Annotated in this window: 58 protein-coding genes and 1 other annotated feature (2 of these 59 cut by a window edge); of the genes, 45 read left to right on the top strand and 13 right to left on the bottom strand. The window is 47.7% G+C overall.

Going from position 1 to position 57,372, the window contains the following annotated elements; genetic code table 11:
* The 8 genes from M3194_RS13455 to M3194_RS13420 form a co-directional block, all read left to right on the top strand.
* Nucleotides 1-1,924, top strand: partial view of an alpha-L-arabinofuranosidase C-terminal domain-containing protein gene (locus tag M3194_RS13455; RefSeq protein ID WP_251654591.1) — the 3' portion only. Its footprint begins 89 nt before the window's first position; the window shows 1,924 of its 2,013 coding nt (coding positions 90-2,013); its start codon lies beyond the left edge, outside the window; it ends in the stop codon at nucleotides 1,922-1,924.
* 126 nt (nucleotides 1,925-2,050) lie between these two features.
* The gene (locus M3194_RS13450; protein WP_251654590.1) at nucleotides 2,051-3,052 is read left to right on the top strand and encodes an aminoglycoside phosphotransferase family protein; all 1,002 of its coding nucleotides are present in this window, start codon (nucleotides 2,051-2,053) and stop codon (nucleotides 3,050-3,052) included.
* A gap of 251 nt (nucleotides 3,053-3,303) precedes the next feature.
* On the top strand, nucleotides 3,304-3,984 hold the full coding sequence (locus M3194_RS13445) for a response regulator transcription factor (protein ID WP_251654589.1): 681 nt from the start codon (nucleotides 3,304-3,306) through the stop codon (nucleotides 3,982-3,984).
* A complete protein-coding gene (locus tag M3194_RS13440; RefSeq protein ID WP_251654588.1) occupies nucleotides 3,981-5,744 on the top strand; it encodes a sensor histidine kinase in 1,764 nt (587 codons plus the stop codon). Before M3194_RS13445 ends, M3194_RS13440 begins: the two co-directional genes overlap by 4 nt.
* Nucleotides 5,741-6,313, top strand: a complete 573-nt coding sequence (locus tag M3194_RS13435) for a hypothetical protein (RefSeq protein ID WP_251654587.1) — start codon at nucleotides 5,741-5,743, stop codon at nucleotides 6,311-6,313. The genes M3194_RS13440 and M3194_RS13435 overlap by 4 nt, the downstream gene beginning before the upstream one ends.
* A gap of 289 nt (nucleotides 6,314-6,602) precedes the next feature.
* Nucleotides 6,603-6,932 (top strand): ArsR/SmtB family transcription factor, encoded by a 330-nt coding sequence (locus M3194_RS13430; RefSeq protein ID WP_251654586.1) that lies wholly within the window; start codon nucleotides 6,603-6,605, stop codon nucleotides 6,930-6,932.
* A complete protein-coding gene (locus tag M3194_RS13425) occupies nucleotides 6,929-7,330 on the top strand; it encodes an SRPBCC family protein (protein ID WP_251654585.1) in 402 nt (133 codons plus the stop codon). Before M3194_RS13430 ends, M3194_RS13425 begins: the two co-directional genes overlap by 4 nt.
* A gap of 123 nt (nucleotides 7,331-7,453) precedes the next feature.
* Nucleotides 7,454-9,709, top strand: coding sequence for an ATP-binding cassette domain-containing protein (locus M3194_RS13420; protein ID WP_251654584.1), 2,256 nt, complete (start codon nucleotides 7,454-7,456; stop codon nucleotides 9,707-9,709).
* Nucleotides 9,710-9,767: 58 nt separating this feature from the next.
* Here M3194_RS13420 and M3194_RS13415 read toward each other — a convergent pair whose 3' ends face one another.
* From M3194_RS13415 to M3194_RS13400, 4 genes are all read right to left on the bottom strand, one after another.
* The gene (locus M3194_RS13415; protein WP_251654583.1) at nucleotides 9,768-10,655 is read right to left on the bottom strand and encodes a LysR family transcriptional regulator; all 888 of its coding nucleotides are present in this window, start codon (nucleotides 10,653-10,655) and stop codon (nucleotides 9,768-9,770) included.
* 127 nt (nucleotides 10,656-10,782) lie between these two features.
* A complete protein-coding gene (locus M3194_RS13410) occupies nucleotides 10,783-11,886 on the bottom strand; it encodes a GerAB/ArcD/ProY family transporter (RefSeq protein ID WP_251654582.1) in 1,104 nt (367 codons plus the stop codon).
* 19 nt (nucleotides 11,887-11,905) lie between these two features.
* Nucleotides 11,906-13,048 (bottom strand): Ger(x)C family spore germination protein, encoded by a 1,143-nt coding sequence (locus M3194_RS13405; protein WP_251654900.1) that lies wholly within the window; start codon nucleotides 13,046-13,048, stop codon nucleotides 11,906-11,908.
* A 14-nt stretch (nucleotides 13,049-13,062) separates the two neighbouring features.
* Nucleotides 13,063-14,502, bottom strand: coding sequence for a spore germination protein (locus tag M3194_RS13400; RefSeq protein ID WP_397334315.1), 1,440 nt, complete (start codon nucleotides 14,500-14,502; stop codon nucleotides 13,063-13,065).
* A gap of 173 nt (nucleotides 14,503-14,675) precedes the next feature.
* Between M3194_RS13400 and M3194_RS13395 the strand changes: the two genes are divergently transcribed.
* On the top strand, nucleotides 14,676-15,047 hold the full coding sequence (locus tag M3194_RS13395) for an iron chaperone (protein ID WP_251654580.1): 372 nt from the start codon (nucleotides 14,676-14,678) through the stop codon (nucleotides 15,045-15,047).
* A gap of 56 nt (nucleotides 15,048-15,103) precedes the next feature.
* Here the strand turns inward: M3194_RS13395 and M3194_RS13390 are convergent, their stop codons facing one another.
* Nucleotides 15,104-15,445, bottom strand: coding sequence for a nuclear transport factor 2 family protein (locus M3194_RS13390; protein WP_251654579.1), 342 nt, complete (start codon nucleotides 15,443-15,445; stop codon nucleotides 15,104-15,106).
* Complete coding sequence (locus M3194_RS13385; protein ID WP_251654578.1) at nucleotides 15,442-15,840, bottom strand: DUF1330 domain-containing protein; 399 nt, start codon at nucleotides 15,838-15,840, stop codon at nucleotides 15,442-15,444. Before M3194_RS13385 ends, M3194_RS13390 begins: the two co-directional genes overlap by 4 nt.
* An 84-nt stretch (nucleotides 15,841-15,924) precedes the next feature.
* On the opposite strand from M3194_RS13385, the gene M3194_RS13380 reads away from it, so the two are divergent.
* The 5 genes from M3194_RS13380 to M3194_RS13360 all read left to right on the top strand — a co-directional run bounded on the left by M3194_RS13380 (nucleotide 15,925) and on the right by M3194_RS13360 (nucleotide 20,361).
* A complete protein-coding gene (locus M3194_RS13380) occupies nucleotides 15,925-16,803 on the top strand; it encodes a LysR family transcriptional regulator (RefSeq protein ID WP_251654577.1) in 879 nt (292 codons plus the stop codon).
* Between the two features lie 83 nt (nucleotides 16,804-16,886).
* Entirely contained in the window at nucleotides 16,887-17,363 is a 477-nt protein-coding gene (locus M3194_RS13375) for a DinB family protein (protein ID WP_251654576.1), read from the top strand.
* A gap of 33 nt (nucleotides 17,364-17,396) precedes the next feature.
* Entirely contained in the window at nucleotides 17,397-18,179 is a 783-nt protein-coding gene (locus tag M3194_RS13370; protein ID WP_251654575.1) for an SDR family NAD(P)-dependent oxidoreductase, read from the top strand.
* A gap of 142 nt (nucleotides 18,180-18,321) precedes the next feature.
* Nucleotides 18,322-18,906, top strand: a complete 585-nt coding sequence (locus M3194_RS13365; protein ID WP_251654574.1) for a TetR/AcrR family transcriptional regulator — start codon at nucleotides 18,322-18,324, stop codon at nucleotides 18,904-18,906.
* Nucleotides 18,907-19,146: 240 nt separating this feature from the next.
* Complete coding sequence (locus M3194_RS13360) at nucleotides 19,147-20,361, top strand: MFS transporter (protein ID WP_251654573.1); 1,215 nt, start codon at nucleotides 19,147-19,149, stop codon at nucleotides 20,359-20,361.
* Nucleotides 20,362-20,483: 122 nt separating this feature from the next.
* Here the strand turns inward: M3194_RS13360 and M3194_RS13355 are convergent, their stop codons facing one another.
* From M3194_RS13355 to M3194_RS13340, 4 genes are all read right to left on the bottom strand, one after another.
* Nucleotides 20,484-21,281 carry an SDR family oxidoreductase gene (locus M3194_RS13355; protein ID WP_251654572.1) on the bottom strand — a complete coding sequence of 266 codons (798 nt, stop codon included), beginning with the start codon at nucleotides 21,279-21,281 and terminating at the stop codon, nucleotides 20,484-20,486.
* 112 nt (nucleotides 21,282-21,393) lie between these two features.
* Nucleotides 21,394-22,485, bottom strand: coding sequence for a GerAB/ArcD/ProY family transporter (locus M3194_RS13350; protein ID WP_251654571.1), 1,092 nt, complete (start codon nucleotides 22,483-22,485; stop codon nucleotides 21,394-21,396).
* Nucleotides 22,486-22,488: 3 nt separating this feature from the next.
* Nucleotides 22,489-23,544, bottom strand: a complete 1,056-nt coding sequence (locus tag M3194_RS13345) for a Ger(x)C family spore germination protein (protein ID WP_251654570.1) — start codon at nucleotides 23,542-23,544, stop codon at nucleotides 22,489-22,491.
* 27 nt (nucleotides 23,545-23,571) lie between these two features.
* The gene (locus M3194_RS13340) at nucleotides 23,572-25,044 is read right to left on the bottom strand and encodes a spore germination protein (RefSeq protein ID WP_251654569.1); all 1,473 of its coding nucleotides are present in this window, start codon (nucleotides 25,042-25,044) and stop codon (nucleotides 23,572-23,574) included.
* A 150-nt stretch (nucleotides 25,045-25,194) separates the two neighbouring features.
* On the opposite strand from M3194_RS13340, the gene M3194_RS13335 reads away from it, so the two are divergent.
* From M3194_RS13335 to M3194_RS13275, 13 genes are all read left to right on the top strand, one after another.
* Entirely contained in the window at nucleotides 25,195-25,833 is a 639-nt protein-coding gene (locus M3194_RS13335; protein ID WP_251654568.1) for a P-loop NTPase family protein, read from the top strand.
* Between the two features lie 15 nt (nucleotides 25,834-25,848).
* On the top strand, nucleotides 25,849-26,448 hold the full coding sequence (locus M3194_RS13330; protein WP_251654567.1) for a nucleotidyltransferase domain-containing protein: 600 nt from the start codon (nucleotides 25,849-25,851) through the stop codon (nucleotides 26,446-26,448).
* A 39-nt stretch (nucleotides 26,449-26,487) separates the two neighbouring features.
* Nucleotides 26,488-27,243 (top strand): DUF5694 domain-containing protein, encoded by a 756-nt coding sequence (locus tag M3194_RS13325; protein ID WP_251654566.1) that lies wholly within the window; start codon nucleotides 26,488-26,490, stop codon nucleotides 27,241-27,243.
* Nucleotides 27,244-27,277: 34 nt separating this feature from the next.
* Nucleotides 27,278-27,703 carry a CDP-diacylglycerol--glycerol-3-phosphate 3-phosphatidyltransferase gene (pgsA, locus tag M3194_RS13320; protein ID WP_397334314.1) on the top strand — a complete coding sequence of 142 codons (426 nt, stop codon included), beginning with the start codon at nucleotides 27,278-27,280 and terminating at the stop codon, nucleotides 27,701-27,703.
* 154 nt (nucleotides 27,704-27,857) lie between these two features.
* Nucleotides 27,858-28,119, top strand: a binding site (T-box leader).
* Nucleotides 28,120-28,162: 43 nt separating this feature from the next.
* Nucleotides 28,163-29,809: a methionine--tRNA ligase gene (metG, locus tag M3194_RS13315; protein ID WP_251654565.1), complete on the top strand. Its 1,647-nt coding sequence runs from the start codon at nucleotides 28,163-28,165 to the stop codon at nucleotides 29,807-29,809.
* Between the two features lie 261 nt (nucleotides 29,810-30,070).
* Nucleotides 30,071-30,907 carry an EcsC family protein gene (locus tag M3194_RS13310; protein ID WP_251654899.1) on the top strand — a complete coding sequence of 279 codons (837 nt, stop codon included), beginning with the start codon at nucleotides 30,071-30,073 and terminating at the stop codon, nucleotides 30,905-30,907.
* Nucleotides 30,908-31,097: 190 nt separating this feature from the next.
* On the top strand, nucleotides 31,098-31,259 hold the full coding sequence (locus tag M3194_RS13305; protein ID WP_251654564.1) for a hypothetical protein: 162 nt from the start codon (nucleotides 31,098-31,100) through the stop codon (nucleotides 31,257-31,259).
* 282 nt (nucleotides 31,260-31,541) lie between these two features.
* Nucleotides 31,542-32,093 (top strand): hypothetical protein, encoded by a 552-nt coding sequence (locus M3194_RS13300; protein ID WP_251654563.1) that lies wholly within the window; start codon nucleotides 31,542-31,544, stop codon nucleotides 32,091-32,093.
* 273 nt (nucleotides 32,094-32,366) lie between these two features.
* The gene (locus M3194_RS13295; RefSeq protein ID WP_251654562.1) at nucleotides 32,367-32,696 is read left to right on the top strand and encodes an NIPSNAP family protein; all 330 of its coding nucleotides are present in this window, start codon (nucleotides 32,367-32,369) and stop codon (nucleotides 32,694-32,696) included.
* A 24-nt stretch (nucleotides 32,697-32,720) separates the two neighbouring features.
* Entirely contained in the window at nucleotides 32,721-33,260 is a 540-nt protein-coding gene (locus tag M3194_RS13290) for an NAD(P)H-dependent oxidoreductase (RefSeq protein WP_251654561.1), read from the top strand.
* Between the two features lie 71 nt (nucleotides 33,261-33,331).
* Entirely contained in the window at nucleotides 33,332-34,075 is a 744-nt protein-coding gene (locus M3194_RS13285) for an SDR family NAD(P)-dependent oxidoreductase (RefSeq protein ID WP_251654560.1), read from the top strand.
* A gap of 96 nt (nucleotides 34,076-34,171) precedes the next feature.
* Nucleotides 34,172-34,489 carry an NIPSNAP family protein gene (locus tag M3194_RS13280; RefSeq protein WP_251654559.1) on the top strand — a complete coding sequence of 106 codons (318 nt, stop codon included), beginning with the start codon at nucleotides 34,172-34,174 and terminating at the stop codon, nucleotides 34,487-34,489.
* A 141-nt stretch (nucleotides 34,490-34,630) separates the two neighbouring features.
* Entirely contained in the window at nucleotides 34,631-35,707 is a 1,077-nt protein-coding gene (locus M3194_RS13275; protein WP_251654558.1) for an NAD(P)H-dependent flavin oxidoreductase, read from the top strand.
* A 10-nt stretch (nucleotides 35,708-35,717) separates the two neighbouring features.
* On the opposite strand, the gene M3194_RS13270 is transcribed toward M3194_RS13275, so the two are convergent.
* Entirely contained in the window at nucleotides 35,718-36,587 is an 870-nt protein-coding gene (locus M3194_RS13270; protein WP_251654557.1) for a LysR family transcriptional regulator, read from the bottom strand.
* Nucleotides 36,588-36,718: 131 nt separating this feature from the next.
* Between M3194_RS13270 and M3194_RS13265 the strand changes: the two genes are divergently transcribed.
* The 5 genes from M3194_RS13265 (at nucleotide 36,719) to M3194_RS13245 (ending at nucleotide 41,559) form a co-directional block, all read left to right on the top strand.
* Nucleotides 36,719-37,888 carry a YbfB/YjiJ family MFS transporter gene (locus tag M3194_RS13265; protein ID WP_251654556.1) on the top strand — a complete coding sequence of 390 codons (1,170 nt, stop codon included), beginning with the start codon at nucleotides 36,719-36,721 and terminating at the stop codon, nucleotides 37,886-37,888.
* A 31-nt stretch (nucleotides 37,889-37,919) separates the two neighbouring features.
* On the top strand, nucleotides 37,920-38,489 hold the full coding sequence (locus M3194_RS13260) for a TetR/AcrR family transcriptional regulator (protein ID WP_251654555.1): 570 nt from the start codon (nucleotides 37,920-37,922) through the stop codon (nucleotides 38,487-38,489).
* Between the two features lie 153 nt (nucleotides 38,490-38,642).
* On the top strand, nucleotides 38,643-40,154 hold the full coding sequence (locus M3194_RS13255; RefSeq protein WP_251654554.1) for a spore germination protein: 1,512 nt from the start codon (nucleotides 38,643-38,645) through the stop codon (nucleotides 40,152-40,154).
* Complete coding sequence (locus tag M3194_RS13250; protein WP_251654553.1) at nucleotides 40,151-41,314, top strand: Ger(x)C family spore germination protein; 1,164 nt, start codon at nucleotides 40,151-40,153, stop codon at nucleotides 41,312-41,314. Before M3194_RS13255 ends, M3194_RS13250 begins: the two co-directional genes overlap by 4 nt.
* Nucleotides 41,315-41,325: 11 nt before the next feature.
* Nucleotides 41,326-41,559 carry a hypothetical protein gene (locus M3194_RS13245; RefSeq protein WP_251654552.1) on the top strand — a complete coding sequence of 78 codons (234 nt, stop codon included), beginning with the start codon at nucleotides 41,326-41,328 and terminating at the stop codon, nucleotides 41,557-41,559.
* Between the two features lie 2 nt (nucleotides 41,560-41,561).
* On the opposite strand, the gene M3194_RS13240 is transcribed toward M3194_RS13245, so the two are convergent.
* Nucleotides 41,562-42,662 carry a GerAB/ArcD/ProY family transporter gene (locus tag M3194_RS13240; protein WP_251654551.1) on the bottom strand — a complete coding sequence of 367 codons (1,101 nt, stop codon included), beginning with the start codon at nucleotides 42,660-42,662 and terminating at the stop codon, nucleotides 41,562-41,564.
* Nucleotides 42,663-42,746: 84 nt separating this feature from the next.
* Between M3194_RS13240 and M3194_RS13235 the strand changes: the two genes are divergently transcribed.
* The 11 genes from M3194_RS13235 to M3194_RS13185 all read left to right on the top strand — a co-directional run bounded on the left by M3194_RS13235 (nucleotide 42,747) and on the right by M3194_RS13185 (nucleotide 54,913).
* Nucleotides 42,747-43,958, top strand: coding sequence for a winged helix-turn-helix domain-containing protein (locus M3194_RS13235; RefSeq protein WP_251654550.1), 1,212 nt, complete (start codon nucleotides 42,747-42,749; stop codon nucleotides 43,956-43,958).
* Nucleotides 43,959-44,091: 133 nt separating this feature from the next.
* A complete protein-coding gene (locus M3194_RS13230; RefSeq protein WP_251654549.1) occupies nucleotides 44,092-44,793 on the top strand; it encodes a response regulator transcription factor in 702 nt (233 codons plus the stop codon).
* 3 nt (nucleotides 44,794-44,796) lie between these two features.
* Nucleotides 44,797-46,254: a sensor histidine kinase gene (locus M3194_RS13225; RefSeq protein ID WP_251654548.1), complete on the top strand. Its 1,458-nt coding sequence runs from the start codon at nucleotides 44,797-44,799 to the stop codon at nucleotides 46,252-46,254.
* 2 nt (nucleotides 46,255-46,256) lie between these two features.
* The gene (locus tag M3194_RS13220) at nucleotides 46,257-47,426 is read left to right on the top strand and encodes a WD40 repeat domain-containing protein (protein WP_251654547.1); all 1,170 of its coding nucleotides are present in this window, start codon (nucleotides 46,257-46,259) and stop codon (nucleotides 47,424-47,426) included.
* A 206-nt stretch (nucleotides 47,427-47,632) separates the two neighbouring features.
* The gene (locus M3194_RS13215; RefSeq protein ID WP_251654546.1) at nucleotides 47,633-49,060 is read left to right on the top strand and encodes an ABC transporter substrate-binding protein; all 1,428 of its coding nucleotides are present in this window, start codon (nucleotides 47,633-47,635) and stop codon (nucleotides 49,058-49,060) included.
* 30 nt (nucleotides 49,061-49,090) lie between these two features.
* Nucleotides 49,091-50,482: an ABC transporter substrate-binding protein gene (locus M3194_RS13210; protein ID WP_251654545.1), complete on the top strand. Its 1,392-nt coding sequence runs from the start codon at nucleotides 49,091-49,093 to the stop codon at nucleotides 50,480-50,482.
* On the top strand, nucleotides 50,475-51,353 hold the full coding sequence (locus M3194_RS13205; RefSeq protein WP_251654544.1) for a carbohydrate ABC transporter permease: 879 nt from the start codon (nucleotides 50,475-50,477) through the stop codon (nucleotides 51,351-51,353). Before M3194_RS13210 ends, M3194_RS13205 begins: the two co-directional genes overlap by 8 nt.
* An 18-nt stretch (nucleotides 51,354-51,371) precedes the next feature.
* Nucleotides 51,372-52,250: a carbohydrate ABC transporter permease gene (locus M3194_RS13200; RefSeq protein WP_251654543.1), complete on the top strand. Its 879-nt coding sequence runs from the start codon at nucleotides 51,372-51,374 to the stop codon at nucleotides 52,248-52,250.
* A gap of 20 nt (nucleotides 52,251-52,270) precedes the next feature.
* Nucleotides 52,271-53,413, top strand: coding sequence for an efflux RND transporter periplasmic adaptor subunit (locus M3194_RS13195; protein WP_251654542.1), 1,143 nt, complete (start codon nucleotides 52,271-52,273; stop codon nucleotides 53,411-53,413).
* Nucleotides 53,414-53,580: 167 nt separating this feature from the next.
* Nucleotides 53,581-54,333, top strand: a complete 753-nt coding sequence (locus M3194_RS13190) for an ABC transporter substrate-binding protein (protein ID WP_251654541.1) — start codon at nucleotides 53,581-53,583, stop codon at nucleotides 54,331-54,333.
* Between the two features lie 142 nt (nucleotides 54,334-54,475).
* Nucleotides 54,476-54,913, top strand: coding sequence for a DUF6376 family protein (locus tag M3194_RS13185; protein ID WP_251654540.1), 438 nt, complete (start codon nucleotides 54,476-54,478; stop codon nucleotides 54,911-54,913).
* A gap of 36 nt (nucleotides 54,914-54,949) precedes the next feature.
* Here the strand turns inward: M3194_RS13185 and M3194_RS13180 are convergent, their stop codons facing one another.
* A complete protein-coding gene (locus M3194_RS13180; protein ID WP_251654539.1) occupies nucleotides 54,950-55,492 on the bottom strand; it encodes a TetR/AcrR family transcriptional regulator in 543 nt (180 codons plus the stop codon).
* Between the two features lie 197 nt (nucleotides 55,493-55,689).
* Between M3194_RS13180 and M3194_RS13175 the strand changes: the two genes are divergently transcribed.
* Nucleotides 55,690-56,427 (top strand): SDR family oxidoreductase, encoded by a 738-nt coding sequence (locus M3194_RS13175; protein WP_251654538.1) that lies wholly within the window; start codon nucleotides 55,690-55,692, stop codon nucleotides 56,425-56,427.
* Nucleotides 56,428-56,655: 228 nt separating this feature from the next.
* Nucleotides 56,656-57,372, top strand: partial view of a spore germination protein gene (locus M3194_RS13170; protein ID WP_251654537.1) — the 5' portion only. Its footprint extends 792 nt past the window's final position; 717 of the gene's 1,509 nt are visible here — the first part of the coding sequence; the start codon lies at nucleotides 56,656-56,658; its stop codon lies off the right edge, out of view.

Genomic DNA, 57,372 nt, shown 5'->3' with positions numbered 1-57,372 from the left:
TATCCGGGATCATATGGATGCCATGCTGGCTTTTGCCCTGAAGGACATGGACTTTGAAGACGAGGCCGATACCCGAGGCGTGTCTTCCGGCTGGTATGCCGTCACCAACGGCAAAAATACCGAGTATGCCCTGGAGCCGGCCGCCCCTCGGCATTCCGGCCATAGTCAGCGTATCCGCATCTTGAGCGCCGACCGGTGTTATGGGGGGATTGGGCAGAGGGTCAGCGTGGAAGGGGGCACGTACCGGGTAAAGATTGTAGCGCGTGCCGCCGTGGATCTTCGGTCGGCCGCATGCGAGCTGGCTGACCGCGGAACCGGTGAACTTCTTAGCCGGGCCGAGCTTAAGCTGCGCGGACATAAGTGGAATGAATATGAGATCGAGCTTACTCCCGAGCGTTCTTGCGAGCATGGGGAATTCCGGATTCTGTTATCTTCGCAGGATGAGACGTGGCGAGACGGAATGGGCTCCGGCATGCTCTGGCTCGATCATGTATCGATGCTGCCGGCCGACAGCGCGGGTTATGCAAAACGCGAGGTCGTAGAGCTGACGCGGCAGCTGAAGCCTGGCATGATGCGCCTCGCGGGTAATTATATCAGCGCTTATCATTTCGAGGATGCCATCGGTCCCGTTCTGGAACGTCCTAATATGGTTAATGAAGCATGGGGCGGCTGGACGAACAAATATTTCGGTACGGATGAATTTCTGGCATTCTGCCGGGATACGGACACAGAGCCGCTCATATGCGTAAATGCCGGAACAGGCACGCCCGAGGAAGCGGCGTCATGGCTGGAATATTGCAACGGTTCTGTCGATACGGAATACGGCGCGCTGCGGGCGCGCAACGGTCATCCGGAACCTTACGGGGTTAGTTATTGGGAGATCGGCAATGAAATTTATGGCTCTTGGCAGCATGGGCACTGCTCGGCGGAGGAATTCGCACATCGGTATAACCGGTTTGCCGACGCCATGAAGGCCGTGGATCCGAATATCGTACTGCTTGCATGCGGAGACTGCGACCCAGCATGGAACCGCACGGTGCTTGACATCTCTGCCGGAAAGATGGACATGCTGACGCTGCATATCTATCACGGGTTTGGCACGGTTGGCATCACGCCAAGCACGCCGAAGGAGGAGCGGTATCCAGCGGTTGTAGCATTCCCCGAAGTAACTCGCGCTGCCATACGCAAGACCCAGGAGATTATTGCGGGTAATCCGGCATATTCGCATGTGAAGCTGGCTATTACGGAGTACAACACGATGTATTATCCGAACACAATCCGCGAAGGTCGTCCAATGGAGCATACGCTGGAGGCAGCCGTTGCCAATGCCGCTAACTTGAACGAATTCATCAGGCAGTCTCATCTGATTGAGATCGGCAGCTTCTCCGACCTTGTTAATGGCTGGCTGGGCGGATGTATTCGCGTTGGCGACTGCTATGCGGATCAATATCGGGGCAAGGAGACCGGTTGGAGCGGACGCAGCCGAGTCGTATACGGAACGCCAACGTTCCATATCATGCAGACCTATGCGAATCGCGACATATCCCGCATTTTGCCGACTCAAACGGAATGTCCGACGTTCGACTGGCCGTCGGGGTCAAAGCGGTTTGATCTTGCTCCGGGACCGCTGCCCGTACTCGATGTGGCGGCGGCACTGGATGAATCCGGCAGCGTCCTGACGCTGTTTGTTGTGAACCGGGGCCTCGCATCGGTTGAAGCGGAGCTCGCAATAGGTTCATTTTCGAATACCGGAACGGCTAAGGCATGGGAGCTTGCCGGCGACAGCTACGAGACGATAAATTCGGTCTTCGAGCCGGAGGCTGTCACCACGATAGAGCGTCAACTGGACTTCGACAGCCGCAAGCCGATTCTGGCTATGAAGCCTCATTCGGTAGCCGTTGTAGAGGTGCGCAGATCGAAATAGGCTGGACACATAGAAGCGGAACCTCTGATTCATCAGGGGTTCCGTTTCTATTTAGCTCCATTAATCATGGCCGTCATGCTACAATATTTGGTAAAGACAGAATAGGTTGAGGAGGCAGTTGGGAGCATGGAGGTTGCAGTTGCAGAGCATAGAATTGCAGAATGGGCGTTGGTGAACGCCAAAGCGCTTGGCATTGACCCGGATCACATCGAAGCCTCGTACATTTATAACCCCGGGGGCTTTAGCAACTTGTCTATTCGTTTGACGGATGGCCGCACGCGTCTTCACGTCAAGCTGGCTCCGCCTCATAAGGCTGAACGTTTGCGGCAATGGGCGAGTATTGGCGAGTATCTGTCTGTGCATTACACCGCGCCTAAGCTTGTTCACGAGATTAACCAGGAGATAGTGCCCGGCTATCCGTATGGCCTTGTATTTGAATATATCGAAGAGGCGGCTCCGCTTGCGGAGGTTCGGTATTCCGAAGCTTTGCTCTCCGGCGTGATAGACATGATCGCCAAGCTTCATCGCGACGATCATCTTCGTACTTTGCTGCCTCTTGCAGAAAAGCGAACCTATGCGGAGGCTTTTGAGGATGAGTACATCACCAGGTTTACAGAAGATCTGGACGGCATTCGCGCATCGCGAGAGCTGCTTAGGGATTTTGTTTCGGACGAGACGATATCCTGGTTCGGAGAGGAAATCCAAAGGCTGAAGACAACGGTTCGACAAACTCCCGCATTTCAACAATCGGCAGAAGAGCTTGTACATAACGATCTGAACGGCAATAACGTTCTGACCACTGGCGGTAACGCTTTTCGAATCATTGATTGGGATGATCTCACCGGGCAGGGCGATGCTGCAATGGATTACTCCGTGCTGCTCTGGCCGCTGGCCAATGATCCGTCATGGCCAATATGGAGAGAAAAGGTGCGGATAACTGCTGGTGCTGAGGTCGTCGAGCGGTTGGAGCTGTATTTCCGCGCGAAGCTGCTCGACGATGTCATCGATGTTCTGGCCGATTATGTGGAGTCCGAGCAAGTCCCGGAATACCGGGAGGAAACAAAGCGCAGGTCTAAGGCTGTTCATCTCGCTTCCTATCCGAAGTACCTCGCTAAATATAGAGAATAATAAAAAAGGAAAAGTCGCATAGCTGCGGCTTTTTTTGATTGCATTCGAATGTTGTTATGATTCTCAAGATTTCCACTTCAAATACACACGATGGACACAGGAACCTCCTATACTTCAATTTGTAGAGCAAATGGAGGTGCTGGCCGATGTTAAGAATGCCGCATTTCGGGTAATCCTGTGATAGCATAAGGTTAAAACAATCAGGTCCGGATGGGTACGGGCCATTGCCGGAAAGAGGCGGAGTGTACCGGATGAAACGAAGCATTTTATTAGTCGAAGACGATATGCTGATGCGGGAATTTATAACGGATTATTTCAAAAAAGAGCAGTGGGACGTTCATGAAGCAGAGAACGGAAGGGTTGCGCTCGAGCTGTTCGAGCAAGTCTCTGTTGATCTGATCGTCCTGGACATCATGATGCCGGAGATGGATGGATGGTCGGTGTGCAGGCGCATCCGCGAGAAGTCCGACGTTCCGATTATCATGATTACGGCGAGATCGGAAGATGAGGATCAACTGATGGGCTTCGAGCTGGGTGCTGACGAATACGTAACGAAGCCGCTAAGCCCAAGGGTGCTGGTCGCTCGGGCAACCGCACTGATGAAGCGAACAGAGAGAACAGTCGGGCGGGAAGCGGAAATGCTTCAATACGGTGAAATGTCGGTGAACCGGGAAGCACATACGGTAACCGTGTCCGGGCAGCTGATTAATCTGTCTCCGAAGGAATATGATCTGCTGTTGTTCCTGATCAAGCATGAAGGCAAAGTATTGGCCCGCGAATTCATTCTCAACGCGGTTTGGGGATACGAATATTTGGGAGATCTTCGCACCGTGGACACTCATGTCAAAAAATTAAGAGCCAAGCTTGGGGACGCCGGCAAGCATATCGCAACCGTCATCCGTACCGGCTATAGGTTCGAGTCTGAAGCATGAGAAAACATGGCGTAGTCCTTAAGCTGTTCGTCATCACGTCCGCATTGATTTTGTTTATATTCAGCCTGGTGATGCTTGCGGAAGGTCTGTTCTTCGAACGGTTCTATCGGATGTCCAGGGTTGATGAATTGGAATCGGCCATGAGCCGCTTCGCTGAGCAGTACAACGAAGTGTCAGGGAATGAACGGGAGCTGTCGAGTCTTCTCGGGTCGTTCATGAACAAGAACGATACCAGCACCGCGGTGCTGAATAAAAGCTTCACCCGTGCCAATATTAATCCCTATTATGTGAAGCTGCAATCGGCCGACAAGCTCATCACGGTACCCATTCCGACAGCCGGCGCGACAGTCAACACCATTCCGCGGGGGATATCGCAGGGAGAGCGTATGGTCATAGACGGTATGTTCATGGATGAGAAGGATACCATCCTTCATCCGGTTGCTTTTTGGCCGGACGATACCGCTCCTCTTGAAGACGGGTTAGTAAGGGTAGAGGGTAACGTAACGGAGTACATGCTGCCGGAGCAGCGATCGTTCAACCCCCTTTATCAAGATGCGCTTCTTGATGAAGCCCTTCGGGAATGGACGACCGGAGCGGAGGCATACCTGTCGCGCTTGCATGAAGGGAAGACCGTAAGGAGCGAATGGAAGGATCCATGGAGCGGCGTCGAGTATGCCGTATTGGTGCAATCGCTCACGGATGAGCCGGAAGGCAGCGAGCATTACATGTTCGTTATGGCCTCGCTTCAGCCGGTAGGCGAAGCCGTTGAGACGTTAAAGAAATATGTCATTTATCTGGCACCTGTAATCCTTGCGCTTGTTCTCGCGCTATCGCTGATCTATTCGAGAATAGTCTCGCGACCGCTGCTCACTCTTAACCGTTCAGCAGCACGGCTCGCGAAGCTCGATTTCGCCGATCACCCCGAGATACGATCTAAAGATGAATTCGGGGAGTTATCCCGGAACATGAACGAGTTATCTCGAAACCTGGATTCGGCGCTGAAGGAATTGAGGCTTGCTAATGAACAGCTTCAGGAGGATGTCAGAGAGAAGCAGCGCTCCGAGCAGCTGCGCAAGGAACTGGTGGCGAACATTTCTCATGAGCTGAAGACCCCGCTTGGCATCGTGAAAGGCTTTGCGGAGGGATTGCAGGACGGGGTAGCGGATGATAAGAGAGAGCGTTACCTTGGCTTAATCGTCAACGAAACAGACCGAATGAACGCACTCATCATGGATATGCTGGAGTTGTCCAAATTCGAGGTGAAGGCGGTCCGGCTGCAGGTTGAGCGATTCTCCATGACCGACCTCGTTCGGCAAGTTGCGAATTCGTTCATGCAGCAGCTCGAGAGCAAGCATTTGCGTCTAAGAGTTCGGCAGGATGGAGAGGAAGACTTGTACGTCCAAGCGGATCGCAGGCGGATCGAGCAGGTTCTTCTCAATCTGTTCAGCAATGCCATTCGGCATGCGACGGAAGACAGCGTCTTGACCATAGACATGGAGAGGACCGAAGGTTCCGCTATCCGGACCGTCATCGAGAACGCCGGACCTCCCATTGCGAAGGAAGATCTCGACCGGATATGGGATCAGTTCTATCGGGCTGAGCGTTCGCGAGACCGCAAATCCGGAGGGACCGGGCTGGGGCTTGCTATCGTGAAGCATATACTGGAGCTGCATGGAAGCAACTATGGCGCGGCGAATACAGAGCAAGGCGTCGCATTTTCATTCACTTTACAAGAGAACAAAGGAGAGAATTTATCATGAATAAGAAATCTTTAAGTTTGCTGTTTGCATCGCTGCTCGTTCTGGTAGTTATCAGCGCTTGCGGAAATAAGGCAGACAGTGGCAACACAAACGCAGCAAATGAGGGAACTGCCACGGAGCAGCCATCAAATAGCCCGGCAAGCAATAACGCGGGTAACGCGGAAGAGTCCAGCACTCCGGGTAACAGCCCGTCGGCCGATCCGGACAAGACGCCGGATGCATCGGGATCAACGGATGCTTCAAGCGATGAAATTCTGATTATTATCGACCAGACGGAGAAACCAATCGAAGGTAACAGCTTTGATTTTGTCGTCAACAAACGTCCGGAAGGCTATATGTTGTCGAAGATGGAATGGATCTCCGATAATAACCATATTACGAACACTTTGCAGGAAGCGATCGAGCATGGCGGAAGCGGCGGAGACGGATTCTACATCAGCGGAAACGGACAGTTCATGGGCTTCTTCTATCCGGATGACTTGAAAGGCGCAAAAGGCGAGGTTAAAATCACGTTTGCTAATGATCAAGGAAAAGAGCTTAGCTGGAAAAAAACCATTACGTTGAAATAAGAAGCTTAGGAAATGAACCAAAAGCCGCGAAGACTCTTCGCGGCTTTTGGCTTTGGTATAACGCCTTTCTGGGAAGGCAATTCTATTGTAATTGTACGCGAGTTGACATGACACCTTAGGGTGTCTTATAATCCAAATAGACACCATACAGTGTCATTTAATTGAATCATTATTGAAACATTCATTTTTCCTGCACTCTATATTGTAATGAATGGAATGGAGCAGTTGCAACTTATGTTTCCCGAACACCGAATGAATGCGGTTAAGAAGATTTCTAGGAGGGGGTGCTGTGAGCGATAATAATCCGTCACGGGATGTTTTTGACGCGATAGCGGATCCAACGAGGCGCCGGCTGATTCAGCTGTTGTCCGAAGTTGACGAAATCCCGCTTCATGAGCTAACGGTACAGTTCGACATGGGCCGCACAGCTGTGTCCAAACATCTGACTATCCTGAAAGAAGCCGGGCTGGTAACGGACAGGAAGGTCGGCAGGGAAACGCGTTTCAGACTAAATGCCAATCCGCTTAAAGAGATTCAGGATTGGGTTTCTTACTACAGAAAATTCTGGATGACAAATATGTTTCGCTTACAACAGCTTTTGGAGGAGGAAGAAGAATGAGTTTGAAGTTAGAATTGGATTTCCAGTACAACACTTCGATTGAAAAAGCTTGGTCCGCCTTAACGGATTCAGCGATGCTTGCCAAATGGGTATTGCCCAATGACTTTAAGCCGGAGGTTGGACACCAATTTCAGTTCCGGGCTGAGCCGAACCAGTATTGGGATGGCGTTATTAACGGTGAAGTGCTGGTTGTAGATGAAGCGAACCGGTTGTTATCCTACTCTTGGGCAGTTGGGGAAGAGAAGCATACGGTTAACTGGACCGTGCAGGATCTGGGCAATGGGAAGGTGAACCTTCACCTTGAACAAACCGGCTTCTCGAATGTACCAGGACTTGAAGGGGCTAGATACGGCTGGACGAACTGGCATGGCGAGCTGGCAAAATTGCTGGCCCAATAATCGCATATTGGATCCTAATAGGGATTCGAACTCACATAAACCGGTTGCATCTTGTTTGCAACCGGTTTATGTCTGGTTCGTACAATGGAAAGGACATAATCTACGATCGGAAGGATGTAATAAATGAGCGAATCTAATCAGGAGTATATCGTCATCTCGAATGCCAGGGAGAACAATCTCAAGAACGTATCCCTGCATATCCCCAAGCGAAAGATCACGATTTTCACGGGGGTTTCCGGCTCCGGCAAATCATCAATCGTCTTCGATACGATTGCAGCAGAATCCACGCGATTGTTGAATGAGAACTTCAGTACCTTCGTGCGCACTTTCTTGCCCAGCTTTCCGCAGCCGGATACGGACGGGATTGAGAACCTCAGCATGGCGGTTGTCGTCGATCAGAAGAGGCTTGGCGGCGGCTCCCATTCTACAATGGGCACAATTACCGATATCTCTCCCATTCTCCGGGTTTTATTCTCCAGGGTGGGGCAGCCGCAGGTAGGTCCGGCGAATATGTTCTCCTTTAACGATCCGCAAGGGATGTGCCCGGAGTGTAACGGAATAGGGCGCAAGCTTGGCGTTGATATGAGCAAGGCCCTGGACATGTCCAAGTCGTTAAACGAGGGAGCAATCATGCTGCCGGATTATGCGGTGAACGCTTGGGATTGGAATTTGCTCGTACAAGCAGGGTCCTTTGATCCGGATAAGAAGCTAAGCGATTATTCGAGCGAGGAACTGGAAGAGCTGCTCTACGCCAAAGCGAGGAAAGTACAGATGGACTTCGCGGGCAAAGCAACGAATATCACGGTGGAAGGCGTCATTGAGAAATTCACCAACAAATACATCAAGCAAGATGTGAAGCTGAAATCCGAGCGTACACAAAAATCGGTAGCGCCGTTTATCACCGAAGGTCCGTGCCCAAGCTGCCACGGTGCAAGGCTTAGTCAGGCAGCGCTTGGCTGTAAAATTAACGGACGGAACATTGCCGAGCTGTCCTCCATGGAGGTTGGACATCTTATCCGCGTCATCAAAGAGATTGATAATCCGGTTGCAGCGCCGATTGCCAAGTCCCTGACAGAGCGTCTTCAGCATTTGGTGGATATCGGTCTTGACTATTTGACCTTGAACCGCGAGACGGATACCTTGTCCGGCGGCGAATCACAGCGCGTCAAGATGGTGAAGCACCTTAGCGGCAGCCTGGTCGATGTCACTTACATTTTCGACGAGCCTAGCGTTGGCCTGCATCCCCGTGACGTACACCGGTTAAATGACCTGCTTGTGAAACTGCGCGACAAGGGAAATACGGTCATTGTCGTTGAGCATGATCCCGATGTCATCAAAGTGGCGGATCATATTGTCGACGTTGGTCCTCATGCCGGAAGCCGCGGCGGCAACATTGTATTCGAAGGAAGCTTTGAAGGCTTGCTGGAGTCGGGAACGCTGACAGGAACACACATGAAGCGTCCGCTTCAGCTGAAGCAGGATTGCAGACAAGCCTCCGGCCAGCTGTCGATTAAGAATGCCAGCCTGCATAACCTGCAGAACGTCAGCGTTGATGTTCCTACAGGCGTGCTGACGGTTGTTACGGGAGTGGCCGGCTCGGGAAAAAGCACGCTGATTAATGATATCTTCCTTACCCAGCATCCGGATGCGGTCGTTATAGACCAGTCGGCAATAGGCGTATCCACTCGATCGAATCCTGCAACCTATACGGGAATTATGGATGATGTGCGCAAGGCGTTCGCTGCCGCAAATAAAGTCAATCAGGGCTTGTTCAGCTTTAATTCCAAGGGGGCCTGCGAGAACTGTCAAGGTCTTGGCGTCGTGTATACCGACCTGTCCTTCTTTGATAGCGTGAAGATGCCTTGCGAAGTGTGTGAGGGCAAGAGGTTCAAGGAAGAGGTTCTTGAATACAAGCTGAACGGCAAAAACATCGCGGAAGTGCTGGAGATGACAGTGGAGCAGGCACTGGACTTTTTCGACCTGAAAGAGGTTAAGAAAAAGCTTCAAGCGATGAGTGATGTGGGGCTTAACTATATTACACTCGGTCAGCCGCTCAGCACGCTATCCGGCGGAGAATGTCAACGGATCAAGCTGGCAAGCGAGCTGCATAAGAACGGAAGCATCTACGTGATGGACGAGCCAACCACCGGTCTTCATATGTCCGATATCGGTCATCTTCTCGGGATCATGAACCGTCTGGTAGATGCCGGCAATACGGTAATCGTGATTGAGCATAACCTCGAAGTGATCAGCCAAGCGGATTGGATCGTCGATATGGGGCCGGATGGAGGCAGCAGAGGCGGCCAGGTTGTATTCGAAGGCACACCTCCGCAGATCATTCACGAGGAACATTCGATTACGGGAAGGTATTTGAAGTAATTCGAATTTAGCAAGAGCAAAGAAGCTGCCGATTCTGCAATCGGCAGCTTCTTGTCGTTCAGGAATAACTCTTGTCAAAACGAGCGACCAGCTGGTTGATAAAAGCCGTTGCGGCTTTTCCCATAAACCGGTCCTTCAAATAAACAATTCCTACTTCTCTATGAAGGGCGGGATGTTTGATCGGGATCATGCTGATATGAGGCCTTGGATTCATTTCAAGAAGCGTTTTCGATAAGATGGATACCCCGGATCCAGCCTGCACGAGAGTAAGAATGGAGCCAATAGACGAGGTTTCAATCACGGGTCCCAATGTATCGCCATGCATGGTACACATCGTATCTACCAATTGCCTGCAGCGGTAGGTCTGCGGAAACATAATAATCGGTTCCTGCATCATTTCCTCATAAGTGATGCTCGCTTTATGAGAGAGCGGAGAATCCGCATGGACGACGAAATAGAACTCTTCTTTGTATAAGGAAATCTTAGTGAATCTGTCGTCATCAAACGGGAAGATGGTCAAGGCGAAATCCAACTCGTCCTGCAATAGAGAATTCGTAATATCCTCTAAGGCTAACAGCCGAATATTGATCGCCGGAAACTCTTTATGAAAGTTAACCAATAAGCCTGAGACCATATCGTTAATTTCGCCAATTAAAGTTCCAATGGTTAAAGTGCCTCTCTCCATGAGATGAAGTTCGGAGATCTCCTCGCGGGCACCCGCAATCGAGCGGAATATGCTCCGGCTATGGCCAAGAAGGATAGCCCCGGCTTCGGTCAAAGCTATTCTCTTCCCAATACGATTAAATAATCTTACTTCGAGTTCGTCTTCCAGCTGCTTGATTTGATAGCTCAAGGTTGGCTGCGAGATGCCCAGCTTATCGGCAGCACGGGTAAAATGAAGCTCATCGCAAATCGCTTGAAAATACTCCAATTGTCTAATTTCCATTGTCAGTCACCTCAACCATTCATGCTGTTATCCCTTTTTTTAAGTATAAAAGCTAGCGATTGATTAATCAATTACAACCGAAATTAGATAATCATAGAAGAGTTCTATCAAGCTTTTGATCTGCCCTTTATGATATGCTATGCTTTGCTTTGCGCCGCTTTTTGACGGAGCCGATCACCCATAGAATCGCGGGGAGCACAAGATACACAAAAGGATAATAAACGCCTTCGAGGATCACGCTCTTGAGGGTGAAAGAAAGGCGAATATTATAGTTGCTGTAGATGTAAAATACCAGCCAAATACCCGTTACGATACAAGCAATCAGCCTCCAATTCCGGAAGCCGGTCCATTCGGACAACCCGTAGCTTAGCATAAACAAGCATAGGGATAATTTAATAAACGCCGCAAGCAGCCATAAAGGAATATAGAAGGCATCGATATTCTGTATAAAGTTCAGAATGGAGATATACTTCGTCAGCGAATAGATTGGGACAACCAATTCGGAAGCAATTTGAGGTCCGGTAACGAACATGAGAACGATCGTTGCCATGACGCCCCATATTACGGTAGTTGCCGTTCCCCATAATATGGCCCGCGAGGCGGTTTGCTTGTTTTCGGCAAAATAAAACAGCATCAACGCGATAGAGGGATCAACGATATAACAATAAGAGTTAAACGTACCCGTCAGGATGGGCAGCCATCCGGTATCCGCATAGACCGGCAGGATTCTCTTGTAATTCATGTCCTGTGGATTAAGAAACAACTGAAAAAATAACATCACGATAAGAATAGGGCCGATAATCTCCGCACATCGGCTTATTGCCGTTAACCCGCCTTTGCAGACGCAATACGCGACAAGAAACAACAGGCAGCAGAGAATAAGGATCATTGGCGTGTTGTGAAGCATCACCAAATTCTGAAAGTCAACCGTGCCCCTTGAAATCGTGGTCAAATGCCTGAACCATAACAGGAAGTACATCAGGACGAGTATTTTGCCTAGCACGGTGCCAAGGAGTTCCCTCATAAAGGTGATCAAGGTTTTATTCTCGTTCTGTTTGCATACCTTCAGGATGAGCCAGGTAAAAAAGAGCATCGCGAGTCCACCAAGCAGCATCGATATCCAGCCGTCCTGGCGTGCTTTCTCAACCGCCAAATGGATGGGAAGGTAAGAGGTCGTGACGATGGATGAGATCATCACGATCCAGTACATTTGGTAGCTGCTCAGTTTCATGGCTGAAATCTCCTTTGGGTTAATCGTTCAGTTGGCCGCCGCTTGTCCCGGTTGACCTTAATAAAATGTTTGCTTTGATCGAGACATTGATTTTCTTGAAGTTCTCATCCCAATCGTCTCTTTGCGATTTCCACCAGTACGGATGCTTGCGATGATAGTACTCGCCGATGCCGAAGATATCCGGTCCCCATTGCTGGATACTATTGAAGGTAACCTGCATGTCTTTTTGAATCCGCTCATCCAGGTATTTCTTCACCATAACCATATTGTTTACATTAGACATGTCAAGTTCAGTGGTATTGTCAAGAAGATAGGCCTGCGCTTTGACTGTCATTTGGATATTCCCGTGATTTTTTCCATTTGCCAGATGAATCTGTCGCTCGAGGTGTGTTAACCGAAAGGACAGTCTGCCGTTGCCTTCCTTCCATGGAATCGTTAACGGTTGAAACGTTCCTCTCCCCGCCATCCATACGGCTCGATCACCTTCGGAATCATTTAGAATCCCTTTAATCTTGAGCTGCTTGTTGAGGACCGCGTAACCGGACAGCAAGACTAAATGTACTTTATCTTTTTCTTCACGATTGTTATCGATCTGAAGAAAAGGGAGGACAGCCCTTGTTCCCTCCGCAGCGTAATCGATCATAAATTGCCTAATGGAGTAATGGTTCCAACCATTAATAAGCAACTCTTTATTGGTCGCAATACTGGAGAGCTGCTCCAAGGGGTGCTTGATTTTCATAAATTCCTTGGCACTGCCTTTAATCATGATTAAGAGATCCCTTTGATTGTTTGCGGGATCTCTATTTAACTTATCGAACATCTTGTTGAGATCCATTTTTTCAGCCAACTCGTCGCTAATTACCACAAGGGTACGATGACTTGTCATCAACCTGCGGGATATTTTTCTTTGCACTTTTTCATTGGCTTCGAACACATTCCTGCCCTTGGCGGAAACGACGATAAAACTCTCCGAGTCGCTTGGTCCTCCACCTTGGGAAGAACCGCTTAGTTTGGAAGGAATCGCGATCTGATGGCTGATTTCAATCATCCCGTCTCCGGCATAATCAATTCCGCTGCCGATGACAAATGCGAGTTGGTTCGGTTCTACGAAATCCGTGCAACCTGCGCTTGTGATTAGCAAGATAAAGGATAGACCAGCCATACGAAGAAAACGTCTCATTTCTTTTGTCCTTTCTTGTTACGGCCATTCTGAATCCAGATGGGATAACGAATAAGGATGTCTTTGATACGTTTACCGTCGAATGGTGCAATGGGATACATAAAAGGTCTCCCAAAGGATTCCAGCATGACCATGTGAATCATCAAGAAGATGATGCCAAACGCAAACCCAACAAAACCTAACAGTCCGGTAATGAATAGTAAGAGGTAACGAATGATCCGGAAGGGGAGGCTGGAGCTGTATCTCGGAATGGAATATGCCGCTACTCCCGTTAAAGAAACCACGATAATGATCGGCGTTGAGATGATGCCGGCTTCTACGGCGGCTTGGCCGATAACCAGCGCACCGAGAATGCTAACGACTGGTCCGAGCTGGTTGGGAAGATGAACGCCGGCTTCCTGCAGGGCATCAAACACAAACAGCATGAGGAATACCTCGATTACGGTTGGAAATGGAGAGCTTTCTCTGGCTGTTGAAATCCCGATCATGAGGTAACTGGGCACCATCTCCGGATGAAAGGTTGACAGCGCGACATAAATGGCGGGCAAGGCGAACGAAATAAAGGTCATCATGTATCGGATCGAGCGGGTGAGTATGACATAGATAAACCTCTCGAAATAATCATCCGCGGATTGAAGTCCCGACCAGAACGTAATGGGGAGAATCAGAGCAAATGGAGAACCGTTTGTTAAAATTGCAACTTTTCCTTCCAATAAACTTGCCGCAACGATATCTGGACGTTCCGTGTTTTGCACCTGTGAGAAGAGGGAGAAGGAGTTTCCTTCTATCCATTCTTCGATATAAGCGGAATCGATAATAGCTTCAGTTTCAATGTTATTGATCTTTTCTCTAACCTGCGTCATCACGGTTTCTTCCGCAAGGCCTTGCACATAGACAAGCGCAACATCGGTTTGCGTATATTTGCCTACCGTGAAGGATTCCAGCTTAAGATCCTTGTGAATGATCCGGCGTCTGATCATCGTTGTATTCGTGCGCAGACTTTCGACAAAGCTTTCTTTGGAGCCGCGTAGTGCCGCTTCCTTCTTAGGCTCCTGTATGCTTCGGGTCTCAAAGTCCTGTACCTGGGCAATAAGCGCAGATGCTTCGCCCTCTACAAATACAGCCAGGCTGCCTTGCAGGATATGCTGCAGCAGCTTCTCCGTATTGTCATCGGTTTGCACGTTCGTTAACGGCAGCCAATTGCTTCTGATCATTTCCGTAAGAGACTGTAGCCGATCCAATCCATCGGGCAGCTCGCCCATAATTAGAGGCTTCAGAATATTCTCTTCCACGCTCTGTACCCGAATCATGCCGTCTAAATAAGCGATGAAGAGCAAAGTGTCATCCTTGAGCTTGAAGGAGCGGATGATGAAGTCCGAGCAATGATGAAATTGTTCTCTTAAGTAGGCTTCGTTCTCCCCAATGCTAGCACTCAAAATCATGATGATCACCTCGATTTCATAAGCGGTCCGATGCACATGGATATTATGACCAATTCGCGAATAGGGTATGCAAATCAAGGATTTCAAAGGGGATTTGATGCTATAGAAAGAATAGTTATACCATAAGTGAGGCAAACCAATATCATTCATCTTTTTAGGGGGACAAAATGGAAGTTTTTGCAGCATTCATAGCGGGGATTGATAATCCGACACACCGGGAACGAACAGAAGAAGTGTTGACTTGGGTGACAAATACGTTTCCCCAATTAGAACAGAAGATCGGATGGAATCAGCCGATGTTCACCGATCACGACACTTATATTATCGGGTTTAGCGTAGCCAAACCGCATTTGGCTGTTGCTCCGGAGAGGGCAGGGATGATTCGATTCGCTGAAGAGATCAAGGAAGCGGGTTACGATCAAACCAATTTATTGCTTCGCATCCGTTGGGACAAACCCGTGGATTACCGCTTACTTGAGCGGATAATAACTTTTAATGTCGAGGACAAGGCGGATTGTACAACGTTTTGGCGAAAATAGCATGCGTTTAATGGCATTAATCAAACCAAGGCGGAGTAATCCGCCTTGGTTTTTATTTATAATAGAGAGATACTCAGTTCCTTGATTTTGCCGTCCGATAGCTGGAAGGAATGCTTCATTAACAACGGAGCGGGTAAATTCGTTTTGTCAAAATCACCATCGACGGAAGCAATCACATGATAGGTTCCATCCTTCTTCGCGATATCGATAATCTTGAATTGAACATGAACATCAAACACTTCCGCTTTGATCCATCCCGCAATGGCCTTTATGCCGCTAATAGCGCGTCCATTGTCTTGAACATAGGCATTGTCGTCAAACGCTGCAAGAAATGCCTCGGGCTTCGCTTCATTAGATGCCGCGAAATAAGCATGAACCGATTCAGGCAATCGAATCATTTCCTAACCCCCTCTATAATCATGCCACGATAAACTCCGCCGTTAAGCCGGTGCACAAGAGCTTCCTGGTAAGCCGGACTATAATACCAGGCCTTGGCTTCCTCAAAGCTCGGAAATTCAAGCAAAGCAGCTCCTTCGACTTCAGGTCCTTCAATCACTTCATACGTTTCATACATGGACAGCGGTTTTACCGGATGACCTGTCAAGCCAGCAGGGGCTTTTGAAGAGTATCTCTTTAATGCTTCCGTGTCGTTTGTTTGCTCTCTTATAAAAATAACGTAAGCAGGCATTATGTTTGCAACTCCCATACATGAATTTCTTACGGACAAGTTCATCATAACCCTTACCTTTTCAATCGTAAAATTCATTATTTTCATAAAATCAATTACTTTCATTCATGAGTAACCTTGTATCAATCATTAGCAAAATGTATGATAACATCAATAATCATGAATCAAGCTTATGTAGGAGGAAAGCCTGTGGAATTAACGCAGTTGGAATATTTTCTGGAAGTAGCCCGCATGGAGCATCTGACAAAAGCGGCAGAAGCCTTGTCCATTACTCAGCCTGCGCTGAGTCATTCCATCTCCAAGCTGGAAGCCGAGCTTGGCGTGCCGCTATTTGAACGGAAGGGCAGGAACCTTCAAATTAACCGGTATGGGATCATGTTCTCCAAGCATGTGGAGAGAATACTGTATGAGGTCGCGCGCGGGAAACAGGAGATTGTGGAATACTCCAGTCCGGATACGGGCATTATCCATCTTTCTTACTTAAATATCTTGGGCGTGGACTTGATTCCCCGTTTGATTCGCGCTTACCAGCTGGCTTATCCCAAAGTTAGATTTGAACTGGCGCAAGGGGATAAAGGAGCCGTCAAGGAGCATGTCGAGAGCGGCCAGTCGGATTTGATGATTACATCGGAAAGACCTGATTCTGACTTATACGAATGGGTTCCGATGATGGCCATGCCATTATATCTTGTTGTCTCCACCGACCATCCGTTAGCGGAACGGGAATCCGTCCATTTGGCAGAGATCACCGGCGAACCCTTTGTTGGCCTGAAGCATAATTGCTCTTTAAAGGATTCCCTGCTGGCTCGCGTTCACCATTTGAACTTTACGCTAGCCTCAAGTTACGACGCCGACGATCTTCAGACCGTAGCAGGCTTTGTAGCCGCCGGGCTTGGCGTATCCGTGCTGCCCAAGACAGCCGGTCTGAACCTGGATGGATTGAGATGGATACCGATTAAGGAACAAGGCTGGATGTGGGAGGTCGGTCTTCATTTGAAGAAGGACCGTTTCTTGTCGCCTGCAACGGAGCGGTTTGTGGCTTACCTGAAAGAGAAGGGGCCGTTTTAATGGAATCCATTCCATAAACAAGCAGGAGAGTGCTATACCCGAGTGGAATTATAGCGATATCCCTTATTGCAGGAGGCTGCGGCATGCTGAAGCTATTCGAATATAACTGGCAGGTTCGTAAAGATTGGTTTGATTGGTGCGGCAAGGTGGATAAAGAAGAATTACTGAAAAAACGCACCGGCGGAATCGGATATATTCTTCCTACTCTATATCATATTGTTGCTGTCGAATACGGCTGGATTTGCGGCGGAATTCAAGAAAAGGCAATAGAAATTCCGTCGTTCCAGGATGTGGCCAGCTTGCAGCAAGTGATTGAATTCTCCTCTTCCTGCCACACGGAAATCGCGCCTTTCGTTATCGCATGGAATGACAGCCTGGAAGACCGCATTATGATTGATATTACGGATGAAGGGGAACGGGAAGCGCATCGGTACGGCGAAGTCATGCGGCATCTGATCGCTCATGAAATCCACCATGTCGGTCAATTGTCCGTTTGGGCAAGAGAGATTGGCAAGGAACCGGTTTCCGCAAATTTCGTTGGCAGAGGGTTGTTCGCGTAAGTACAAATCGATGACGAAGGAGTTTGGTCTAGCATGGAGCTTGGATTGAAGGGCAAAAGGGCCATCATCACGGGTGGCAGCAAAGGGATCGGATTGGAAACCGCCTTGCTGCTTGCAAAGGAAGGTGCACAAGTAGCCATTGTTGCTAGGAACAAGGAATCCCTGCAAGAAGCGGCGGCGAAAATCGCGGCCAAGACGGGAACGGAGCCGCTTGTCATCTCGGCTGATGCATCCGCGGAAGCCGATGCGGAACGCGCGGTAGCAGCGGCTGCCGAGCACTTCGGGGGGATCGATATTCTGGTTAACAACGCGGGCACCTCAGCGGCGAAACCGTTCGAAGCGGTGGATGCTGCTGCTTGGTCGGCGGATTTGGATTTAAAGCTGTTTGGCTCGATCCATTTCACTCGTGCAGCACTGCCGTATTTGAAGCAAGGCGGCAATGGCGCAATCGTGAATGTTACCGCAATAGGTGGTAAAACGCCTTCGGGCTCGTCGCTTCCGACTTCCGTTAGCCGTGCAGCGGGCCTTGCGCTAACAAAAGCAATGAGCAAGGATCTGGCCGCTGACGGCATCCGCGTGAACGCGGTCTGCATCGGTTTGATTCGCAGCGATCAGATCGAACGGATGTGGCAGGCATCCGCACCGCATCTGACATGGGATGAATTCGCGGCGGATCCAAGGCACGATATTCCGCTTAGACGGATTGGCCGTACGGAGGAAGCCGCTAATGTCATTGCCTTCCTCGTATCTGACGCTGCGTCATACGTAACCGGGACATCGGTTAATATTGACGGAGGCAAAGCGGCGGTTCTTTAGTTGGGTATAATATAAGCAGGAATAACAAAGTCGCGTAAATCGCGGCTTTTTATTTTTCTTCAACAAGGCGGCAAATGGAACATATTCATTCTTTACTGATCGTTCTTAAACGGATATGATGGAGGAAAGGGAGGTATGGAATATGGCTAGACCAAGAGAATTTGATCAGGATGCTGTTCTTCAGAAAGCAATGGAGCTGTTCTGGCAGAAAGGCTATGAACGTACTTCGATTCAGGATTTAGTCGAGCATACCGGAGTTCACAGAGGCAGCTTGTACGATACATTCGGGGATAAAAATCAGCTTTTTCTAACTTGCCTGGATCGGTTCAGGGACACGACGAGGAACCGGGCATACACCATTCTTGAAGAAGACGGATCCGCCAAAGAATTATTAGGACGGTATTTCGAACGACTGATCGATATCGCGATGAGTGATGACAACGGACGGCGAGGCTGTCTGATTGCGAATACGGCCATGGAGATGGGGAAGGTGGACCCCGTTGTTTCATTCCGCATTGAGGCCTATACATTGGATATGGAGATGAATTTTCATAAATTTTTGATGCGCGCTCAGCAGCAAGGGGAGCTCAAAACAAAGCATACGGTACAAGAAGCGGCCAGATTTCTTTTAAATACGAGAAACGGACTCTATGTGCTCGCGAAAATCGCTACAGACCGCAAAGTACTGGAAGATGCTGCGAAGGTAGCGATGTCAATTCTTGTCTAATGCGCATAAAATTATAATTGACTAATCGTTCTTAAATTCATATACTAAGACTTGTGGAAATCAAGTCTGTATGAGTGTTTAAGAACAACTATTCTTTAAACTAAATTGTTCATTAGCTGTCTCAGGATGATTTTGTCGACAAGCTAATGACAATTTTTTTGGACTATTAAAGAATGATTGTTCTTTAATATGATTTTTGAATCTGGTCACAATATAAACAATGGAGAGAGAGGCTAAACCATGAAAACCATATCTTCAAAAACATCCTTTTGGATAGTCGCTTGGGTGCTTACGGTCAGCTTGTGGTCAAGTACGGCACCATCAATTGAATTTCCGGTTTATGCTCTGCAGTGGCATCTTTCCAAAGCAGTTACGACTGGCATATTCTCGATTTACCCGATCGTCCTTATCCTGGTCCTTTTCTTGTTAGGGAACATCTCGGACTACATTGGACGCAGGAACACCTTAATTACCGGACTTCTTTTTCTCTTGATCGGCGCATTGGTGTTCGCAACGGCCCAAAACGTATTCTGGCTGTTTGCCGGACGTGTATTCCAAGGCTTGGGCGTGGGGTTAACGGCTGGTTCGGGGGCTGCCGCGCTTGTTGAATTTAACCCTTCGCCCAACAAAAAGCTGCCAGGGTCCATTAACACGATAACGCAAGCGGTTGGTCTGTTTCTTGCAACCATTGTTGGAGCCGCACTTATTAAATATGCTCCTTCGCCGTTATATTTCAGCTATTGGGTACTTGCCGTTCTTGTGCTTGCCAGCATCATCCTGTGCTTGTTCCTTCCGAAAGGAACAACAACGCAAGCCGCAGTAAAACCTGCTTTCAAATTGCAGGGTGTAAAAGTACCGAAAGGGCTATGGGGCGTTTATCTTTTGGCTGGCTTGGCAATAGGCACCGGATTTGCAAACGGAGCATTATTGTTATCGCTTGGAGCACAAATTGCCCGTGACGTTATTGGTACGCAAGATATCCTTGTTATCGGAACCGTATTGTCCATCTCGTATTTGCTCGCATCGGTAAGCGCAACGATTGCCGGAAGATTAAAACCCGTCATTTCGATTCGTATAGGCATGGCTTCCATTGCGGTTGCAACCGTTCTGCTTATTTCCGCGGCGGTTAACCATTCCTTCCTGCTGTTTATGAGCTCGTCCGTCCTTGGCGGACTTGCGTATGGGTTCTCGGCTTCCGGAGCAATTGGGCTTGCCGCAATCAATTCGCCTGTCCAGAACCGCGTTCAGTTCTTGTCAGCGGTATTAGTTGCCGCTTATTTGTTCCAAGGCACCAGCGCTTATGGCGGAGGCGTTGCCTCCAGCACGCTTGGCTTCAGCTCGGCGATCTGGCTGATGGCCATTATTATTGGGATTCTTGCTCTTGTCACACTGTTATTTACCGCAAGAAAAGGCAAAGAGGCGGAAGCTATTCCGGCTAAACCTGCTAAAGCCTAATAGGAATAACAAAGGGATGTCCAATTCGGACATCCCTTTGTTTGAATAAGCAATAGTTGTGCTGGTACGGGAAAATCATGACAATAAATTGTCATGGTAAGTACAGCATGGATGATGGCCATTTAAACCGTTGGCACTGTTCCACCGTCTATCACATATTCGCTGCCCGTAATGGAAGCTGCACGGTCAGACACCAAGAAGGCGGCAAGCTCTGCCACTTCTTCTGGCAGCCCTGGACGGCCGATTGGTATGCCGCCGAGCGAATTCATCAACTCTTGCAGTGCAGCTTCGCGGCTGCCTGCGACTGTTGCAATCCTGTCGATCATGCGGTCCGCCGCTTCCGTCTGAATGAAGCCCGGCGCGATTGTATTCACACGAATCCCTTGCGGCGAGAACTCCTTGGATAAACCTTTGCTGTAGTTGGTCAATGCCGCTTTAGCCGCGGCGTATGCCAAAGTTGTCTCATACAGCGGCATTTTCCTCTGAATCGAGCTTACATGGATTATGACGCCTTTGCCTTGCGCAACCATCATTGGCAGCAGATTTCTGTCCAATCGAACGGAGCCAAACAGATTCAGATTAAACGCAGTCAGCCAATCGTCCTCGGTTAACGCAAGGGCACCGCCGGGAGGCGTTGAAGAACCTCCAACCGTATTGATAAGAATATCGATGCCGCCAAGCTTTTCTTGCACGGCATCCACGAGCAGGGCAGTTCCTTCAGGTTTTGTAATATCGGCTTGAGAGAAGTGGACGCCCGGAATATCGTAATCGGCTGGAATCGTACGCGCCGTAGTAAGCACCGTGGCACCGGCTCCCGCCAGCCGCTTCACGATCGCGTAACCCATTCCTTTTGTTCCGCCTGTAATAAGTGCTCGTTTGCCTTTGAATTCATTCTCATAAGCTGCATAAGTTGTCGTCATTCATAAAGCCTCCCAGATGTTTTTTTTGAGTAATCTCTCTCACATCTGTAAGCTTACGCCTGTTCGAATCATTAGTCTAATTTATAATAATAATTAAATTAATGAATTTTGCTCATGATAATTTGGGTTTTGGTCTTAAAAAAATAATAGTGATTAGAAACAGTAACGGGATGTAGGCAAAGTTAAACCATAATCCCATTACATTCGCGAATTTCTCCAATGCGCTGATCTCGGTTCGTTCTTTAAACATAAGCGCGATGATGAACAGGACTATCAGAACGATCGGTAAGGACAATCGAGGCTTAAGCGTAGTCACTCGTTTGATAATTCTTGTACAGCACCAAATGGGGATGCAAACCGTAGGTATGATCACCAGAACCCACATAAAGATATAAAGGAATTCAAACCGGGCAATAAAGGATAACTCAATGATCTTGGTCATTGCCAAGGTTGGCCATAGGGTATGCTGCAGTAATCCCTGGCTGAAGTACATAACGGTTACAAGGATGATTACCACATATTTAATGGTGGTATAGAGTAAAGCAAAATGCGCCCATTTTCTGTTTTTATCAGGTTGTTTCAAAAATGGAAAGTAAATAAGCAAACACTCAATCCCAAAAAAAATGTAACTGGAGATTCCGGCCCCTTTAAGCAAATCCAGCAGAGAATGGTTAAGTACCGGCATGATACGATGAAAATCGCCTTGTTGAAACGGAATGTAGAACAGAAATAGCAAAGGAATCGTGAGCATGAAGAAAAAGCTGACTCCCGCAACAACTCTAAATCCGCCGGATACGAAATAATAAATCATCAGTATCATTAGCCCGGCAATAGCCCATGTTTTTAGAGCTGGAAATACCCACACATGAATGATTTCAATGTAAGCCCGCAGGAAGAATAGTGCCATTATAAAGTAATAGCCGACTAACAGCAGAGAAATGACGTTACCCAGCCATGTTCCGAAAATGCTCCGATTTACATCAATCACGTCTTTTGCCGGATGACCAAGCATCTTGTAGATCATCCAGACGATAAGATGCAGGCTTAATCCCATTAGGAGAATGGATATCCATGCATCATGCCCGGCTTCTCCAGCCACAAGACATTGAAAATTAAAAATCGCCGCGGCGGTTTGCGAAACGCTGATTAGAAAGAACACAAAATATCCGGAAATGGTATGGTTTTCTTTTACTGCCTTCTGCACGTATTACCCAACCCCTGAGTGTAAGATGATAATCTTCGTCTGAACTTCAAAATTCAAATGAGGATAGATTCTCTCGTAAAAATCTTTCTCATTAAAGTTTCTATGATGCCAGCTATATTGCTCTCCGAAGCCGACAGGATCGACCTTGTTTTTTTGCAGACGGATAAGCATTGCCTTCATTTCCGAGGATAATTTTTCTCCGATGAGCTTCTTTAACTCATACAAATCTTGACTGTTCTGAATATTTATTCTCTCCGGAATTTCTCTAAGAGCAATGTATATTTCTAAGCTTATCGACGTATTCCCGTTTTGTGCGATGCTTAGCTTTTTATTGCCATGCATGATGACGAAGGAATACATATCCTTAGAGCTTGTCTTGAAATCATATTCGCCGGTTAGCGATTTGTCCCTGAGAATTTTCAAATACAATCCTTCTTGTTGCGTTAACCATAGCTTTAATTCGTTCCCTCCATAGATGGCGACGCCATCCATATGCAATTTGCCATGATCAATATTGATAACGGGTAAATAAACATCCTGGCCTGCTCCGTAATACTGATTAACAAAGGAATGGTAATTGGCAACAGGGATGTTTCCATGATACATGTTGTTGTCGATTAGCTCTGATAAGTAAAAGGGTGGTGTCTTTACCGTTTCGGATATGATTTGGCTGGCCTTTTGTCTTGTTATAACAATGTGAGCATTGCTGCTTTTAATTGATTCTCGATTAATGATGTTCGCAAGCTCGGAAATAGTTTCTCTAGCGAATTTTTCGCTAATGACCAAGGTGCGCATTTGACCGCTTTCGATAGGTTGAGAAGACTGTGAAGTCAGAGTCGTAAAAATCCCGTACGTAACTTTAGACTCGGCGGTCATAGGCGAGACATCTTGCTCCCGGGTAGCTTTAATATAGTTAGGAAAAGAAGCGCTTATCTTATAAGTATCGCCTTCGAGATCAACGCCCATGCTTTGAATAATATTAATCCGATTAACGATTCTCTCTTGTGAGCATCCGCCTAATAAGAGACAACAGAAAAGAGCCAGTATACAGCTTTTCATGAATTTCTTACTCCAATCTGCGCAACATTATTCGTTATTATAATCATCTTCAATATCCTTGTTTTTTTGTAAGGTGTATCTTTTCTTAGAGATCGGACGATTAAATAAAGTTCGATCTGAACTAAAGGAATAGGAAAGGCGGATAATGTTATCCCTTAAGCTTTTGAATCGAAAAGGGAATAGAGGAACGAGATACGGCGCACCTAGCGATTTCAAACGCAGCAGATGCCCCAGAATAAACATGATCCCGATCATGATCCCTAAACCACCCCAACAGGAGGCCAAAACGATTAGAGGAAAACGCAAAAACCTTATCGTATTCGACAGTTTAAAAGTTGGCGTGGTAAAAGAGGCTAGAGCCGACAGCGAGACGATAATAAGCAGAATATTACTTGTTAACCCCGCTTGCACCGCTGCTTGTCCAAGAATAATACCACCTACAATGCCTAAGGTTTGACTGACCTTTGATGGCAATCGAGCCCCGGCTTCACGCAATAGTTCCACTACGATTTCGAGGAACAGAACTTCCAGCAAAGGAGGGAAGGGAACATTTACTCTCGATTCAATGATCGGACCTAATAGATCTCTGGGGATGATGGTGTAATGAAAAGTGAGAATAGCTACATAATAGGAAGTAGCTAAGGTGGAGAACACTATCCCAAAGTAACGAATCAGGCGAAAAAACGAGCCCAATATCCATGGAAGATAGTAATCCTCCGGAGAAATAATAAAGTTAAATATATTGGCAGGTCCTGTTATTACAACAGGTGAACCGTCGCACAGAATAGCCACTTCCCCGTTCAACAGGGAATACATAATCCGGTCCAAGCGTTCGCTATGTAGAAATAACGGGAACGGTGAATTCGAATGATCCGTAATCAGCTGCTCCAATAGGGAGCTTTCAAAAACGACATCAAAATCTAAATCCACGAGCCTTTGTCTGACCGTATTTACATATTGAGGATTAGTAATCCCATCCATGTAGGCTATTACGATTTTGGTTTTTGAGACTGAGCCAATAATATGCTCTTCAAAAATAAGCTTAGGAGTTCCAAGTCCTCTTCGAAGTATAGTTAAATTTGTATTTAAATTTTCTACAAAACCAACCTTTGGACCGATAACAGAGAATTCATTCTCAGTATCGTTATACCCGCGATGGCCAAGTTTTAATTCCGCTATATCTATAAGAAGTCCTTCGTTTAGATGCGGCTCAAGCTGGATAAAGACGGAGCCTTGTGCTAAGCTTTGCGATATTTCTTCTATAGTAGAAGACACTTTGATGGCCTCATTGGGAATCAATGCTTTTAAATCATTTATGCTGTTGATCTCGCATTCCGAAATATGAATGTAAGAGAGCAGATCATGGTGAAATTGCTCATGGCTAATAAGAGAATTAAAGTAAGAAAAGTGGATACAGGTATTGTTTACTTTTATGGTTGTTTGCAGATAATCCACCGATTTGGAGATTTCACTTAAAGCTTTATGTAAGTTAGGAGTCATTCCGTTCACACCACCTGTCTACAAGAAAATAACTCGTCTTATTATGAGGTGCTGCTCTGGAAGTTATACCCTTAATTTAACAAATGAGCGAGTTGATGAAGGATAAGGAAGCGTTCACAACGAAGTTGTCAATTAAAGGGGGAAGCAAGGTTGAAATCGAAATTAATCGTTATTGACGGTATGCCGGGTTCGGGTAAAACGACAAGCGCAATTATGGTATCCGAGCAGCTGACTAAGCTAGGCGTAGCCAATCACTGCCTCCTGGAGGGAGAACCCAATCATCCGCTGTTAATACTCGACCGCCAATTTGATTCATTGGAGAACGAGGAAGAAGCGGACGAATTTATTGCCCTGATTCAATCCCGGTACAAGTCTTTTGCAGAAGATAAGCGGAAGAGAGAAGAGGTCACCATCATTGAAAGCGTCATGCTCCAGGATACGATCAATACCTCCTTCCACATGGGAATGAATCGAGAGAAGCTGCGTCAGTTATCAGCTTCCATGCAGGAGATATTGTCGCCTTTGACACCGGCCTTGATCTACTATTATCAATTAAATCCTGAAGCTCAGTGGCGATATATTTGCGGTATCCGCGGTAATGAATGGGGACCTGTATCCTTCACGTCGGATGATGATTTTCGTGAAGCGGGGGAGCTGTGGAGTGGAAGTCAGGCATTTGTACGCGCGATCATAGACTCATGGCAAGTTCCGAAGCTCATCATCGAGAACTCGGAGTACAAGTGGGATGAATACAGGGAGAGAATAGAGGATTTCATCAGTAAACAGTAAGAAGGAGGGCATATAATGCGAACGGATTACAACAACTGGAAGCCATTATCTATAATGGAGATCAATGAAATTTTCAGCAGGATCCCGGTAAAGTGGTGTATAGCCGGTGGCTGGGCATTGGATCTCCATTATGGAAGTCAGACAAGAGAGCACAGCGACATTGACGTGATCATCACCCGCAAGGATCAATTAGTGGTGTTTGATTGTTTAAGTCCAAGCTGGATATTGTACCGAGCGGAGAATGGCAAGCTTTCTCTTTGGAAGGGAGAATACTTGGACAAGACAAATGATATATGGGTAAGTAAAAGTGAAGAGAGCTCATTTATGTACCAAATGATGATCATGAACACGGAAGAAGATAATTGGATATATAAAAGAGAAAGAACCGTTCAAAGGTCAATCCATGAACTTTTTCTTACGACAAAAGATGGAATTCCCTATTTGAGACCAGAGGTTCAGCTTCTCCATAAAGGGGGTTCTTCAGTTCTTAGGGAAAAGGATCATAATGATTTGAAAACGATGCTCCCCGTACTTTTACCGCACGAGAAAGAGTGGCTAAAGGCCAGTTTAACTCGGCAGTTCCCTCAAGGTCATGCTTGGATAAAGCTTATTTAAGCCTTAATTCATTACAAAGACGCACTCCGGAGGATGAACATGAATAATTCGCAAATTTCATCTCATAAGGCTAAGATTTTAGTATTGGGCACCTTTCATATGGGTTCTACGCCGGATTTATTCAGTGTGGAGATTGAGAATCATCTAACGGATAAAAGGCAAGAGGAAATACTGGAGGTTATTGAACGGATCAATGCGTTTAAACCGACCAGGATCGCCGTAGAAATGGAACAACGGAACACGGATTCTATCAACGAAAAGTACAGGCGTTTTTTATCCGGAGAATACGAGCTCGAAAGTAGCGAAGTTTACCAGCTTGGCTTTCGAATAGCTGCTTCCAATCAGCTTGAAGAAATCAATTGTGTAGATTGGATGGGGCAGGGCGGTGAAAAAGGCGTCGGAGAGGTTTACGAGTGGGCTAGCGAGAACCAACCAGAACTTTTTAATTCTCTATTTGGCTGGCTGCAGCAAAATCCTTTGAGCAATAAACCAAACGAATATAGAAGCATTCTGGATATGTACCGTAACTGTAACGACCTTGATTTCCTGGAGAGAAACCATATGATGAATATTAATATTTCTCGTATTAAATCAACAGAAGAGTACATAGGGATGGATTGGTTATCGTGGTGGTATAAAAGAAATCTGATCATGTATGCAAACCTGGCCGAGTTAGCGGCTTCCTCAGATGAACGCATATTGTTTATTGTCGGAGGAGCCCATGTTCAAATCTTGTCTAATTTCTTAGCGGAAGGCGGGCTATTTGAGTTAGAAAAGACTCAACCCTATTTATGAAGTAGCCCGATTTCGATAAACGAGGTGGGCTAACATGAATTTAGCGAATAAAATTACGATCGCAAGAATAGGGTTAATCTCTGTTTTTATGTTACTCTTTCCCTTATATCCAGAATGGCTTATTTACAAATCAGCTCTTATTCAACATATTAATATCTACGGGATTTATTATGCTTCTGCTGTTTTTATACTCGCATCTGCGACTGACAAATTAGACGGACATATCGCAAGAAAATACAATCTAATAACCAATATGGGAAAGCTATTAGATCCGTTAGCGGATAAATTACTCATATCAGCAGCGTTGATCCTGATGGTTAGTCAACAGCTCATTTATGCCTGGATCGCATTTGTCATCATTGCAAGGGAAATCATTATTACGGGTATTCGAATTGTTGCCTCATCTCAACAAATTGCATTACAAGCAGATCAATTCAATTTCCATTCGATCAGCTTTTGATGTACGCAGCGCTAATCTTAACGATCTATTCAGGCTACAATTACATCAAAAATAATTATCGCTCACTCCAGCTCAATACCTGAAGCATACATGATAGCCACGCCTTGACTCTGGATTAAATATCCAGTACAATTCCAGTAAATTGAATATTCAGATAAAAGCTAAGACGAGAAGAGTACCAGGATGATGTCTTTCTACAGAGAGCCCCGACTGCTGAAAAGGGGTAAAGAATAGTCTTGGGAACATGGCCTCTGAGCAGCGCATCGAAACCATTTATGGTTGTAGGCTGCGCCGGAACCCGCATCCGTTAGCGTGCTAGGGTATACACGCTTCTTGCGTCGTACCTGAAGAGGTTAGTGCCGCAAGGCATTAATAAAATTGGGTGGTAACACGTGAGCGCAACTCTCGTCCCTTCGGGATGAGGGTTTTTTGTGTTTATCAAATAAAGGAGGAGTGTGCATGAAGAACATTTTTATTGGCGGTGCCTGGCCTTACGCGAATGGTTCCTTGCATCTAGGAAGGCTCGCAAGCTTGCTGCCCGGAGATGTGTTGGCACGCTATTATCGCTCAAAGGGTTTAAACGTATTGTATGTTTCGGGAAGTGATTGTCACGGCACTCCTGTTGCCGTTCAGGCTATCAAGGAAGGCGTAACACCGGGCGATATTGCAGATCGCTTTCACCGAGAGTTTAGCGAATGCTTCAAGCAGCTAGGCTTTACTTATGATCTGTACACGCGAACGGACCAGCAATTTCATCATCATGTCGTTCAGGATCTGTTTCTCCGTTTGTTGAACAACGGATATTTGTATAAGAAGGAGATCCTCCAGACGTATTGCGAGACGGATCAACGATTCCTGCCGGACCGATATGTGGAGGGAGTATGCCCGGTCTGCGGAAACCGTGCCAGAGGTGATCAGTGTGATTATTGTTCAACCTTATTAGATCCTGCAGACCTGACAGACAAGACCTGCAAGCTATGCGGCAATCCGCCCATTGAGCGTCCAACCGAGCATTATTACCTCGAGCTCTCTCGACTCCAGGAGGAAATAACAGAGTACGTGAATCATGCCGAGGGCTGGAAAGACAATGCCGTGCAGCTAACCGAAAGATACCTGAAGGAAGGACTTCAGGATCGTGCGGTCACAAGGGATTTAACCTGGGGCGTAGATGTTCCGGTTGAAGGCTTCGAGGATAAGAAAATCTACGTCTGGATTGAAGCCGTCAGCGGCTACTTATCTGCAAGCAAGCAGTGGGCGGCTGAGACAGGCGGGAGCTGGGAGCCGTTTTGGCTCGAGGGAAAGGAGACAATTACGGCATATTATGTGCATGGGAAGGATAATATCCCTTTCCACACGGTCGTTTGGCCGGCCTTGCTTATAGGAGCAGGGAATCTGCATTTGCCGGACCGGATTGTCTCGTGCGAGTACATGACCTTGGAAGGGAAAAAGTTCTCGACAAGCAATAACTGGGCTGTATGGGTTCCCGACATTTTGAGGCGTTATCAGCCAGATTCCATTCGTTATTTTCTGATTGCGAACGGTCCTGAGAACCGGGATACCGACTTTTCATGGAGGGAGTTCATTCATAGCCATAACGGAGAATTGCTTGGTGCATTCGGGAACTTTGTTAATCGGACGTTAGCCTTCATCGACAAATCGTTTGAAGGATATATTCCTGAAGGGAATATCAGTGAAGAGTGGACCAGAGCTTTGGAGGAATGTTATCTCAAATCCGGTGCTCTGATTGAAGAAGGAAATCTGAAGGAAGCTATTGAGCTGACTTTCATATATGTTCGCCGAGCAAACAAGTTCTTTGACGAGCAAAAACCATGGCTCCAATATAAAGAAAACAAAGCAGCCTGCGGGCAAACGCTTAATACTTCCGTGCAGATCATAGGGAATCTGGCTAACTTGCTCAATCCGTTTATTCCTTTCTCCTGCGAAGAGATTAGAAAATTCCTAACCATGGATGAACCGGAGTGGAGGCTGATTACCGTTCCCTCCAACCGAAAAATCCAAAACCTGAAAATTTTGTTCGAGCGTTTCGACATCAGCCGGATTGAAGAAGAAACAAGCTTATTGGAGGCGCAGAAAGGGGGTATTTAAACATACCTCCTCCTTACAACTTCAATGAATCGGAATACCGTAATACCAGATGTACAAAGACACTCCGATTAGTTCCACTACTTATCCTCCAAAAAGCAATTTCCAGTTATTGTTACCTGTTTCAATGCGAAGTATTACCTTCAAACTTGAACGTTATGATGTCATTTATTGGAGCAGCTTCTTGCATTTTCTGAAACCTCACCGTGCATTTTACAGTATGTATGGCTAAAGAGAATTGAAAGGTGAGGGGTCCAATACATGATGACAAATACAGAAGACATATCGTATCTTAGGCAGGAATTAGTCCAGATTGAACAATGGGAGAAAGAACAGAAGGATTTGTTTTTCTGGGAGAAGCTTGGCAGATTGCCATTTGCACTCTTGGATCGAATTACTCCGAAGTTCATCCAGGATAAAATAGGCATGGCGCTTGATGAGCTTGGAGGCTATGTGCAGAACGGCGGACGTTATTTGATCAGCAAGGAGCAAATGTACCGCAAATTTTTCCCGAACGGCCTTATAGATGCAGAAACGGCATTGGATCAAATCGCGCAGCTTCCACTCGGCAGAATGGATCAAGTCGCAGGAAACATAAGCAAAACAATCAGTAATACCGCCACGGTACAGGGAGCAAGTACTGGAATTGGAGGTATTTTCACACTAGCCATCGATATTCCTCTCCTGCTGGGCATGTCCATTAAAGCGCTGCAAGAGATTGCAATCAGCTACGGCTATGACCCGAATGAGAAAACGGAACGGATCTTTATCGTGAAATGCCTGCAATTCTCCTCCTCCGATATCGTTGGCAAAAAAGCTATTCTTGAAGATCTCGCTGCCTTCCATACGGGTGAGCAAAGCAGGCAGGTATTATCCCAGCTGCAAGGCTGGCGAGAGGTTATGCTTACTTACAGGGATAATTTTGGCTGGAAAAAGATGTTTCAGCTGATTCCGATCGCGGGTGTCCTGTTTGGTGCTTACCTGAACCGCTCAACTCTTCAGGATGTCACGGAAGCAGGGAGAGTCATGTACCGGAAACGCAGAATTATCGAGAAATTGAGAGCTGCCGAAGTAAAAGGACAAGAGAATCTTTCTAATTAACCTATGAACAACATATTACAGCTGCCTGGTATGGCAGCTGTATTTATTAATGAGGGTATCCTTAGAACTTACACCGAATACAGTCGTTCACAAATAAAGATCATTTTTGACATGATAATCGGTAATCGCAACTATGATAAAGAATGAATCCGAAGTTATAGTTCTAGGTAAGGGGAGAGGGGATGTATAAATGGAGACGTTCGGTAGGGGCTGCCTCTGGCTTATTATTGGCGCCGTAGGATTGTTGATCCTCGCCTTCATCACGCAAAGCACGATTCACATTCCTTGGTTCATATTCATCCCAATCGTGATACTCGTGTTCTGGATTGCTTCTAAGAAGAGCAAGAAATAGACGATATTTGTCATCAATATTATTGAAGGATACTATATTCGACAAACAGCAGAATCCTTGTCATATATAATGTTTATAAGTGCGAATAAGAAGAAATGAGGGGTTATTTCATTGAAATTGGCGTAGGGGCCTGGAATGCTGCAGATACGGAGAGTTTGTCTGCATTTGCTTTTGGAGGTGTAATTGCGTTACTGACTGTTGTAATTAACGCTATTCGAATACAGCAGTATGCTACGTGGCAAACCGTCGAATCATATCCAAAGAGATCTGGAGGCATGAGCATTGAGACTAAGACTTGAACAACGGGACAGGAAAAGTTACAGCTTACTTCACGAAGATGTAGAACTGGAGTTATATGCAATAGAACGATCAGGGTTCTTTAATATAGAGATCCCGGGACTGATGAAAGCTACACCGGGTATATTGGGCGGCAAACAGAATCGCTATAAGCTAGAGAACGGAGAGATCTACAATCGCAAAGAAGGATTCTTTATCTTTGGATACATGATGTCCCATCTAAGTACAAATTTTGAAGGGTATGAAGTAGGTAAAGGAAGAAAGGGACATTTCTTCTGCATTTATGAAGGCGAGCAGCAAGTAGCCTTAATTGAAAAGGACCGAAAAGTCATTAATAGTAAGGACACCTACACGCTATTTGTTCAGGAACCCGAACTTATTGACATCGTTAAAATCTTCGCTATTCATTGGGATTGTACAAGCTACGGTAATCGAACAGGCGGCAATCTGTATTCCAAAGAGGTTTCGTTTGCATGTACGATTAACAAATTCGTCAACAGCAAATATGACCCGACATTTAAGTCGCGTTGTATCTAAGGGCAGCCGGCATCGGTTGCCTTTATTAATTTGCCCATTGCTGAACTGATCTAGATATCTGGTTATCAGATATGCAGCATCTTTATTTCGTATTATGCACGATACACCGAGTATTGTATTATGAATGAGCGGACAACATGAACAACAACAACGCGAGCAAATGAAGAATCAACAAGCAGTATGGTGAGTAACGTTTCGTTAGCTACTTTAACTATCTATTAATAGGTAAGAAGATGCGGAACCCATGAGCCACTAAAAGAAGGAGGTGAAGCGATGTTATACGAGTTGCGAATCTATGATATCCATCCTGGCAAGATGCAGGCCATTAAAGACAGGTTCAAGGATCATGTCATTGCGTTATTTGAGAAGCATGATATGAAGGTGAAGCTGTTCTGGGAAGATTCCGAGGAGGCAAACAACCGGCTTTATTATGTGGTTGAACATGCCGATATGCAGCAACGCAACCTTAATTATGGTCGTTTCCGCGACGATCCTGAATGGATGGAATTAAGACGAGTGACTGAGCTGAATGGAGCTTTAGTGTTGAAGCAAGAGAGTATTTACATGAAAGACGTAACGTTTTTCGAAAACAAAATCAACTAAACATACAAAAAGGAGCAACTAACAATGAAAACACTAGTAATTGTAACTCACCCGAACATGGAAGCATCCCGCGTAAACAAAGCATGGGTAGAAGAATTGAAAAAACAAGGCGATATCACGATTCACGAATTGTACAAGGCTTACCCGGACGAAAATATCGACGTGGCGAAAGAACAACAACTGGTTGAAGCTCATGACCGTGTCATCTTCCAATTCCCGCTCTTCTGGTACAGCCCGCCTGCATTGCTCAAAAAATGGTTTGATTCGGTATTGCAATACGGATGGGCGTTTGGACCTGAAGGTGATAAAACAGCCGGCAAACAGCTCGGTGTAGCGGTTTCGACTTACGGATCCGAAGAGTCGTATCAATCAACAGGCTTTAACCAATTCACCATTCAAGAAATTTTGCGTCCAATTGAAGCTACGGCTAAATTCATCAGTGCATCTTATCTGCCTCACTTTACGCTGAACGATGTTTCTAACCTTACTGACGAACGTTTGGCACAAAACAGCGCCGACTACATTCGTCATTTGAATAGCGTAAAACCAGTAGTAAATGTTTAATACGCGCTAAAGTTAAAATTGATTTTAATAAAGCCTATCTATTAATAGGTACAAAAAAGGAGAATGCAGACATGTCTATCCAAGGTAAAGTTGTTGTCATTACAGGCGGAAGCAGCGGCATGGGACTAGCCGTTGCAGTTGAATTGGTAAAGCAAGGAGCTAATGTTGTCATTAATGGCCGCCGCGAACAAGCGCTGGCTGATGCGGCCAAGCAAATTGATCCGACAGGTGAGCATGTCGCTTATATCGCTGGCGATATCTCCAACCCCCAAACCGCTGAACGTTTAATCAACGTGGGAATTTCGCGCTTTGGCCGTGTTGATACGCTAGTGAACAATGCAGGCATTTTTCTGGGCAAGCCATTCGAGGACTATACGGAAGAGGAATTCAATTCCGTGCTGACCACCAATGTGGTAGGCTTCTTCCATATCACTCAACGTGCGGTAACTCATATGCTGGAAGCGGGTTCCGGACACATTGTCAACATCACGGCAAGCGGTGTTTCAGAGCAGCCTATCAAAGAAGTACCGGCGGTACTTGCTGCATTAACCAAAGGCGGGTTGACAACCGCAACAAAATCGCTCGCTATCGAATATGCGGACAGAGGCATTCGCGTAAATGCTGTTGCACCTGGAGTTATTAAGACACCTATGCATGCGGTAGAGACGCATGATTTCTTGGCCAAAGTGCATCCAATGGGCCGAATGGGCGAGGCTGAGGATATTGTTAATGCTATTCTTTATCTGGAAGCAGCAACATTCGTAACCGGCGAGATTCTTCATGTGGATGGCGGTCAAAGCGCCGGCAAATGGTAAGACCAAGCGCCTATATTCTCCAATCAGGTTTAACTTGAATGAATCAGGTGAAACTTATTCGAAAGGCACAAAATTCACTCGGAGGAGATGAGGTTCATGTTGTATGAACTACGGATCTATGATGTCGTTCCCGGTCAAATGCAGGCGCTGCTCGATCGGTTCCAGTACCACACAATAAGACTCTTCGCTGAGCATGACATGAAGATAACGGACTTTTGGGTGGATGCCGACGAGTCAGCCAACCGCCTGTATTACATTGTGGAGCATAGAGACTTGGCTTCGCGCGAAAGTAACTTCAAACATTTCATGGAGGATCCCGAGTGGCTGGCCCTAGTGGAGAAAACCGAAGCAAACGGCCCTCTGCATGAGAAGATTGAGGTTATCTATCTGAATAAAGCCCCTTTTATGAAGTAATCGATATGCTATCTGATATCTCCATTCGAGATACCAGATAGCATTTTTATATATTATTCATGAACGCTGCTTGAAGGTATACTTGAGGAAGGAAGCCATACACCTTAAGCTGCGAATCGAATCCTAAAGGAGTGAACGCTCATGCAAATCACGCTGCAAACCAAACTATGCGAACAATTTGGAATCCAATATCCGCTCTTCCTCGCGGGGATGGCAGGCGGACCTTCTACGCCGGAGTTGACGGCTTCCGTATCCGAGGCAGGTGGACTTGGCACTCTTGGGGCGGCCTATATGGAACCGGAGGATATACGAGCCGCTGTAAGACGTATAAGAGAACTAACGGCTGCGCCTTTTGGAGTTAATTTGTTTGTATACCAAGCCGGCGATGATCATACGCGAATGCAAGAGGTTCAAAGCGAGCTGAACAAGATGCGTCAACAACTCGGCATTCCAGCCTCGGCGGGCAACGATGTTCGTTCAGCCAACTGGTTTGAAAAGCAGTTTGAAGTGCTCATCGAGGAGAAAGTTCCTGTCATCAGTACGGCATTTGGCATATTGCCGGCTGCATATATGCAAACGGTAAAAGCGGCAGGTCTTAAGGTAATCGCAATGGTAACGACTGTGCGCGAGGCAATGCTAGCAGAAGAGAGCGGCTATGATGCCATCGTTGCCCAGGGCAGCGAGGCGGGAGGGCATCGCGGTACGTTTACCATTGATGATCACCCGATGGGAGCAAATATCGGTACGATGGCGCTTATCCCTCAGATAGCGGATCGCGTATCCATTCCCGTTATTGCGGCGGGAGGCATTATGGATGGCCGCGGTCTTGCGGCTGCGTTGATCCTTGGCGCGCAAGGCGCGCAACTGGGTACCCGCTTCCTGACCGCAGTTGAAGCCGGGACCAATCAGTCATACCGAAAGGCATTGCTGGCTAGCGACGAAGAAAGCACGGTGCTTACCAAGGCATTTTCGGGAAGGCCGGCTCGCGGGATCAAAAACGCGTTTATTCAGCAATGGGAAGAAAGCGGCATAGCCCCGCTGGCATTTCCCACTCAGAATACGGTCACTCGCGATATCCGAAATGCGGCAAGCAAGCAGCAGAACTCGGAGTATCTATCCTTATGGGCGGGGCAGGGAACAAGGATGCTGACGGAGGATCAGACAGCCAAGCAAATTGTAGAGGATATCATGCATCAAGCCCAGGCAATCCTTCAATAAAAAAAGCCCATTATTCAAAATGGGCTCGCATCTCCGATAAGAAGGTGGATAAGGCGGGGGTAATCAATGCGTCATTGCGTCTGATAAATACGGTTGTAACGATGGTATGCATCCCTGGAATCGTGTGAATGCGGATTTGGCCTTGCTGTTCCTGCTCGGTTACGATGGAGCGCGGCAGTAGAGAAATGCCAAGGCCGGCGCCAACGCAACCAAGGATCGTTTCAAGCGATCCGAATTCCATCAGTTTGACCGGTATGATGCCTTCGTCATGAAGCATCTGATTTAACCTTGCCCGGTAGGAGCAGCCGCTGTGGAACACGAGCAGCGTTCGCGATTGTATATCATGAATGGACTCGATAGCCGGATGAGCGGTTGAGGTGACAAGGACCAGCTCCTCATCTACCACTTTCTCCTGAACCAACTCGGGATGATCGACAGGACCCGCCACGAACGCTCCATTCAGCTCATAATGAAGAACGGCATGTATATGCCTGTCGGTAGGTCCCGTCATTAGATTGAAATCGACAGCCGGATAATCGGCATGATATTTAGCAAGCAGAACAGGCAATCGAACAGCGGCGGTCGTTTCCATCGAACCGATATACAGCGGACCTGTTGGAACGGAAGAGTCTCCAACGGCCGATCGGGCTTCCTGGATGACATGCAAGATTTTCTCCGCGTAAGAAACCAGGATTTGCCCGGAAGGGGTAAGCGTAATGCCGCGATTATGACGGTAAAAAAGCTGGGTTTGCAGATCAGCCTCCAGCTGTTGAATTTTATGAGTAACATTGGATTGGGCGAAATTTAATCTTTGGGCCGCTTTCGAGATGCTTCCTTCTTTTGCGGTGGTGGAAAACACTTTGAGTAACTGTATGTCCATAAAGACCTCCGGTTGATTTAAGTTTGACCTTGATATCTAAAAAAAAGATATCTAAATAACATTATTGCATTAATATATGATAACAAAATTACGAAGGAATGAACAGAGTCTCCAAAGAAACGAGGAAGCATATGAGAAAAAACACCTTAATTGTTCTCCTTGGCGGCATAGCGGCCATGATGGTCGCGATGGGGATAGGGAGGTTCGCTTTCACTCCGATTCTGCCCATTATGATGGAACATCATTTGTTCTCCGCGGCAGGAGCGGGTTATCTGGCTTCAAGCAATTATTTGGGCTATTTAATCGGCGCGTTTATTCTTACGCTAGTCCAAGTGAATAACCGTTCCATTCTGCTGTTCGCGGGGTTAATCATAAATATTGCGACGACCTGGGGAATGGGGGAATTCCATGGTCTCGAAGCATGGTTATTGCTGCGGTTTTTATCCGGTCTGGCAAGCGCGGCCGTGTTTGTTATCGCCTCCAGCATGATCATGGACCGATTATCGGCGAAACAGGCAGGACTATTCTACGGAGGGGTAGGCGGCGGCATTCTTCTGACCGGCGTTTCGGTACCGCTTCTCGCACAAAATGGTGGATGGAGCGACATTTGGAAAGGACTTGGTCTGATCAGTCTGATCTTGGGCCTGGCAGCCTGGTACTCGTTAGGCGGCAGACATTCCGGCGCGAAGACGGCTATAACTTCTCCTCACCAAACATCTCCTGCCGTACGACGAATTCTAATCTGTTTGACGATTGCCTATGGCCTTGAGGGCTTGGGCTACATCGTGACGGGAACTTATCTCGTAGCGTACGCCAAGACGGTGTCGAGCATACCGAATATGGCGTCGCTCAGCTGGATGCTGGTTGGGATCGCTGCTGCGCCGTCTTGTATCATTTGGTCGATGCTTGCCTCCCGGTGGGGAAAGAAATGGACTTTGACCGTTGCGATGCTTTTGCAATCCATCGGTATTGGGATTCCCGTACTCTTTCATTCAGAAGCCTCGATTTTCGCAGGCGCTATACTATTTGGAGCAACCTTTATGGGAATCACCATGCTGTTTGTTGCTTATGCCAAGGATTTGTATCCGACGAACAACCGCAGAATAATCGGTTTATTGACTACGTTCTTTGGTCTTGGTCAAATAATCGGTCCGCTAATTGCGGGCCATCTGATCTCGGGCAACGGCGGTTACCTGACCGCGTTGATTGGCGCAGCCTTCATCGTCTTCTTAGGCGCCGTAAGTCTGCCGCTTGGTATCGGCCGAACTGACCGACAGCGGCTGGAGCTTGCGAGATCATGAATAACATTCTACTAAAAGGCAGATTAACGATATGACAAAATCGAAAAATACGTCAGAAACGATACTGGATATTGCTCAGTCCTTAGTTCAGGAATTCGGCTTTAACGGATTCAGCTATGCGCATATTGCAGATAAAGTAGGGGTAAAAACGGCAAGCATTCATTATCATTTCCCCAATAAGGAGGATTTGGGTGAAGCGCTGATTGTGCGTTATCTCCAACGTTTTGTTGCAGCAACGGCTCATCTTGATTCCGTAACGAAGAATTCGAAGGAAAAGCTGCGCAAGTATACCTTGCTATATAGCGAACCTGTTCAAGATTTTTGTACCTGTCTAAGCGTTATGCTCGCCAGCGACGTGGCTACTTTGCCCGAGAAAATGAGGGAAGGGTTAGCTCGGTTTTTCGAAGCTAATCTTACCTGGCTGGAACGCGTGCTTGATGAAGGGCGCCGTGAAGGGGATTTGCATTTTGAGGGGGCTTCCCATTTACGCGCGCATCAAATCCTTGCCTCATTCCAAGGCGGGCAATTGCTCGCCAGAAGCTTTCGGGATCCGGGCAAGTTTCATAGGATTGCGGAAGAAGCACTTTTCGCCTTGTCTTAACCAAAGAGCCTGGGGTTGACTCAGTACAACAGTCAATCTCCGGGCTTTTCGTGCTTTTTGGCGAGCGCGGCTGGCCGTATAATTTGAAACTCGCTATCCATACTATGGGAATGGGATTCTACAGCCTTAATCGGCCGATCAGGAGGAGATTTGATGAGGAGGTTCAGGAAAGGAATAACGAATCACAAATTTAATCACATTCTTAAATCGAAAAGCACGCTGCTGCAGGAAGACAAAGACTTGTTATTCACGGCGGATATCGAGCAAAACGAAGCCTATTTCAAAGAGGCGTTTGTGGATTGCTATGATGTGGTATACCGCAGGATAGACATCCACTCTAACTTGCAGTGGCTCGTTGTTTACATAGATAGCCTGATCGATAAAAAGACGCTTGAGGAATATATATTGAAGCCGCTGCAAAAGAGTGAAGGCGGAGAAGCTGCCAATGAACTGGTCTCCATTGGTACAATGACCAGCTCCGACAATGTATCCGAAACCATCGCAAAATTATTTCAAGGACATGCGGTCATTCTTACGGAGGGATGCAGCGAAGTAATGACCGTATGCATTCCCGGCCTATCCAAAAGAAGCATTGAAGAACCGTCCTCCGAGCCCGTTATACGCGGTCCCAAGGAAGGCTTTATCGAGCAGCTGTCAACCAATCTGGGTCTGATACGCGCCAGACTCAAAACCTCCAAATTCAAGACAGAATGCATGGTTATCGGTGAATACTCCCAGACTCAAGTCGTTATTACCTACCTGAAGGGTATCGTTGACGATAAGGTCGTTGACCAGGTCAGAGCAAGATTGCAGTCGATTCAGGTCGACGGGATACTCGACTCCGGATATATCGAGGAGTTTATAGAAGATCAGCCTTATTCTCCATTTCCCCAAGTCCATAGCACCGAACGTCCGGATGTAGTAGCAGCTGAATTGCTTGAAGGAAAAGTAGCCATTCTGGTTGATACGAGCCCTTATGTCCTTATTGTTCCGATGACCTTCTGGTCAGGCATGCAGTCAAGCGAAGATTTCTATATTCGTTGGCCAATTGCTACGTTTGTCCGGTGGATTCGATTCCTCTTCGTCCATTTTGCCATCTTTGCGCCTGCGCTTTATGTAGCGATTACGACCTTCCATCAAGAGATGATTCCAACTAATCTGGTGCTGAGCATTGCCGGTTCAAGGGAAGCGGTTCCTTTTCCCGCGATGGTTGAAGCTTTATTAATGGAGGTTATCTTTGAGGCACTGGTGGAAGCCGGGATTCGCATACCCAAACAGATCGGCCCGACGATCGGGATCGTTGGAGGCCTTGTCATCGGGCAGGCAGCGGTGCAAGCCGGTTTGATCTCCGCTCCGGTCGTCATAATCGTATCGATCACCGGGATTTCTACGTTTACGACACCGAGATACAGCTTAAGAAACGGGATCCGCCTGCTTCGTTTTCCCGTGTTGTTCTTGGCGGGAACTCTAGGCTTGTATGGCATTGTTCTAGGCTTCCTGGGCATCATGCTGCATGTCACTTCGCTTCGTTCCTTCGGGACACTTTATTTTTCGCCGGTATCGCCGCTTAAGATGTCTGCCTTTAAGGATGTTTTCATCAGAGTCCCGATCAGATTGAAACTCCTTTTTAAGACAACGCCTGATCAGGAGGGGGGGAATAGATGAGAACGTTAAAATGCGTGCTGCTGCTTCTTGTTGTCATCACCATGAGCGGCTGTTGGGATCGCATGGAGATTAATGATCTTGCGTTTGTGACGGGTACCGCAATAGATCTAACAGACGATGGGAAATTATATTGTACGCTGCAACTAGCCGTTCCAGGATCGAAAGAAGGAGGAAGCAGCGGAGGGGGAGGCGGGCATAAAGGAACCTTTTATGTGATATCCGCAACGGGGACAAGCGGGACGGAGCTTCATCAAGCTCTGCAGAAAAAAAGCTCGCGCAAATTATTCTTCTCTCATCGCAGCGTTGTGTTTATAAGTGAACGTCTGGCTAGGCAAGGCATTCAGGAAGCACTGCTCGATGTCTTTACCCATGATCCGAGAAACCGCTTAAAGACCTATCTCGTGCTGGTAAAAGGAGGAGATGCCAAGGATATTCTGGAATTAAAATATCCGTTAAAGCAAGTGCCAATCGAAGTGGTGAACGAAATGCAAAAGTCGGGAGATGATGTAACCGTCACCTTGCGCGATTTCTACATTATTAATCAAAGCGAAGGGAAACATGCGGCACTAGGAGCAGTGGAACTCGGAGATCGGCTAAAAGAATCGCAAGAGCAATTATTCCAGTCTGCGGGCACCGGTGTTTTTGATGGAGATCTTAAGCTGACCGGGATGCTGGACGAGAAAGAAACTTTGCGGCTGGTGTGGCTCATGAATAAGCTGAGGTTCGGTCGAGTTACGGCGAATATGCCCAAGGATTACGGTGAAATCGGATTGATATTGAATCAAGCAAGCAGCACGATAAAGACAATAATCGACGATGATACTGTGCGCTTCAAGATTCTGCTGGAGGGGAAAGGGATGATAGAAGAGAATAACACTACTCTCGATATCAATAATCCAAACCAATTGAAAATTATAAAGCAAGGAATGGAAGATACCATTAAACAGCAAGTAGAGCAGCTATTGCTAAAGCTTCAGAAGAAATACAAGTCGGATTGCGTAGGCTTTGGCCAAGAAATCTATAAGAATAACCCGGCGATGTGGAATAGGATAAAAGGTCAATGGGATACCCAATATCAGGAGGTAACGACATCGGTTCAAGTGAATCTAACGATAAATGGAGCCGGTATGGTGCACTCTACTCTCGAAATACGAAAATAGGAGATGCAATAATGATCGTTCTACAATTAATAGGCTTCATAGCCGTGATGCTCGGCTGGTCTATTTATCAAGTGCAGAAATTTTCATCTCCCAATCAGCGTTCTGCAGCTGTTACATACAGCTGTTTAATGGGAATAACAATGATCGCCGGCTCGTTATTCATCGCGCATATTCCATTGCCAAGCTCAACTACTCTGCTAAGAATCGTATTTGAGCCTGTCGGGAAAATGATTTTGCGGCAATAAAGCTAATGCACCGATTTCTTCCAGCCCCTCTTGACCGAATCAAGGAGGAGAAGGACAAGGGGGAGGGCGAAGTGCGTAAAAAAGGCATAGCTTGGATAGGTATAGTTCAGATAACTCCCCAAGTCCGTCGAGTAATTTTTAAATACCGTTACGGATCCAATAACCGACAAAATCGTTATGGGAATAACCAAATCCTTATAGTTCTTTATGTTGAACAATTGTCCGATACTCAGGCAAATAATAAAGATCGTAATCGATATTTTGATAAAGCAGCCCATCACCCATATCGCTACCGCAAAAGCTTCCAGCCTCTCAAAACTTCCTTTTATGCCAATGTACTGAATGACGCTTAACACGGGAAATACCAGCTTCTCCGTTAACGGACCAAAGACCATGATAAGAGGCAAGAGCGTAATAAAGAGAAGACCCGAGATAATCAACAAAGATGTGTATGAGGCCCTTGCCGCTTTCTTGGGTTGATTCAAAAAGGGAAGAAGCCATCCCAATACAAAAAATTGCGTGATATAAGCAACAGGGAACACGGTTGCCTGCAGGACAGGAAAAAGGCCATTGCCCATTACCGGACGGAGTCTCTCCGGGTCCGATTCTGCAAGCATGAGAATCAGAAGAGGGATGAGGAGAATGAAATTAAGGATGGCAAGGTACTGATTGCACCTGGCAATCGCTTCAATTCCCATATAGACGGCAACGCAACACAAGATCGCAAGCGTTAGACTAATCATGATAGAAGGAGTATTCATAAGGAAAACCGTATTAATAAACTGGATATGCTGATTCAAGATAATGAAATCGAAATTCAACCATACATAAATCAGATAAAAGCCTAATATTTTCCCCAGCCATTTGCCTAAGATCTCGGAGCCGTACTGGATAATCGTCATTCCCGGGTAACGCTTCGACAACTGAATCATCATCCAAATATTTATTGCTCCAATTAGCGTAGAGGGAAATATCGTAATCCACGCATCCTGCTTGGAGATGTTTGACATTAACCCCGGAATGACTAGAATGACGGTAGGAGCGATAAAGGAAAAAACCAATAAGCATAATTGCATTCCCGATATTTTTTCTGCGGACTCCATTCGTGGTCTCCTTCTGTAAAAATCGAATATCACCAAGTATTCCCAAGTTAACATCTATCATACGGATTGAGGGGAGACGGAACCATGATTCACACGACGAAACGGGCGCTTCGGCGCTTCTTATTGGAAACGCAGCTGCTGCTGCAACCGCGCATCAACGCTGAGGCAGGCAAGGAGCAAGTGCTCGATGTCATACGCCTGCTGGAATGCTTGCAAATCGATCCGGTGGCTGCCGTTCGGGCCAATCAGCATTTGGTGATGTCCGCCCGCATGGCAAGCTACGAACCAAGCATGCTGAATGATTTGCTCAGCGATCATCGCGTGTTCGAGTATTTCGCTAATGCCGCGTGCATCATTCCGATGGAGCATTATCCGATCTTTGAGCCAACCCGGCTGCGAATCCGCGAACATGTCTCATCTGCACTTGAAGCGTTGCAGCCGGTACCGGAGCAGGTTATGGACAAGCTGAGGGATGAAGGACCCCTGCCGGCAAGAGCTTTCGAATCGGAGGCGAGGGTACACGGCTATTGGGAAAATACAAATGCGAAAGCGAAAACAAAAGCGACTTCACACGCAATTAATCTATTGACCGATGCCGCCCATATTCGAATTGTTGGGAGAGAGGGCAATCAGAGGCTGTTTGATTTAACCAGCCGCAGCGTACCGGCAGAGCTGCTCGAGACAGCGGGTGAATTGGATAGGGAAGAAGCGGAGCGGCTCATGCTGCTTAAATATTTCCGCGCGTACCGCGTCTTCGAACCATCGGACTCCCGGTTTGGCTGGCTGCGTCTGAGTGCCGCACAGCGACGGGATGCGATCCAGCAGTTCATTCAATGCGGCATTGTCACTGAGGTTAAAGTCGAAGGCCTTAAGCATTCTTATTATGTGTTAGCCTCGGACGCGGAACGAGTATTGGCGCATCATCATGCGGCTGACGAATGGCAAGATAGCCGTATAGAGGCTGAACCCGACGAGATTACTTTCTTGCCGCCGCTGGATAATTTGCTATGGAGCCGTAAACGGCTTGAAGATTTATTCGATTTCGAATATCGCTGGGAAATCTACACACCTGCGGATAAGAGGAAGTACGGCTATTACGCGATGCCCATTCTGGCTGGAGACCGTTTGATCGGCAGAATGGATCCGAGGCTTGACCGGAAAGAGAATGTATTAAAGGTAGAACTGCTGCAATTTGAACCGGAAATGAAAGTATCCGCCCAGCTGCGCAAAAATGTGAAGAAGGCCGTTAAGTCATTTGCTAAAGCGAATGGGGCAGTTAACGTGATTTATAGTTAACGTCATTAAATGATGGGTTTGGAGACAATTTGTTGACATCTTCTCGACAATTCGTACACATCTTCTAGACATCCTCGCAACAACTGAGCGTTAAGCTTGAAAGGCACAAACGCAAATAGATTGGAGCTTCATAATGGACAAGACAAAAATACTTATCATCGAGGATGAGGAGGCTATCGCTGATCTGCTGGCTTATGGTCTGGGACGCGAAGGCTTTGAGACACGGACGGCGGCTAACGGGGCGGACGGACTTCGGGAGGTGCGGCAGTTCCAGCCTGATCTGCTGGTGCTGGACTGGATGCTGCCGGACCGAAGCGGACTCGATATCTGCAAGCAGGTGACTGCCCAATACAATCTGCCTATTCTCATGCTTACGGCAAGATCGGATATTACGGACAAAATCCTCGGGCTCGAGGTCGGAGCGGATGATTATATTACAAAGCCATTTGATCTTAGGGAGGTCGTGGTTCGGATTCGCACCATTCTGAGACGGCTGGCACAAGCCCAAGCTCTGCCAGTTGCAGAGGATGCTGGACCTTCGGTAATCAGCTTCCGCAACATCGTCATCTCCCCGGAGGAGCGCCTTGTAACGAAAGATGGCGCGACGGTTGAGCTGACGCCGAAAGAATTCGATCTGCTAATGGCGCTGCTTGGCGCTCGTGGCAAAATTTTCACGCGCGCCGAGCTGCTCCAGTCCGTCTGGGGCTACGATTTCCCCGGCGACATGCGGACAGTGGATACGCACATTCAGCGACTGCGCAAGAAGCTTGATGCGGCTGAATGGATAACAACCGTATTCGGTATCGGATACAAGATTGAGAAAAGGACGGACTGACCTATGCTTCGCACGTTACGGGCAAAATTCGTTATCGGCTTTTTCCTGATTTTTTGCCTTTCTTTCCTTGTGCTGAATATCACGTTGAAAGAATATATCCGAAGCAGCAACCGGAGTATTATTACCTCTGACCTCGTGGAGCTTAAAAATAACAGCAACGTCTATGTCCATCAAGCCTTTCTTATTAATCATTTTACAAATAACGACCTGTATTTCGGTCAAATGGCCGAGGAAATGGTCAGCGATCTTCACCGCGCCACTTCAAGCGACGTCAGTGCCTATACCGTTGACGGCATTTTGCTGTATTCATCCGACGAGTCAAAGTTTGCTGGACGTTCGACGGAGGATCTGAAGCTATCGCTAGGAGGAAAAACGGCCTATACCATTACCTATGAAGGCAGCACCGGCTCCGTGCTCTATTCCTATCCCGTGGTTATTGACGGGGTAAAGGTCGGCATCCTTCGGTTCGCCAAAGATTTCTCGGCCCTCTATGAACAGACCGGGAGAATTCTCAACATCATTTTCTATATCGCGCTCGCGATATTCTTGGCTGCGTTTCTGTTCTCGTACATGCTGTCCCGACATATCACGATCCCGCTCGTTAAGCTCACGCATGCCTCCACGGAGGTCATTCGGGGGAATTTGGATGTGCGCCTGAAGTTCCACCGCAAGGACGAAATCGGGCGGCTCGCAGAGAACTTTAACGATATGATTGGCCGGATCGACAGTCAGATCGCCACGATTGGCCGCGACCGTGACAGACTTAAAGACGTAATCGAGCAGGAGAAAAGGTTCTTCGACAACGTGACGCATGAGCTGAAGACGCCGCTCACGTCCATTCTTGGTTATGCCGAGATCATTAGGGAGAGCGGAGAAGCCGACCGCGTTTTCTTCGACAAAGGAATGACGCATATCGTTGAGGAAAGCCGCCGTCTACACGGCATGGTGCTGAACTTGCTTGAAGTGTCGCGCCGAACAGCCATATTGGACGAAGCCGTCCCAGTAGATGCTGGCGCGCTCCTGCGGGACGTATGCGATGCGATGGAGATCCGCGCCAAGCGTTACAAGAAACGAATCGACTTGGAGGCAGACGACGGACTTGTTGTTTTCGGCCAATCGGACAGGCTGCGTCAGTTGTTTATTAATCTGCTGGACAATGCAATCAAATACAGTGCACCAATGGCGAAAATTCAGGTTGCCGCAAGCTTGAAGGAAGAGAAGATAAGCTTCACATTCGGCAATCCGGGTCAGACGTTGTCCCCAGACCAGGTAGCAAGCGTGTTCGAACCTTTCTATTCCGGAGACAGAACGTTTAAGGAAGAAGGCAGCGTTGGGCTTGGTCTGAGCATCGTCAAATCGATCGTTGACGACCATAACGGCACAATCCGAATGGTTAGCGACGAGGGTCGGACAATCGTGTACGTTGAGCTTCCCGCAGCCGGAAAGGAGGGGAGCGTTTAATCATGCATACCAGAGTGAAACCAATAAAGCTGCTCACCTTCACCATGATGTCGGTCCTGCTTCTATCCATAACGGCTGGCTGCATGGGCGATTCTCATTCCGAAACCTTCGTGATTCCGGAGACGGAGGGACAACAGCCTGCAAGCGAAGCGAGCGTTGGACAAGCGTTTGAGGTGAAAACGATTTATCCATTGCCGGTATCGTCAGCCGAAGAGATGCAGGTGCTTGGCTGGACAAACGGGGAGGCGGTCGTCGGCCATTTCAAGGCTAATGTGACGGCAACTGCAGCTCCTAACGGCCTGCAGTTGCTTGCACCGCCGTATGAGAAGCCCAAGCTAATTGCAAGCACAGCAAATATCGATATAAGGCTGCTTGGCTTGTCCCCCGACGGGAAGAGGATTGCCGGACTATCCGAATCCGGGGATGGTATATCTATGACCCTGGTTCCAGTGCAGGGGAATCAAATCAAACAAATTGCAGCTCCTGCAGATATACAGCGAAAGATGCTTTCGCGCACCATACAATGGTCAAACAATAGCCGGTATATCTCCTATCTCGTCGCAGGCGACGGCCGTGGGCAGCTAGACATTGTCATCTACGATACGGTAGATGGGAAGGCTAAGCTGCATCCTCTTATTAATTATTCTACCGATAACAACAGTGCCACCGTTGTATTGTCAGACGACGGGAACCGCATACTGGTCGATGACGGGAAGCTGGTCACGATGGCCAAGCGCAACGAGGACGGCAGCTTCTCCGTTCAATATGACCATCCGTCGGGGATGGCCATCAGTAACTGGGTGGATGCCTCCAGGTTCATGTTCCTTGGTGCCGACGGTACATTGTTCCAGTATGACGCTCGTAACGGCGAATTGTCCGTTCTGCTGGAGAAGGTGGGCAGCTTCAGCTTATCCCCAGACCGGAAAGTGATCGCGTATACGCAAACAAATACGCAGGCGATCCATGTCGGCAAGCTGCAGGGCAACAACGTGTTATATCAGACGGTCGTGTACCAGGGAATTGTCCCGTCTCAAATGAAGTGGAGTCTGAAGGGCGGCTCGCTTCTGGTCGACAAAAGCAATCCATCTGCCGCGGTGGCACAGGAAATTTCTCCGGCACCGGTGGCTGGCCAGGATAGGTTACAGACCTTTGTCATACAGTTTAGATCATAGAGCACTACACGAACGATAGCATGAACGTCATGCAAAGCGGCAGGTTGGACGAAGTTTCGTCTAATCTGCCGCTTTTTTTTCGAAATTCGGAGACATTTTGTACACAAGACGATGTAGGTTTGGAGATATCTCTTTTTTATAATGTGGGCAGAGCTCGTTACAAGAGGGCAAAGAATTAGCACTCGATAACAAAGGAGAATATGTCTATGAAAAAATACAGCAAAGGTCTTATAGCGGGCTGCCTGCTTGCTTTGGCATTAACCGCATGCACTGGGGGAGGGTTGACAAACGGAAACGCGGGGAGCTCCGGGAGCGAGACTGGTGAAGGTACGGGAGCTTCTCCCGCTGCTTCAAGCGACGGGAATGCATCGCATGACGGCAGCAAGAAGACAATCGTCTTCTCAACCTTCTGGCAAGATCCCAAATATGAGGAAGCTAAAAAAGAATACGAGGCGCTCCATCCGGACGTTGAGATCAAGCTGGAAAACGTAGATTACACGGATGCCACGCTGGAGGCGGATATGGAAAAGTACGTAACGACCACAAACGCGGCGATGCTGGCGGGCAAAGGCCCCGACCTGCTCGAGATGGATATGCTCCCGGTTGACAGCTACATGAAGCATGGCCTCTTGACTGATCTGAGTCCAATGATGGCCCAAGACAATAGCTTCAAGAAGGCTGATTACTTCATGAATGTCATCGATAACGTCCGCGCTGGCGATTCTCTTTATTCCATGCCGCTCTCCTTCTTCCTGATGGGCTTTGCCGGGGATGAGGGCGCTATTGGCAAGACGGGAGTGAAGGTTGATGACCAATCGTGGTCATGGGCTGATTTCACCAAGACGGCGAAGTCAATGACAGCAACCGGCGGCTTGCCGTCCGTATTGTCTTATGAAGGCCCCGAATACTTACTAGGGGAGATGGTTAGCGATAACTATTCCCTGTTTGTCGAGCCGGACGGCCGCAAGGCGCATTTCGATTCCGCATCCTTTACGGGCCTCATGAAGCAAGTGAAAGGAATGTTTGATGAAGGACTCGTCTCCAAGATAGGCAGGGGCGCTAACGCTTACTTCCAGAGCGTTCAGATTAATTCGCCGAAGGATTATTTGGAATCGATGCAGGTTGCCGGTCTGCAGATGAAGATGTTCGCCAAGGAAGACGGCGATCACATGAAGCTGTACGCGAAGCCGCATGCGCAAGACACGGCGGCAGGCGGGTACTTCAAGACTTATAGAAGTGTCGCAATTAGCGAGAATTCCAAAGTAAAGCCGGAAGCATGGGATTTCATCAAGTTTATGCTCTCTCAAGACATTCAGTCTGCGGCAACAACGACGGGCTTCCCGGTTAACAAAGCGGCTTACGCCATTCAAATCGGAGAGCTGAAGAAGCAAGGCGCATTTAAATCCGCAGAAGAAGGACCGCTTCATGGTTCGATGATTCAAGCGGACGGCGGGATGCTAAGCGGACTCGACACCTATGTTAACGGAGCCGTACATCCTGCCCAGGATAACAAATCCGACAAGATGCGCGAATTGATCATCACAGAGTCGAAAGCGTACTTCGCAGGTCAGAAGACGGCGGAAGCTGTTGCCAACCTGGTACAGAACAAAGCCATGACTTATCTCAACGAATAACAACGAAACGAGATGAAAGAGATGAAAAAAATGGGATTAATTTTGCTCTCCGTTGCACTTGTCGTATTAACTCTTGCCGCTTGCAGCAGTAATAAAGGCGCAAGCGAAAGCGATACCGCAATTAAGAATTTGGGGAACCCAACCGATGGAGACGAAGCTTCGGCAACCACAAATGCCGCTGCGGATTCCGGTGGCCACAAGACGATAGTCTTCTCGGTCTTCTGGCCGGATGAGCAGTACGAACAAGCTGCAAAAGCTTATGAGGCGGCACACCCGGACGTTACGATCAAGCTTGAATACGGGCTGAGCGAGCCGTACAACAACGATAGCAGCAGAGAGCAGACGGATGCCGATATCGAGAAGTTTACGACATCCACGAACGCGGCTATGCTTTCCGGCAAAGGGCCTGACCTCCTTGACCTACGATATTTGGCCGCTGACGATTACGAAAGGCATCATCTGCTGGAGAATTTAGGGACAAGAATGGACGGAGATAAATCCTTCCGGAGGACAGACTACTTCGCTAATGTGCTTGGCGGCGAAGGGTCTGCTAATGGCCCCTTCAGCCTTCCGCTTTCCTTCAGCTTGGGCGGCATGGTTGGCGACGAAGCTGCAATAGCAGCAACAGGCGTTACATTCGACGATCGGACATGGACCTGGGATGATTTCATGAAGGCGGGAAGGGAGCTTGTGGCGGCAAAGGGGAAATATAACGCGGCTATCGTCAGCGGGGAAGGCATGCTAGTAGGCGGTTCCGATTATTTCGTCCGCAGCGTCGTTGCCGACAATTACAGCAGATTTGTCGACGAAACCAATCGGAAGGCGAGCTTCGATTCAGCAGACTTTACGGGCTTGCTTAAGCAAATAAAGGGGATGTACGACGATGGCATTGTTGGATCTACTGAACGGGGTTATTTTACAAACGTATCCATTTTGTCTCCCGAGGATTATTTAACTACGTTAAACGTGTTTGGCGACGACACTACTTTTTATGTGAAGCCGCACGCGGATGAAGAAGCAGCGGGCACTTCTTTCGAGACGCGTTCGGATATCGGAATTAACGCCAATTCCAAAGTGAAAGACGCGGCTTGGGATTTCTTGAAATATATGATGGATCACACAACGATCGGCCTTCCCATCAACAAGGAACGCTTCGCGAATGCCATCCAGCAATTGAAGGAGAAAGGCTCCATTACGCCGCCAACCATCGGCTCGCAGCACAGTACGCCTTTCAAAGTGGACAACGCCAAGCTGGACTTGCTCGAAGGCTTTGCGGAGGCTGCTTCCCGCAAGAAGAATCGTTCCGGCAAAGTGCTTGATATTATTTCAGCTAATACCGCAGCTTTCTTCGCCGGTCAGAAATCTGCGGAAGACGTCGGAAAGCTGATTCAAAACAAAGCGATGACGGTCTTAAATGAATAGCAGACGGTTACGGCGGATGAGCCGCGACGGGGCTGTGGCCGGGCTGTTCCTTGCGCCTAGCCTTATCGGCTTCTCCGTGTTTTATCTCATCCCTTTTGTTCTTGGCTTCTACCAATCGTTTACAGACGGTGCGATCGGCGGACAATTAGTCGGCTTCCGCAATTATGCGGATTTGTTGCATAGCGCTTCGTTCCGCAAGGCGGCTGGCAATACGATGCTGTTCACGGCGGTCGGCGTGCCGCTGCTAATCATCCTGTCGATGACGCTTGCGATCCTGCTCAACCGCTCGCTCTATCTGCGAAGCTGGCTGCGGACCTCATTTATGCTGCCGCTCGTCGTCCCTGTCGCTTCCGTTGTGACGGTCTGGCAAGTTTTCTTCGACTGGAACGGGACCTTAAACGCATGGCTGCATGAATTAGGAATGGCCCGCGTGGATTGGATGCAATCCAATTGGTCCATGAGTATCGTTGTTGTCATGTATGTATGGAAGAATATTGGTTATGACATGATCCTGCTGCTGGCCGGTCTTCAATCGATTCCGAAGGATTATTATGAGACGGCATCTCTTGAGGGAGCTGGCCGATTCCGCCAGTTTCGTCATATTACCGTTATCTATTTGACGCCAACCCTGTTCTTTGTGCTGCTCATATCGATTATCAATTCGTTTAAGGTGTTCAGGGAAACGTACCTGCTGGCCGGGGATTATCCGTATGACCGGCTGTATATGCTGCAGCATTACATGAACAACATGTTCTTCGAGCTGGACGTGCAGAAGCTGACGGCCGCCGCTACCCTTATGGTCGGCTGCATCGTGATGCTAACCTCAGGACTGCTCCGAGCTGAACGCCGGTTCAGGGAAAATTCGGAGTAGAGAAAGGAGGAATAGACGATGAATAACCGCCCAAGCCTGACTGGGCTGGCGCTGTCGATGTTGTTTGCCATATTTGCTGCTGCCATGCTGTTTCCGATCGGGCTCACTCTTGTAAGCTCTCTAATGTCGGAAGCAGAGATCAGCCAAAACTACGACCTGATTGGGAAAATGGTAGACACGGCAGACGGCGGCAAGGATGCGTTCGTTAACCTCAAGCTTCTGCCGGACTGGCTGACCATTCAACAATATGCGCAGGTGTTGATTCTGAGCCCTAAGTTTCTGAGCATGTTCTGGAACTCCGTCGGCCTTGTAGGACCTATTGTTGTGGGTCAGATCGTTGTCGGCTCCCTAGCCGCCTATGCTTTTGCAAAGCTTCGTTTTCCCGGACGGGATAAGCTGTTTTTTGTTTATCTGATGACGATGCTCATGCCATTTCAGGTTACGCTGGTTCCAAACTACCTGGTCATCGATAAGCTTGGTCTTATGAACCACTCGTCGGCCATAATACTCCCCGGCATATTCGGGGCCTTCGGCGTGTTTATGATGCGCCAGTTCATGGCCCATATTCCGTACGCGCTCACCGAGGCCGCCAAAATCGACGGGGCGGGCCAATTGACTATATTCTGGCGCGTCGTCCTGCCGCTGGCCAAGCCAGGACTCGCAGCGCTGGCAGTATTGCTGTTCGTCGATTACTGGAACATGATCGAGCAGCCGCTTATATTCTTGCAGGATTCGGTCAAGCAGCCTCTGTCGCTCTATTTGGCGCAAATCAATCAGTCGGCAAGGGGAGTCGGCTTTGCCGCCTCCTCGCTGTATATGGCTCCCATGGTGCTGCTCTTCCTATATGCGGAGTCTTACTTCGTGGAAGGTATACAGCATTCGGGGATTAAAGGATAAACTCAGGAGTGATGATGGTAATGGAAGAACAGAAGTCGGGGTTCAGTAAACGGAAGCTGCGCATATTTGCTGGACTGTTTCTGGCTCTGCTTGTCATATGCACGCTGGCTGGCAATACGCTTCGGAGCATGTCGCTGCCGAAAGTCTACACGCAGCCTGCGTCAAAGGGCTCCGTTGCGCATGAGTACGAAGGCAGTGCGACGGTGCAGCCGGGTCAAACATTGGATATCGCAAACCCGGCGGGCTGGAAGGTGAAAAAGGTGCTCGTTAAGCAGGGAGACAAGGTCTCCGCCGGCCAGAAACTGATCGAATATGACGATAGCGAATGGAAGCTGCAGCTCGATGATATGCAGACGAATCTGAAGAAGCAGCAGCTATCCATGGACCAGCTGCAGGCAAATTATATTGCGGCCGTAACGGAAGGCAGCGAGAGTGCATTAGCGGAAGCGAAGATTGCGATAGAATCGGCCAAGCTTGATATAGCATCGCAGAAGCAGCATATTCTAAGCCTCCAGAAGAGCATGACTGAAGGACAATCGGTCTCGGCGCCTTTCACTGGCGTCGTGATCCAGGTTAATGCTTCAGCTGGCACAGCTCCGGGCTTAGGGCCGGAGCTTGTGTTAGCCAATTCTGCGAAAGGCAACGAAATTCGGCTGCAAGTACCGGGAGACGTCGCAGGCTTGCTTGAGATTGGTGAAGTCTTGGATCAAATTACGCTTTCCGATAAGTCCAATCGGCAGCTATCCGGGACGATTGTATCCATAGATGACGGGGAATCCGGAGGCGAGGGAATTATGCCTGCAAACGCTGGTGACGATTCGAACAATACATCTTCGCTGCCAAGCAGCGTGACTATTTCTCTTAAAGACGATAACTTAAAGGGAGGAGATCGTGTGGAAGTGAAGATCGCAAAAACCAGCGAGGAGCAGACCGTGACGGTTCCAAATGAAGCCGTTCATCACGACGAGCGTGGCGCTTTTGTGTTTACGCTGGAGGGCAGGGAAGGACCGCTCGGAAACGCCTACTATGCCGTAGAGACACCGGTTAAGATCGCGGATTCGAACGCATATGTGACATCCATTGCCGAAGGGCTGTTCGAGCAGCAGGAAGTAATCGTGAACAGCACCGGTTTCCTGTTGGATGGGACGCGCGTAAGAAGATAACCGGCTAATCTATGCGAATAAACGGCAGCAGCCAATGGCTCGCCGTTTTTTTGCTGTTATGGCAGGAACGATTAACGAGATATCGAATTACATATATTCGCGTGTTTCAATCATCTGAGAAGCTTCGCAAAGTTAAGTGATAGAAGGATAGGCAAGAGGAGAGGGCAATGGATCAACAACAGCAAATAACAGAACTAATAAGTGCGTGGTATAACGCTGCTTATACAATATTGGATGTTCGTCACGTAAGCATGGGCCCGCAGAAGCCGCTTCAAAATTATCGTCTTCCGGCGAACAGCTTTCTGTTAGCTTACCGCGGCAATGCCTTCATAGAGCTTGACGGCAAGCCTTATATTACAAAGTCGTTTCAGCTGCTCCACGGCGTAAAGGGCAGTACGCTGGACATTGTCGCGGCGGAGGAGCTATTCGCTTATTATATGATTTTGTACAAGGCATCGGAATCATTGCCGGAGAAGGCGCTGGCGGATTACGATCAAAAGGCGAAGGAAGCCAAGGAGATGCTTCAGCAATCGGTGGGTACGAAGTCTGCGGCCGCTCTATGGGTAACGGCAAAGAGCGTATACGTCGTCAATCAGAATCTCTCGAGCGGCGACGTGTTATATAAAGACCTCGGGTTCACGGTGCCGGCGGTAGTACAGGAATTGTCCGCTGCTTCCAAGTCGAACTGGAGCACGCTCTCTTTGGAGAAGCTGGCAGAGCTTGATGCCGACTATTTGTTTATCGTGAACACAAAAGGCGTATCGAAGGAAGAGTTGTTAAAGGATCCGATCTGGGCAGGTATTCCTGCGGTTAAAGCCGGACAAGTGTATGATTTCGACAACAGCAGCAGCTGGTTGTATACCGGAGCGATTGCAAACGGTCAAATCATCGATGACGTATTGGCGAATGTTCTGAAATAAGGCTTCAAATCAAACAGCCTCAAAGCGCGGTCTCCGCACTATGAGGCTATTTGCATGAAGCGGCGGGATTCATGAAACCCTTTTACGTTAATACCGTACAACATACAAACCAACAATTAAATAGGAAGGAAGAGGAAATAAGATGAGGAAATTGATGATACTCTTAGTCGTTCTTTCAACCATGATGTTAAGCGCGTGTTCATTCTTGGATAGCGCTAATCAGTCATTACAATATGCGGACCAGGCTACCGATCACATCAACAAATTGTCCGACTTTGCGGAGCAAGCCCCTCAAATGATCCAAGATGCCGCAACCAATCCGGAAATCAAGCAGCAGCTTGAGGATCGATTGATTGCTTTGAAAGAGGATATTGTCCAGTTCAATATCATCGATGCCCCTGCACTGGCGAAGGATCTGCATCAACAAATCGTCGAGAAAAATCAGGTGCTGCTGCAGGAGATCGATCAAGCATTGGCAAGTGGCCACCTGGTACTGGACCAGCTTCAGAATTCCCAAATTATACAAACGATTAACGATATAACAAGCTTCCTTAACCGGATCGAAAATTTAGGATTGTAATTGTAAAAGCCGCGTAAACGCGGCTTTTTTGTTTGACTATACATGATTCTTTTCAAATAAATTTCGAACCTGGTCTGCCATAAATTGTATAGAGTGAGGCATTTGGCGGCGGATCCACCATTCCACAACGCCGATGAAGGCCGAAGCCAGGAACTGGGCTTTTAACTCTTTGTCGATATTCTCATCCGTGCTCTCCATTTTGGCCATCATATTGACGGAGAAGAAATTAATCATCCGGTCCCGGAACAGCAAGACTCTTTCATTGGAGAACATCGCGGAGAAAAACGGGTAATGATCGCGAAAATAATGAAATACGGGCTCAGAGCTGATCGTGGCAGACTCACGTTTCTCGCATAAGGAAATTAGTTCATTGATGTGATCCTCAATGCATTTATCCAATAAATCGTACTTATCCGTGTAATGCAGATAAATAGTGCCGCGGTTAACATTTGCGCGATCTGCTATTTCGTTTATCGTTATTTGTTCAAAATGCTTTTCCGAGAAAAGCTCCAGAAACGACTTTTTAATGGATTGCTTGGTTCGGAGAATGCGACGATCCGTCTTAACTAGCGTGTCCAACTCGTTCTTACCTCCTTCAGATATTCAACAATTCGGAGGATGATGTTGTATATCTAACAAATACGCATCAATCAACCATTGAGTAATCAGGGCTCCTGTCTATAATGTTAATCAACGGCCGTTAAATATTCAACACGCGTTCATTCACAACAATTAGACTACTTGGAAAAAATGATCTTACAAAGGGGCCATGAGCAATGGAAAATATAAAAAATAAAGTTGTCGTCATTACGGGAGCATCCAGCGGAATAGGGGAGGCTGCAGCGAAGCTGCTCGCCCAACATGGTGCGAAGGTTGTATTGGCTGCAAGAAGAGAGGAACGTCTTCACGCGATTGTTAATGACATTAAACAAAGCGGCGGCGAAGCCGTGTCCGTGAAAGCAGACGTCGTTTCTCCCGAGGACATGAAAAGATTGGCCGAGTTCGCGTTAAGCGCGTACGGCCGCATCGATGTATTAGTAAATAATGCGGGAGTTATGCCAAGCTCCAGACTTAACGAGTTAAGAGTCGAAGAGTGGAATCAAATGATTGACGTGAACATCAAAGGTGTTCTGCACGGGATCGCGGCGGTATTACCCGTCATGCGCGAGCAAAAGTCGGGTCATATCATTAACTTGTCCTCCACGTCCGGCTATCAAGTATCCGCAACGTCAGCCGTCTATGCGGCCACCAAGTTCGCGGTGAGAGCCATTTCGGAAGGACTGCGACTCGAAGAGTCAGCGGCATCAGGCATTCGATCCACCGTCATTGCGCCAGGTCTGACGAAGACGGAGCTCTTCGACAGTATTACCAGTCCGGAAGTAAAGGCGCTTGCCAGCCAAATCGGGGATCTGGGAATTTCGCCTTACAGCATTGCCAGAGCTATAGCGTTTGCGATTAATGAACCTGATGATACCTTGATCAGTGAGATTATGGTTAGACCAACCGCTCTATAAAAACTAAACTTAAAAATAAGGGAGTCCCGTTTAACGGGGCTCCTTTTTAATGTCAGCCGTTTAATCCGAGGCTTCTCCCGGGTCGTATAATTTTGGGCAAAATTTGGGAAAATATGACCATCGAGCTGGAGGGAGGGTATTCTTGTGAAGCGGTTTAGGAAATGGTTGCGAGCAGAACCCCGGCATACTTCTTTACCTGAAAAGCTGCATTCAGAGGATGACGAGAATGTGGAGTTAACCATGGATCTGAACCAGAACGAGAGGACTTTCCGGGACATCTTCAAAAACTGCTTCGATATCAATTTCCGTAAAATCAGTCTTGCCGGACAAGAGCGGCAGCTGGTTATTTTTATTGCTAGTCTCGTTAATGAAGAGATAATCGACGATCATATTCTGCATCCGATGCTTGTTAATGGAATCGACAAAGAGGCGGAGAATGAACAATACGATGCGGAAGCGCTGGACAATTCCGTTATCTCCGCAGGCTCGACGAAACGTTCATCCAACGTCAATGAGATCGTTCGTCAGCTGTTGGATGGCCATGCTGCCATTCTAACGGGCTCAGATAACAAAGCTGTATTGGTTAAGGCAAACGGCATCAAACAGCGCAGCCTTGAAGAGCCCTCCTCTGAACCTGTCATTCGCGGCCCCAGGGACGGATTCATCGAAAGTCTCTCAACGAACGTAGGCCTGCTGCGCGGCAGACTCAAAACATCGCGTCTCAAGACGGAAGCCGTTACGATTGGCAGTTTGTCTCAAACCCAAGTTGTGCTGACTTATATTACCGGAATTGCATCCGAAGCTCTAATCGATGAAGTCCGTGAAAGAGTAAAACGAATTCGTATAGACGCTATCCTGGACTCTGGCTACATCGAGGAATTCATCGAGGATTTGCCTTATTCTCCATTTCCGCAAGTGCATAACACGGAGCGGCCGGATGTCGTA

The organism is Paenibacillus glycanilyticus, from assembly GCF_023715145.1.
Lineage (GTDB): Bacteria > Bacillota > Bacilli > Paenibacillales > Paenibacillaceae > Pristimantibacillus > Pristimantibacillus glycanilyticus_A.
This window is presented reverse-complemented; position numbering and strand designations above follow the sequence as displayed.

Excerpts from the sequence above, each read along its gene's own strand:
- M3194_RS13290 (WP_251654561.1), top strand. The coding sequence starts at position 32,721 with ATGAAAACACTAGTAATTGTAACTCACCCGAACATGGAAGCATCCCGC.
- M3194_RS13395 (WP_251654580.1), top strand. The coding sequence starts at position 14,676 with ATGGAAGTTTTTGCAGCATTCATAGCGGGGATTGATAATCCGACACAC.
- M3194_RS13210 (WP_251654545.1), top strand. The coding sequence starts at position 49,091 with ATGGGATTAATTTTGCTCTCCGTTGCACTTGTCGTATTAACTCTTGCC.
- M3194_RS13310 (WP_251654899.1), top strand. The coding sequence starts at position 30,071 with ATGACAAATACAGAAGACATATCGTATCTTAGGCAGGAATTAGTCCAG.
- M3194_RS13390 (WP_251654579.1), bottom strand. The coding sequence starts at position 15,445 with ATGATTCGATTGCCTGAATCGGTTCATGCTTATTTCGCGGCATCTAAT.
- M3194_RS13450 (WP_251654590.1), top strand. The coding sequence starts at position 2,051 with ATGGAGGTTGCAGTTGCAGAGCATAGAATTGCAGAATGGGCGTTGGTG.
- M3194_RS13280 (WP_251654559.1), top strand. The coding sequence starts at position 34,172 with ATGTTGTATGAACTACGGATCTATGATGTCGTTCCCGGTCAAATGCAG.
- M3194_RS13200 (WP_251654543.1), top strand. The coding sequence starts at position 51,372 with ATGAATAACCGCCCAAGCCTGACTGGGCTGGCGCTGTCGATGTTGTTT.
- M3194_RS13435 (WP_251654587.1), top strand. The coding sequence starts at position 5,741 with ATGAATAAGAAATCTTTAAGTTTGCTGTTTGCATCGCTGCTCGTTCTG.
- M3194_RS13250 (WP_251654553.1), top strand. The coding sequence starts at position 40,151 with ATGAGAACGTTAAAATGCGTGCTGCTGCTTCTTGTTGTCATCACCATG.
- M3194_RS13205 (WP_251654544.1), top strand. The coding sequence starts at position 50,475 with ATGAATAGCAGACGGTTACGGCGGATGAGCCGCGACGGGGCTGTGGCC.
- metG (WP_251654565.1), top strand. The coding sequence starts at position 28,163 with ATGAAGAACATTTTTATTGGCGGTGCCTGGCCTTACGCGAATGGTTCC.
- M3194_RS13295 (WP_251654562.1), top strand. The coding sequence starts at position 32,367 with ATGTTATACGAGTTGCGAATCTATGATATCCATCCTGGCAAGATGCAG.
- M3194_RS13190 (WP_251654541.1), top strand. The coding sequence starts at position 53,581 with ATGGATCAACAACAGCAAATAACAGAACTAATAAGTGCGTGGTATAAC.
- M3194_RS13305 (WP_251654564.1), top strand. The coding sequence starts at position 31,098 with ATGGAGACGTTCGGTAGGGGCTGCCTCTGGCTTATTATTGGCGCCGTA.
- M3194_RS13275 (WP_251654558.1), top strand. The coding sequence starts at position 34,631 with ATGCAAATCACGCTGCAAACCAAACTATGCGAACAATTTGGAATCCAA.
- M3194_RS13340 (WP_251654569.1), bottom strand. The coding sequence starts at position 25,044 with ATGACTCCTAACTTACATAAAGCTTTAAGTGAAATCTCCAAATCGGTG.
- M3194_RS13370 (WP_251654575.1), top strand. The coding sequence starts at position 17,397 with ATGGAGCTTGGATTGAAGGGCAAAAGGGCCATCATCACGGGTGGCAGC.
- M3194_RS13260 (WP_251654555.1), top strand. The coding sequence starts at position 37,920 with ATGACAAAATCGAAAAATACGTCAGAAACGATACTGGATATTGCTCAG.
- M3194_RS13330 (WP_251654567.1), top strand. The coding sequence starts at position 25,849 with ATGCGAACGGATTACAACAACTGGAAGCCATTATCTATAATGGAGATC.
- M3194_RS13375 (WP_251654576.1), top strand. The coding sequence starts at position 16,887 with ATGCTGAAGCTATTCGAATATAACTGGCAGGTTCGTAAAGATTGGTTT.
- M3194_RS13270 (WP_251654557.1), bottom strand. The coding sequence starts at position 36,587 with ATGGACATACAGTTACTCAAAGTGTTTTCCACCACCGCAAAAGAAGGA.
- M3194_RS13415 (WP_251654583.1), bottom strand. The coding sequence starts at position 10,655 with ATGGAAATTAGACAATTGGAGTATTTTCAAGCGATTTGCGATGAGCTT.
- M3194_RS13365 (WP_251654574.1), top strand. The coding sequence starts at position 18,322 with ATGGCTAGACCAAGAGAATTTGATCAGGATGCTGTTCTTCAGAAAGCA.
- M3194_RS13345 (WP_251654570.1), bottom strand. The coding sequence starts at position 23,544 with ATGAAAAGCTGTATACTGGCTCTTTTCTGTTGTCTCTTATTAGGCGGA.
- M3194_RS13235 (WP_251654550.1), top strand. The coding sequence starts at position 42,747 with ATGATTCACACGACGAAACGGGCGCTTCGGCGCTTCTTATTGGAAACG.
- M3194_RS13265 (WP_251654556.1), top strand. The coding sequence starts at position 36,719 with ATGAGAAAAAACACCTTAATTGTTCTCCTTGGCGGCATAGCGGCCATG.
- M3194_RS13405 (WP_251654900.1), bottom strand. The coding sequence starts at position 13,048 with ATGGCTGGTCTATCCTTTATCTTGCTAATCACAAGCGCAGGTTGCACG.
- M3194_RS13385 (WP_251654578.1), bottom strand. The coding sequence starts at position 15,840 with ATGAAAGTAATTGATTTTATGAAAATAATGAATTTTACGATTGAAAAG.
- pgsA (WP_397334314.1), top strand. The coding sequence starts at position 27,278 with ATGAATTTAGCGAATAAAATTACGATCGCAAGAATAGGGTTAATCTCT.
- M3194_RS13285 (WP_251654560.1), top strand. The coding sequence starts at position 33,332 with ATGTCTATCCAAGGTAAAGTTGTTGTCATTACAGGCGGAAGCAGCGGC.
- M3194_RS13360 (WP_251654573.1), top strand. The coding sequence starts at position 19,147 with ATGAAAACCATATCTTCAAAAACATCCTTTTGGATAGTCGCTTGGGTG.
- M3194_RS13440 (WP_251654588.1), top strand. The coding sequence starts at position 3,981 with ATGAGAAAACATGGCGTAGTCCTTAAGCTGTTCGTCATCACGTCCGCA.
- M3194_RS13195 (WP_251654542.1), top strand. The coding sequence starts at position 52,271 with ATGGAAGAACAGAAGTCGGGGTTCAGTAAACGGAAGCTGCGCATATTT.
- M3194_RS13255 (WP_251654554.1), top strand. The coding sequence starts at position 38,643 with ATGAGGAGGTTCAGGAAAGGAATAACGAATCACAAATTTAATCACATT.
- M3194_RS13225 (WP_251654548.1), top strand. The coding sequence starts at position 44,797 with ATGCTTCGCACGTTACGGGCAAAATTCGTTATCGGCTTTTTCCTGATT.
- M3194_RS13445 (WP_251654589.1), top strand. The coding sequence starts at position 3,304 with ATGAAACGAAGCATTTTATTAGTCGAAGACGATATGCTGATGCGGGAA.
- M3194_RS13215 (WP_251654546.1), top strand. The coding sequence starts at position 47,633 with ATGAAAAAATACAGCAAAGGTCTTATAGCGGGCTGCCTGCTTGCTTTG.
- M3194_RS13425 (WP_251654585.1), top strand. The coding sequence starts at position 6,929 with ATGAGTTTGAAGTTAGAATTGGATTTCCAGTACAACACTTCGATTGAA.
- M3194_RS13185 (WP_251654540.1), top strand. The coding sequence starts at position 54,476 with ATGAGGAAATTGATGATACTCTTAGTCGTTCTTTCAACCATGATGTTA.
- M3194_RS13410 (WP_251654582.1), bottom strand. The coding sequence starts at position 11,886 with ATGAAACTGAGCAGCTACCAAATGTACTGGATCGTGATGATCTCATCC.
- M3194_RS13240 (WP_251654551.1), bottom strand. The coding sequence starts at position 42,662 with ATGGAGTCCGCAGAAAAAATATCGGGAATGCAATTATGCTTATTGGTT.
- M3194_RS13355 (WP_251654572.1), bottom strand. The coding sequence starts at position 21,281 with ATGACGACAACTTATGCAGCTTATGAGAATGAATTCAAAGGCAAACGA.
- M3194_RS13230 (WP_251654549.1), top strand. The coding sequence starts at position 44,092 with ATGGACAAGACAAAAATACTTATCATCGAGGATGAGGAGGCTATCGCT.
- M3194_RS13220 (WP_251654547.1), top strand. The coding sequence starts at position 46,257 with ATGCATACCAGAGTGAAACCAATAAAGCTGCTCACCTTCACCATGATG.
- M3194_RS13420 (WP_251654584.1), top strand. The coding sequence starts at position 7,454 with ATGAGCGAATCTAATCAGGAGTATATCGTCATCTCGAATGCCAGGGAG.
- M3194_RS13325 (WP_251654566.1), top strand. The coding sequence starts at position 26,488 with ATGAATAATTCGCAAATTTCATCTCATAAGGCTAAGATTTTAGTATTG.
- M3194_RS13245 (WP_251654552.1), top strand. The coding sequence starts at position 41,326 with ATGATCGTTCTACAATTAATAGGCTTCATAGCCGTGATGCTCGGCTGG.
- M3194_RS13175 (WP_251654538.1), top strand. The coding sequence starts at position 55,690 with ATGGAAAATATAAAAAATAAAGTTGTCGTCATTACGGGAGCATCCAGC.